This is a genomic window from Paraburkholderia steynii (assembly GCF_900100565.1).
Taxonomy (GTDB): Bacteria; Pseudomonadota; Gammaproteobacteria; order Burkholderiales; family Burkholderiaceae; genus Paraburkholderia; species Paraburkholderia terrae.
Genome location: NZ_FNDI01000053.1, coordinates 1 through 40,635, shown reverse-complemented (window position 1 = coordinate 40,635; position 40,635 = coordinate 1). Strand labels below are relative to the sequence as shown.

Annotated in this window: 28 protein-coding genes and 3 pseudogenes; 15 read left to right on the top strand and 16 right to left on the bottom strand. The window is 54.4% G+C overall.

Annotated features, from left to right (window positions below; genetic code table 11):
• The 4 genes from BLT65_RS44170 to BLT65_RS44155 form a co-directional block, all read left to right on the top strand.
• On the top strand, positions 1–2,748 hold a 2,748-nt coding region (locus BLT65_RS44170), incomplete at its 5' end, for a non-ribosomal peptide synthetase (protein ID WP_143036701.1).
• A gap of 107 nt (positions 2,749–2,855) precedes the next feature.
• The gene (locus BLT65_RS44165) at positions 2,856–3,830 is read left to right on the top strand and encodes a diiron oxygenase (RefSeq protein ID WP_091790408.1); all 975 of its coding nucleotides are present in this window, start codon (positions 2,856–2,858) and stop codon (positions 3,828–3,830) included.
• Positions 3,831–4,106: 276 nt separating this feature from the next.
• Positions 4,107–5,324 carry an MFS transporter gene (locus BLT65_RS44160; protein WP_091790407.1) on the top strand — a complete coding sequence of 406 codons (1,218 nt, stop codon included), beginning with the start codon at positions 4,107–4,109 and terminating at the stop codon, positions 5,322–5,324.
• Between the two features lie 352 nt (positions 5,325–5,676).
• Positions 5,677–6,183: a hypothetical protein gene (locus BLT65_RS44155; protein WP_143036700.1), complete on the top strand. Its 507-nt coding sequence runs from the start codon at positions 5,677–5,679 to the stop codon at positions 6,181–6,183.
• 465 nt (positions 6,184–6,648) lie between these two features.
• Here the strand turns inward: BLT65_RS44155 and BLT65_RS44150 are convergent, their stop codons facing one another.
• The 3 genes from BLT65_RS44150 to BLT65_RS44135 all read right to left on the bottom strand — a co-directional run bounded on the left by BLT65_RS44150 (position 6,649) and on the right by BLT65_RS44135 (position 13,153).
• Positions 6,649–7,830 carry a hypothetical protein gene (locus BLT65_RS44150; protein WP_091790405.1) on the bottom strand — a complete coding sequence of 394 codons (1,182 nt, stop codon included), beginning with the start codon at positions 7,828–7,830 and terminating at the stop codon, positions 6,649–6,651.
• Positions 7,831–7,990: 160 nt separating this feature from the next.
• Positions 7,991–8,356, bottom strand: coding sequence for a DNA-binding protein (locus BLT65_RS46935; protein ID WP_143036699.1), 366 nt, complete (start codon positions 8,354–8,356; stop codon positions 7,991–7,993).
• Positions 8,357–9,298: 942 nt separating this feature from the next.
• On the bottom strand, positions 9,299–13,153 hold the full coding sequence (locus BLT65_RS44135; RefSeq protein WP_167306661.1) for a YCF48-related protein: 3,855 nt from the start codon (positions 13,151–13,153) through the stop codon (positions 9,299–9,301).
• Between the two features lie 506 nt (positions 13,154–13,659).
• Here BLT65_RS44135 and BLT65_RS44130 point away from each other — a divergent pair.
• On the top strand, positions 13,660–14,169 hold the full coding sequence (locus BLT65_RS44130) for a hypothetical protein (RefSeq protein WP_091790403.1): 510 nt from the start codon (positions 13,660–13,662) through the stop codon (positions 14,167–14,169).
• Positions 14,170–14,432: 263 nt separating this feature from the next.
• On the opposite strand, the gene BLT65_RS48260 is transcribed toward BLT65_RS44130, so the two are convergent.
• On the bottom strand, positions 14,433–15,161 hold the full coding sequence (locus tag BLT65_RS48260) for a Kelch repeat-containing protein (RefSeq protein WP_091790402.1): 729 nt from the start codon (positions 15,159–15,161) through the stop codon (positions 14,433–14,435).
• A 1,051-nt stretch (positions 15,162–16,212) separates the two neighbouring features.
• Here BLT65_RS48260 and BLT65_RS44115 point away from each other — a divergent pair.
• The 5 genes and pseudogenes from BLT65_RS44115 to BLT65_RS44095 all read left to right on the top strand — a co-directional run.
• A pseudogene (locus BLT65_RS44115) lies at positions 16,213–16,503 on the top strand (transposase); the annotation flags it as partial.
• A 42-nt stretch (positions 16,504–16,545) separates the two neighbouring features.
• On the top strand, positions 16,546–16,890 hold the full coding sequence (locus BLT65_RS44110) for a hypothetical protein (protein WP_143036696.1): 345 nt from the start codon (positions 16,546–16,548) through the stop codon (positions 16,888–16,890).
• 1,354 nt (positions 16,891–18,244) lie between these two features.
• The gene (locus tag BLT65_RS44105) at positions 18,245–19,735 is read left to right on the top strand and encodes a hypothetical protein (RefSeq protein WP_091790399.1); all 1,491 of its coding nucleotides are present in this window, start codon (positions 18,245–18,247) and stop codon (positions 19,733–19,735) included.
• A 12-nt stretch (positions 19,736–19,747) separates the two neighbouring features.
• On the top strand, positions 19,748–20,845 hold the full coding sequence (locus BLT65_RS46930; protein WP_143036695.1) for a caspase family protein: 1,098 nt from the start codon (positions 19,748–19,750) through the stop codon (positions 20,843–20,845).
• A complete protein-coding gene (locus BLT65_RS44095; protein ID WP_143036694.1) occupies positions 20,826–22,631 on the top strand; it encodes a hypothetical protein in 1,806 nt (601 codons plus the stop codon). The genes BLT65_RS46930 and BLT65_RS44095 overlap by 20 nt, the downstream gene beginning before the upstream one ends.
• A 29-nt stretch (positions 22,632–22,660) precedes the next feature.
• Here BLT65_RS44095 and BLT65_RS44090 read toward each other — a convergent pair whose 3' ends face one another.
• A complete protein-coding gene (locus tag BLT65_RS44090; protein WP_143036693.1) occupies positions 22,661–22,888 on the bottom strand; it encodes a hypothetical protein in 228 nt (75 codons plus the stop codon).
• Between the two features lie 143 nt (positions 22,889–23,031).
• On the opposite strand from BLT65_RS44090, the gene BLT65_RS44085 reads away from it, so the two are divergent.
• Complete coding sequence (locus tag BLT65_RS44085; protein ID WP_208545904.1) at positions 23,032–23,511, top strand: GNAT family N-acetyltransferase; 480 nt, start codon at positions 23,032–23,034, stop codon at positions 23,509–23,511.
• A gap of 20 nt (positions 23,512–23,531) precedes the next feature.
• On the opposite strand, the gene tnpC is transcribed toward BLT65_RS44085, so the two are convergent.
• The 6 genes and pseudogenes from tnpC to BLT65_RS44055 form a co-directional block, all read right to left on the bottom strand.
• On the bottom strand, positions 23,532–25,112 hold the full coding sequence (gene tnpC, locus BLT65_RS44080) for an IS66 family transposase (RefSeq protein WP_091790395.1): 1,581 nt from the start codon (positions 25,110–25,112) through the stop codon (positions 23,532–23,534).
• A 33-nt stretch (positions 25,113–25,145) separates the two neighbouring features.
• Positions 25,146–25,496: an IS66 family insertion sequence element accessory protein TnpB gene (gene tnpB, locus BLT65_RS44075; RefSeq protein ID WP_091790394.1), complete on the bottom strand. Its 351-nt coding sequence runs from the start codon at positions 25,494–25,496 to the stop codon at positions 25,146–25,148.
• Positions 25,477–25,953 (bottom strand): IS66-like element accessory protein TnpA, encoded by a 477-nt coding sequence (gene tnpA, locus BLT65_RS44070; protein WP_091790393.1) that lies wholly within the window; start codon positions 25,951–25,953, stop codon positions 25,477–25,479. Before tnpA ends, tnpB begins: the two co-directional genes overlap by 20 nt.
• Positions 25,954–26,073: 120 nt before the next feature.
• Positions 26,074–26,447: pseudogene (locus BLT65_RS44065) on the bottom strand (homogentisate 1,2-dioxygenase); the annotation flags it as partial.
• A 189-nt stretch (positions 26,448–26,636) separates the two neighbouring features.
• Positions 26,637–27,128 (bottom strand): annotated as a pseudogene (locus tag BLT65_RS44060) (MBL fold metallo-hydrolase); the annotation flags it as partial.
• A gap of 187 nt (positions 27,129–27,315) precedes the next feature.
• On the bottom strand, positions 27,316–29,583 hold the full coding sequence (locus BLT65_RS44055; protein ID WP_091790392.1) for an nSTAND3 domain-containing NTPase: 2,268 nt from the start codon (positions 29,581–29,583) through the stop codon (positions 27,316–27,318).
• Positions 29,584–30,108: 525 nt separating this feature from the next.
• On the opposite strand from BLT65_RS44055, the gene BLT65_RS46925 reads away from it, so the two are divergent.
• The 4 genes from BLT65_RS46925 (at position 30,109) to BLT65_RS44035 (ending at position 33,490) form a co-directional block, all read left to right on the top strand.
• Positions 30,109–30,561 carry a hypothetical protein gene (locus BLT65_RS46925; RefSeq protein ID WP_143036692.1) on the top strand — a complete coding sequence of 151 codons (453 nt, stop codon included), beginning with the start codon at positions 30,109–30,111 and terminating at the stop codon, positions 30,559–30,561.
• 53 nt (positions 30,562–30,614) lie between these two features.
• Positions 30,615–32,099, top strand: coding sequence for an FAD-dependent oxidoreductase (locus tag BLT65_RS44045; RefSeq protein ID WP_091790390.1), 1,485 nt, complete (start codon positions 30,615–30,617; stop codon positions 32,097–32,099).
• Positions 32,100–32,293: 194 nt separating this feature from the next.
• Positions 32,294–32,800 carry a hypothetical protein gene (locus BLT65_RS44040; protein WP_167306660.1) on the top strand — a complete coding sequence of 169 codons (507 nt, stop codon included), beginning with the start codon at positions 32,294–32,296 and terminating at the stop codon, positions 32,798–32,800.
• 108 nt (positions 32,801–32,908) lie between these two features.
• Positions 32,909–33,490, top strand: a complete 582-nt coding sequence (locus tag BLT65_RS44035; protein WP_091790388.1) for a hypothetical protein — start codon at positions 32,909–32,911, stop codon at positions 33,488–33,490.
• 39 nt (positions 33,491–33,529) lie between these two features.
• Here BLT65_RS44035 and BLT65_RS44030 read toward each other — a convergent pair whose 3' ends face one another.
• The 5 genes from BLT65_RS44030 to istA all read right to left on the bottom strand — a co-directional run bounded on the left by BLT65_RS44030 (position 33,530) and on the right by istA (position 40,467).
• Positions 33,530–36,259 (bottom strand): M64 family metallopeptidase, encoded by a 2,730-nt coding sequence (locus BLT65_RS44030; protein ID WP_091790387.1) that lies wholly within the window; start codon positions 36,257–36,259, stop codon positions 33,530–33,532.
• A 36-nt stretch (positions 36,260–36,295) separates the two neighbouring features.
• The gene (locus BLT65_RS46920; protein ID WP_143036690.1) at positions 36,296–36,757 is read right to left on the bottom strand and encodes a hypothetical protein; all 462 of its coding nucleotides are present in this window, start codon (positions 36,755–36,757) and stop codon (positions 36,296–36,298) included.
• Positions 36,758–36,875: 118 nt separating this feature from the next.
• On the bottom strand, positions 36,876–37,172 hold the full coding sequence (locus BLT65_RS46915; protein ID WP_143036689.1) for a hypothetical protein: 297 nt from the start codon (positions 37,170–37,172) through the stop codon (positions 36,876–36,878).
• Between the two features lie 991 nt (positions 37,173–38,163).
• Complete coding sequence (istB, locus tag BLT65_RS44015) at positions 38,164–38,931, bottom strand: IS21-like element helper ATPase IstB (RefSeq protein ID WP_091789752.1); 768 nt, start codon at positions 38,929–38,931, stop codon at positions 38,164–38,166.
• 12 nt (positions 38,932–38,943) lie between these two features.
• Complete coding sequence (gene istA, locus BLT65_RS44010) at positions 38,944–40,467, bottom strand: IS21 family transposase (protein ID WP_091789756.1); 1,524 nt, start codon at positions 40,465–40,467, stop codon at positions 38,944–38,946.
• Positions 40,468–40,635: the final 168 nt, after the last annotated feature.

Here is a 40,635-nt window from a genome sequence, read left to right as displayed (position 1 = left end):
GATTTGCTTCCGCCAGATGAGCGTACCCTGTTGCTGGAGACTTGGAATCGGACTCAGTCTCCTTATCCCATGGACCGGTGTATACACCAGCTTTTTGAGGATCAGGTCCGTGCCGCCCCCGGGGCGACTGCGCTGATTTTTGGCGATGATACGGTCTCGTTCGAGCAGCTCAATGCCCAAGCAAACCAGCTTGCACACTTTCTGGTCCAGCAAGGCGTCAAGCCGGATGATCGGGTGGCTATTTGCGTTGAGCGATCAATTGAACTGGTGATTGGCGTATTGGCGGTGCTTAAGGCCGGATGTGCATATGTACCGCTCGACCCCGCCTATCCCTCTGGTCGCCTTGGCACCATTCTCATGGATGCCGATCCTGCGTTTCTGCTTTGTGACGTCACCGGCCGCCGGCTGTTCGACGAGGAGAAACTGCACGGGCGACGCCTTGTCGAACTGGATTCGGCCAGCCCCGTATGGAATGACTGTACCGACTCGAATCTCGATCCAAGAGACCTTGGCCTTCTGCCTGAGCACATGGCCTATGTCATCTATACGTCGGGTTCGACAGGGACACCTAAAGGGGTCATGGTTGAGCATCGACAACTCGTAAATTATTTCACGTGGGCGCTTCCTAACTATTATGCCGATGCCGGCGGTAGCGGCTCGCCTACGACCATGTCCTTCTCATTCGACGGAAGTGTCACTGTCATATTAGGTGCGCTCATTGCAGGCCAACCGCTGACGATCCTTCCCACAGAGCAGCAATTTGAGTCTATCCTGAATGGAAGACCGTATGCACTGGTCAAACTGACGCCTTCCCACCTCAAAGTTCTCAATTCGCTGCTGGCGTCTGGCAATCCGCTTCCCCCTGCATGCAAGCTGTTGCTCGGCGGCGAAGCAATCGCCCCAGATGACCTGGAGATCTGGCAGCGAATGTATCCGGGTGTCGCGCTGATCAACGAATACGGTCCAACCGAAACCACAATCGGATGCACGACCTATACCGTCACTGGACCGACTAACGGCATGACCCATGTGCCCATTGGCCGACCCATCGCAAATACCCGTGTCTATCTTCTGGACGATCATCATCAGCCAGTTCCTATAGGCGCTCGAGGCGAAATCTATATCGGTGGCGATGGCGTCACCCGTGGTTACCTGAATCGACCGGACTTGACAGCGGAGCGTTTCCTCACCGATCCGTTTTCCTCATCAACCGGAGCCCGCATGTATCGTACGGGAGACTTGGCTCGCTATCTTCCAGACGGGAATCTGATTTATTTGGGACGCAACGACAATCAGATAAAAATCCGGGGCTTTCGCATTGAGCCAGGAGAAATCGAGAAATGCCTGACTGAACATCCGTCTGTCAGTGAAGCAATAGTCATAGCATCAAACACGGACACGGACATTCGCCTTACAGCCTACGTGGCTCCTCATGCAAATGTAACGGAAGACCTGAGCAGACCGACAGCCCTAGAGTCGGAATTGCGAATTCATGCCGCTAAGCGTCTACCGAGCTACATGGTGCCAACTATGTTCGTCTTTCTCGATGCATTTCCACGAAGCCCCAACGGAAAGCTTGACCACGGCGCGCTGCCATATCCAGGCAGCGCTCAATCACAGGAACTCCAAGGAGGGGCACCGCAAGGGCCTATCGAGGCTTTTATTGCCACCGTATGGATGGATCTATTTGATCGCTCAGATATAGACAGGGCGGACAATTTTTTTGATTTAGGTGGCCATTCTCTGTTGGTCATCAACCTGATATCACTGTGCAAGCGAAAAGGGCTTCTACTGACCGCGAGCGATGTCTTCCAACATCCCGTCCTTCACACTCTGGCTGCGCGATTGGAAAGCAACATCGGGAAGAACGACGACGACCTCGTCATTATTCGCGCCGGAAAATGCGGGGTGCCGGTATATTTTGTTCCTTCCGGAAAAGGCGACTATTCATATGCGTTTAATTTAACGTCTAACATAAAAGCGGACTGTCCTATCTACGCCATCCCGTGGCCTTCCGTTAAGGAAATGAAGAATTTGGCAACCATGTCCGGTATGGCCCAAAGAGCGATTGGCGTTATCAAGCAGATCCAACCGCAAGGTCCTTATCGATTGATCGGCTATTCGTCCGGAGGAATTTTGGCACATGCCATTGCCAAAGCCCTCACCATGGCGGGCGATATCGTTTCATTTGTTGGCTTGATTGATGTGCCAACGCCTTCTGAAAAATTGTTTCCGGCGATTACGGCAAAACGACTCTTTCTAGAAGAGATTTATCGATCCGCAAACAAATCTACGGCTGACCGCATCACTCTGATTCAAAGGAATGCCGACGACATTTCTCTAGAAGACCTGATCACTAGATGTACGAACGATGGCCTGATCACAGACCAGTTTGATCGATTTTCAGATTCCGCTACATGGGAACGGAGATCGACTTACACCAGCGCAATTAGAAATTACAATCCTGCCGGACTTGAAGCACGAGTTCACCACTTTCATGCAACTGAGTGTTCTAACAATGGCAGCGTTGATATCGATACTACATTATCCGAGGAGGATGAGCGGTGTCCTTCGCCGGCTTTTCTGTGGAAGGAAATTCCCACTCCGAACAAAATGGAGTTTGTTGGCATCCCCGGCGATCATTTCTCCATGATAGAGGATCCTACAAACAACATGCGTCTTGCAAAACATCTCGACAACTGTCTAAGCAACGGCATTTGGACGGCAGACGATTTCGGTACACAATGACCCGGTCAAAAAACACAGTCTCCCTGCATAAGAGAAATTTATCCAAGTTTTTGGGCGTTGAAGCTCCGAATCGACTCGAATATCTCCAATTACTCTAGGAGTAGTGTATGAGCGAGCAAGACCAATGGGATGAAATGGTACATGGCGGCGACGCGATGCGATCGGCTTTCGCCGGATGGGACAAAGAAGCCTCAGTTCGCCGCAAACCTATGGATTACGATTGTTCTACGTTATCAGCAGATGATATCCGTCAAAAGCATTGGTTCCTGCCAAGCGCTCTTCCGTATTTCGAGCATCCATCTGTAAAAAGTCTTGGAATGCAAGCATCACAGACTTTACAGGCACACGCACTCGTTTACTTCATGGAATATACGGCTCTACTGGAGCACCGGGTGGTGAATCGTTGTATGGAACTTATTGCTCACGATCTTCTACCCGTGGCATTGCCCGAGTCGACACGGCAAGATGCAATGTTGCTATATACGGATGAGGGGTATCACGCCTTTATATCGGCTGAAGTATCGAGACAGGTTGCCCGATTGATTGGCATAGTACCGGACCGGAGACAGCACCCAAGAGTGCAAAATCTTATCAATCACTTGAATGATGTGCCCGAAAATTTTAAGGCTTTAGGATCATTTTTGACTACCTTTGTCTCAGAAACCGTGATAACGAAGGAGTTTTTAAAATTTTCCAATGGGACTGTCGTGGCACCGGTAAGTAATGTGCTGAAGGACCATCTGGATGACGAGCGATATCACGCTCGATACTTCTCACGACTTTTCGACTACGTGTGGAAGGGTTTAAATGAATCCGATCGCAACTTTTGTGCGAGTTTTCTTCCAAAAATGATCTTCCAGTTCTACCGCATCAACGTCGACTGGGTTTCAGAGAGGCTCCAAGAAGTTGGCCTATCAAAGGACGACGCGTTGGAGATCTCCTCTCTATATGGAGACTCAAAGGCTGTGGTAAATCGTGCAAAGAATGGAGCCACTTCTACCATGCACGCCATCAAACGCGCGGGAGTTCTATCCAATCCTGAGCACGCGGACCATTTCAAGGAAGTGGGACTTATCAACTAGTTGCCTATGCCACTGCCATTAGAATGCGACAGACAGCTCGAAGTCATTCCATCCGGAAGTCGCAGGGCATCGAGCATCCCTTAGCGCGCTCTAACCTCTTTTCTTGCCCAAAGGAGCGCGCTGATGACTTGTCGAGCGGACGTTGCGGACATTAATCATTGCGCAGCGACGGTAACTATTACTGGCTGCGCCGACGAAATAATGCGAGAAGGTGTATTGAACAAAGGCAACTAGCCATTCAAAAACCCCACTCGGTCCACAAAAAAAAGGAGTGATATGACCCGTATATCCGGTTTACAAGCGAAGAAGGTACTAATGCTTATGCTCATCACTGGGTTGGTATTGCTCGGAGCAATACCTTTGGATGTAATACTGCCTTCGTTTCCGCATCTGGCCAGGCATTTCCACACAAACATTCAAACGGTGACATATGCTATAAGTGTTTTTACGATTAGTTTTGCTCTTAGCCAACTTCTTGTTGGTCCGCTCTCAGATAGAATTGGAATAAAGAAGGTCATTGTCGGATCGCTTGTCATTGCCATCATCGGCGGCTGGATTGCGACAATTTCGACCAATTATGCCACTTTCCTTTTCGCTCGGATAATTCAGGCGCTTGGTTGCTCATGTTTCGCACTGACGCAAGCAATCTTGCAAGATGAGTATAAAGATGGCGCGAGAGTCAAAATGCGAATTTATGCCACCACGTCCAGTGGCGTTTTTATATCCTGCGCCCCCTTGATGGGTAGCTATCTTCAAGAGACAGTGGGCTGGCAAGGTAGTTTCTGGTTTTTCAATGCTATCGCTATAGTGGTCTTAGTTCTAACAGTCGTCTCATATCGGGAAATGACCGCAAGATCGAGGAGAGGTGCTGGCTTCTATCTCAGCACGTATTCTCAGATGTTGCGGGATCGCAAATTCATGGGCTACTGGATGATCACTGCATTGGCGTTTTCGTGTCACTTTGCCTTTATCATTGCATCTCCACTCATTTTCATTAATGGGATGCACATGAGCCTGAGATCGTATTCTCTGACTCTCCTTACTTATGGCGCCGCATATGTTTCTGGTGGACTAGTAGCAACCCGACTCGCGAAAAAAACCGATACACAGGTTCTCCTTCGTGTTGGAACGACCATAATTGGCTTTGCTGGCATTCTGTTGATTCCGGGCGCTATCGGCTTATCCCAATCACCGTATTCGGTTCTTGTGCCGATGCTATTTGCGATTGTGGGGACTACCATGACTGTGCCAGCGGCGACTACAGAAGCCATGAGCGTGTTTGGTAAAACCGCAGGGACGGCATCGTCCGCAGGCAATCTTATTCGGATACTCGTAGGAGGTCTGATAAGCACAATTGTCTCTACCGTTGGAAAATCCATACCATTAAATATAACTTTTCTTCTGTTTTTTTCATGTGTAGCAAATTTTGGCATCCTTCAAATCATCCGAAGAAGAACTGCGAATGTCGCCACATTAGAGTTAACCGAAAACTGATATCACTATGCGTGGACATCACGCGTCCAGAATGCGTCGAGTGGTAAATCTGTGCCGAAGAGTACCTGAAGCTTGCGCAGGAGGGGCCGACATGAAGACGAATTGGGGAAGTTGTTGGGACAACGCACCTGCCTAGAACTTCGAAATCTTCAGGTCGCTAAACATCGGTCGGATCTTTAAGCATCTACGATATGCGCAACTATGCTCCCCTGAACATCGTCGACCGGTTCGAAGGCTTTCAAGGGAAACAGCGGCTACATTCGTTGGTTGATCGACTTACTGACGCATCCATGGGATCGTAATCGGCGCTGCGCACCCGTTGTATTTGAGACCAAGACAGGGCGAAAGAACTGTGACCGATCCAGTTGATGCTTCACGACAGAGGATAATGATGCGGGATAAAGCAAAGTTTGCTGAGGATGTTCGAAATCACGTCTGCAATGTACTGTTGAGCGAGGGCATGATCGACCTCGCTTTTGACGCTAAGCTCACGTGCGACGAGGTGCTCGACACCCTTCAACCGCTCCTGACTCGCAACACGCCGTTTCGCGCTCAGACGCTGTTGCACTCCGCTTTGGCCGATCCTCGCCGGACATTAGACGTACTCGACTCCACTCTTTCCACATTGAAGCAGTTGCCGCAATGGCACGCGTCCGCGTTGCAGGATGCCGTGACGCAGGCTGCCGCCCTGCATGAGATTGCTGCACCCAACGCACACGTGATCTGCAAGTGCTGGATGTTATTCGGTCCTTCACCTCTCAACGTGTACTCTTGCATGCAAGCGTTGGGGCGGGACAGCGTGTGCCGGCGCTGCGAGGCCGTGCTTGAATCTTTTCGAAGCAATTTGATGGTGAGCTGAGTGGCGTGCATTGGGATACTGGGCGACACGGGACGCATGGATTGAGTGACGCGTCGTGAGGGATGCAGAACCCAACACGTCGAACTCATCCTTAGCTATTGGGGCGTAATGGAGGGTCCGTTGTAAGCGGCTGTGCAACCCATCTTGAAGTTCTATTGCCCGTTTCGCGTCGCGCGGTCACCTTCTTCGTTTGCCTCGTTACGACACTCGAAAACTCCTTCCCGTGTGTTACCGTACCCGAAGTAGACCTGCCGGGAAGACTTCGCGTCGGGCATGGACAGCAGGTTATGGCACATGGCCGGGCCGCCCCCGACAGTTTGGCTGATGCTCAGTCAATCTTCTAATTTCCCGGTGCCCTCACATTCGAGACACGTAACTCCGCGCAACTTCCTCGGTCAAACCTGATTGGCGCTCAGATGCACGCGGCGAGTCCAGCGCTACAGCGAAGGATGCTGCAGCTTGCGCCTAGACGGGAATCATGTCTTTCGTTAGAGATTTGTCCAGGCGGGTAAGTGCCTCGCGCTGCGAAACGGTGATAGGCGCATTACGGTCACCGCGTACATCCTTTACAAGCCCGAGCAACATCCTATGGATGTGTTTTTCTATGGTCGCGGTCTTCACGTCCGCGTTTTTCGTCACCATATCGTAGCCAATCTTTTGTTCGCGAAAATATTCAAGATCCGCACGGTTCAGTGAACCACCCACTGCTTCAACGAAAAGCCATGTCTCAGGCGAAGCCAGCTTGATCGACGCGCCCGTCACATATACTCGAAGACCGATCCGGATACGCAAATAGGTTCGACCATGGCCTAAAGAATACTGTGCGTGCGAATCCACGAACCCACCCTCTCGCAACGCGTTATTCAAGAATTGGTCACCCACCGTGTATGCATCGGTCTTCCCCGGAACCTTGAGGCGCTGGTGAATTTTGAAGTCCACACTCGGGGTAATTACGTTATGGCTCGACCAAGCGCCTCTGAAGTGCGGATGTAGCGTGCTTGCGATCAGTTGCAGATTGCGCAGCAGCTTCGTGAACTCCGCTGGTCCATCAATGTTCTTGGCGAGCATTCCGGCGCCGTGGCGCCCAAAAGTAAGGCTTTTGAAATACTTCAGCAGCTTGTGAGGGTCCACTTTCTGCATAACGATCCCTTCTTCTTTGAGGTAGTCGACGAGCATCGCAACCAAGTCGGAACCTGATATATGCGCGGTTAAATGACGAGCAAGATCATTCCAGCGGCGCACATCGAGGGTGTGGGAGTTGTGCATCTCTCTCGACAGGAGAAGCACGTTGCGGCCAGGCTCTCTTTCTTGCCAGTGCTCGTAATCGTCGAGTTGCGCTGGTTTTGTTTTTGTCTCAGAGAGCGGCTTGTCGAAGTATTTGATCTCGACAAGTACTCGGGGTATTTCATCATCTCCTATAAGCACCGCCAGATCTGCCGACCTGGTGCCCTGCCTACCTTGGAAACGAAACTCCGTGACGAAACTCGCTCCGTTCAGCTCCTTTGCCGGGATACCGCATGCTATACAGATGAACGAAGTGAGAGCCTTGGGGTGACGCTTGCCGATTTCCCGCAAGACGAGGCTGAGGTGACGTCCGTAAAAACCGGACCCGAACCAGCTTTGGATGGTCGAAAGATAGTTTTCCAAGCGCGTGACATTTGTATTGGTTGGTCGATCTCGCAATCGAATTGATGCTTGTCAGGCAAAACAACAGCTCGAACAAAACACGACCTCGGTCAGGCGGGTAGCCACAGTCCACTGTCGACTTGATCGTCTGGCAGCACCTCTGATAACCGCTATGATGCCGCTAGTTCTCACTTAGTTGTTTCGGGTTATTCAGAATCATTTCCGGTTTTCCCCTGTACGTTGTAATGGTTCCAGAAACACACACGCTATGACCCAGGTACGTCACTTCTGGATTGCCAAATGCAACCCGCGCATCGCCCCAAATCACAGCCATAAACGGCTGGCTAGGGTACGGACTGTCAAAGTCGAGAAACGTCGATTGCCCTCGACTGGAGGCTGCATACTTGGCGCTTGCGATCGTCCCGCACACCTTAACGAATTCGCCAGTATGCGAATGAGCCAACTGACTGCTGATTGTTTGGGCCTCGCCACCAAAGGCCGATGAAAGAAAAAACAATGAAACTGCAAGCGGGAGCACGACACGCATGACTGCACCTCTTGGCGGAATTTTATCGTTGTGGCACAACGAGCATCGGTGGCTTATACGGATTTCCGGCGCCGTAAGGGTTGTTGATGCTATCAGACGAATAAGGGCTGCCGTATCGACCGTAGCGATTCGACGTTGATTCCGGGTCGTACTGGTTGGCGCTCAGCCTGCCGTGATAGACACCTTGCTGGTCGTAGAGGGCTGGAGCATTGGTGGCGTATGGGTTTCGAGCAGACTCGTTGCTGTACGGGCTTCCGTACCGACTGTACGGGTTGTTGACACCGTTCGGCGCGTAAGGGCTTCCCGCGCCATAGGGATTATTCAGACATCGCGAATCGTACGGGCAAGTCTGAGCGACGGCTATCCTACAAAACCACAAAATACCGACGACTGCAACGCCTGTTCGCAACATGTCTACCCCATTGACTATGTTTCACCGGCGGACGCGAATAATAATGCGATGTCCGTCGTTTGTCCCCTATCATAGGGCAAACAATAGGAATTGAGATAGTTGCAGGCACTGGTAGGAGGTTGCGTACCCACGCAATGCCATAGTCAGTCCCAACCTCCGCGAAAAGGCCACGACCGGTCAGCGGGCGAACCTGCGTCGCAAACTTCGCGAATATTGTCATGACAGCAACCCTGTTGATTTGGCCGAACGATAAACGTTGAGCTTCAACCGGGTAGCTGCCTTTTGATGAGCTACGCGTCGCAACTGACGCACGAACACGGTATCCCCAAATCAAACGCGACTGCCGGCCCACGTATCAGCTTTGCTTTTCGATGTTTTGAATTCGGATACCCGAGCGGGAAGTCGACGCGGAAAAATGACCTCCGCATCCGAACCGAAGCCTGATTCCCGAAATTTGGCCGATGCCAATGCTTGACCGAGTGAAACCCGAAGACGCTCGGGAAGATAAACTCCAACTCCTCGTCCACGACCTAATAGCAGATTTCTTCTACCGCTGTTCTATCTCTGACCGTCTTATCGAGACGCAGCGCATCGATAACAGCCACAATCAAAAGAATCTGGAGCGCCTCTTCCGACAAACGTGAAAGGTACCATCCCATGGCCGGCGCGTAGAAGATATGTTGATCATTATAGACAGCGTTACGCTTTGTCCTGTTTAACATTCCTTCGTTTAAAATATTAATTTCGGCAACAAGACGATCTTCATCTATTGAAACTGAGAGTCTCCTTATATACTTGTGTGAATCACACATTCTACGCACGCTGCTTGAAGACTGTCCTTCATGCGCTGCTAGTAAAGCCTCAACGCCAGAAAATATCGAGGAGGTAGTCGTTTCGTACAGATTCTTTGGGTTCCCGTCAATATCCAACCATAAGCCACCCGAATCACGTGGAACCACCTGAGCCAGAGTTTCTGCTCCACTGTTGTCAATATACCCACCGTCAACCAACTTCATATCTCTAAATTCACCTGCTGGGGATATGATTGGAAACCGTGAGCTATGCAATATAGCCTGCCCGACTTGAATCGTGTTATCAGAGTCAACCCAAATGGTCCCATCACTAGGAATATTCGTCTTGATAGAACGTGAGGAGAAAACCACCCGTGTACCTGACTTCGAATCTGATGAATTGAAAAGCACAATCGGACCCGGCGTTATCCCCCCCGTGAGCTGATGCAACGGTAGCTCAAACCCCGGCGACATGACACCCGAGGCATTGACTGTAGCCGCTCCTTTCAACATCGATTCCTTAACCGATTTTTGCCAACTGTCGAGCAATGATTGGCCACGCAAGCTCAAGGCCGTAACTCTGAAGATATCGCGTGTTAATAACGTCGTTAAAGTACTGGAAAGGTAATCCTGCAACAGTGCGTTTTGTACCATTGTCTCTAGTGGTCCTCTTGCGTCCACGTACGCGCCCATCGGAGTACAGGATTGCCACCCACCGCTTGATATCAACGCTTGTCGCAATGTGAGATAGACCCCGATTCCCAAGCTGCCACCAGATACTCCACTAAAGACCTTGATTCGCTGACCAAACCCACCACAAGTCACATCGTCCATTTTCGCCAAAAAAGCTGCCGTAAAATAAGCTGCCCTAATTCCTCCGCCGTGTGCATTCAAGATCACGTCCTGCTTTTCGGCGGGGGGTAGCGTTGCGCCCGTCCTCAGTTGAGGTACGGTCGCGCTATCATTCAACATCTCGCGCCCAACGTGTTCATCCGACCAATATGCAAATAACAGAATAGCGGCTGCGACTGTGTACACAGGGACCGCAGCCCCGTAGAAAAAGATCTTGATCAGCACATGAATTCCCGTGCAAAGCCACACCATTGCAAGCAACACGAGGATAAAGATTATTCCTGGCCCAAGAAATTGCTGAATTGAAACCGACAGGTGATTTAATACCCATAGAATACTCGTTGCCACAATAATCAATGACAATGCGTCGAGTACATTTCGTCGCAAAATTCCCAAAACCTCCTGATCATCTGGATTACTCGGCACGCCAAAGCTGGAATACGGCAGATTGGAAATAATCCTCGCCACAAAAAGCGGACCGAATGTGAGGGCGACCGTTGGTGCGGCACAGGTAAATGTTACGACACATATAATCCAGTACGCCACCAAATTCTTGCAGCTCCTCAGCCTTATCGCGCCATAAAAAACCGCCTTATTTCCGAATCGCTTTAACGTCGCTTCGCAAAACGCAGCAAATACTAGGCTGAGTAATGTAATGCAACACACAATCCCAACCCCGAATGAAAAATCAATTCGTATTAGAGAATTTCCAATGGTGAGCTGGCTCTCCGCATTTACATTAAACCAGTGAGAGAGTAGAAATCCCAAAAAACTACCGTGAAATGATCTATTGACGGCATTTCCGACCGGTAAGCTTCCGTCATCCAGGAAGAAACTTGCAAGCCCAATGCAAACAAAGAAAAGTACGGTCTTTTTGATATATCCACTGGCTTTTCTTCCATACAACCATGTAATTACGATCGGTGAAAGAATTGCAAGAAAAGCGCGAACACCAACGCCGTGGAATTGACTGTCGCTGAGACCGTGGTAAACAGGGACATCTCGTATGATGTCGTGCGCCGGACTTGCTACCGTTGCCGCACAAAGCAGGTTGAAAATCGATACTGCAACGGCAATGGTGCCGACGATTTGAGGCGTTGCCAGCCTCGCGGCGGAGACGGACGCTGAATATAACGCCTTGCTTTGATTAACCGTAGGCGTTGTGGTTGGGACCCGGTTAGTTCGATGGTTCTCTGTAACTATTGCAGGTTTCGCACGAACTCGAAGTAGTGAAATGATTCTGTAAATCCGTGCCTCACAAACTTGCGCGCCCGTCATCAAGAGGACATGGCTTGAATGCGCAAGCCCTATGCCGAATCCAAAAAAAATGAACAAAAGCGTCAGTAACGGAAGTGCTTCATCAGTCGGCGCAACCATTGTAGCGCCAGAGACCCCCAACAGAACCTCACGTCCTTCCTGAGTGCCAAGCAGAGTAAGAGAGAGAACTACTAACGACAAAAGCGATATGAGTGCACTTTCGAAAAATATCCGCGCCCATGCTGTGAGCGTCGGCCAAGCGCAACGTGAATAATTTCGGAATCTATTCCTAACAAGTCTCAAACGGTTTCGCGATTCTCTTTTGGTCGGAACCTTATCCGTCTGTTCTTCATCAAGTAATGGTGTGTTTTTGCCCGTGGTTGCGATTGCCGTGCCGGTTTGCTTGTTCAGTTGAGCCAAAAGAAAAAGAAATGCGGTACCGAACAAACCTAGGGCGCCAGCAGAGCGAAACGTTTCGGCAAGATTTGGACGCTGATACACCAGTGTCCAGTCTTTTCCGTCGCCGTGGCTCGTCGCGACACTGCTCCCCATAACCCAGATCTCTTTCCGCTTGGGTGCAATGAAGGCCGCGTCCCAAGCGAATTTATCCGAAAAGCTTTCGGACTTCCATTTCCGACCACCATCGCTGGTTGCCACAATGACGCCCCGGTCACCTCCTGCCCAACCATGCAGGCCGTCGGGCGAAAAGTGAATCCATCGCAACATGCTTTTTGCGACCGTACTGTCCCGCTCTTCCCAGTTACGGCCTCCATCCGTTGTTGCAAGTATTGTCCCCTCTGAACCTGCCGCCCACCCGTGCAGGCCGTCTTCAAGGAACTCAATCGCCATCAGCAACTCTTCCGTCCGTCTAGCTTGCACTTGCCACGTGGCCCCGCCATCTGAAGTACTTGTAATAATCCCACCTCCGGCGGCCCACCCTCTCATCCCGTCCTTGAGAAAATACAGGCTGTGCAAATCGTGTACTTCTGTCTGAAGCTGTCGGATCCAACTGCGTCCTCCATCGTAAGTGGTTGCTATCAGCCCTCCATCTCCTACGAGCCAGCCTCGGTGACTATCCGACAGGAACTGTGCTTGACGAACCAGTTCCAATTCCTTGGTGTCAAGGGAAAAGACATGTTGCTCACAATTCCCTCCAACCTTTTGTATCGCGTAAATTTTATCCCGCGAAAATATCCATGCATGTAAATCATCGGCGGCAACATATGCCCGATCATATGGTTGATCAACGACCGAAAAACTTCCACATTTTCCCGTTCGGATCTCTTCTGCCAACGGTGATCTTACCGGGTTATTTGCCGAGCCCGGAAATGTTTCAATCAGCGCAATGTTTGCTGGCGTCTGCGTTGTCATCAGCAGAACCACTATGGTGTAAACCGATACTAATCCGAAGGCCAACAGAAAGCTTCGGCTCAAATTCGTCCGCCAATTTACGGAACAATTGTTTAAACGCCGCGAGGTGGTCATCTCGTCCTCCCCGGCACAGACCGCGCATTGGGATAAGAGTAGTCGACAGAAGCGGATTTGGAGCCGGCTCTTTCTGGTGAATCGCATGGATATGCAGGCGCGTTCTTCTAAGGCTTCTACCCAACTTACTGGCGCAGCCCCATGAATTTCCGAACGCGGTCTCCCACTTAAACAACGAGTGAGCATCTGGGGGCGCACTGGCGATTCCCCCTTTTTACTCCTTGTGTATTTTGGCGACTGTCAGCACATGGTCGCTTCCCGATGGGTCGGCGACGCCGTTCCGACGATGACGTTTTTTGAGGGTTGATTTCCCGACACCACCCTCGCCAAAAATTCGCACTGCGACCATCGCGAATGCGCCCATCATTTCAAACTGATGCAATACTTTTGTTGTGAGTGCCTTTACATCTCACGCGGTTGATGACTATAAATTCTTTTACCAATTTCAACCGTTATATGGACACCACTTGTCCGTATAGATCCGTTAGGCTACCGTACACATACCTATGCAACCCAAAGATTGGATTGAAATACTCAAGGTCGTGCTGACGCTGGGCGCAGCCATTTGGGTGTATTTCCGCTTTGCGCGAGAGCGAACTCATGCTCGGCGAGTCGAGATGACTATCGATTGCACATTTCACGGACTGCAAGAAGGTAAGTATCTCGCAGAGTTCACCTTTCAATTGAAGAACAAAGGGCTTGTTGTGCACCGCTTCCGTAGGCTCCGACTCCGTGTTCGGGGCGTGGCGAATGGAGACGTATTGCAGCCTTGGAGTGAGCAGCCGTCGCGGGTCGCCTTTCCGGCACGGGTGATTGACGAGGAAGACGTGCTCTTCTCAAAAAGGTATGCGCATATCTTCGTCGAACCAGGCGTCGAGCAACTAATCACATTCGTGGGAGCGATACCGGAAGAAATCAGCTTCATTCTTGTGCGGGCCGAGTTTGAGTATGCGGACGGTCGCACGCACAGCACAGAGCGCGTGTTCGCAACCGGCGCGCAACCCAGCCCGCCCTAACCGTTCACCGCCGACCGTATGTTCTAGTCTGTTGCAGCCTGTGGCGCGCGCCGCCGTCGAATGACCGTTCAGGTACGTTCACGGCTCTTGTGTAGAAGTATCGGCCGAGATTCGCCCGAACATCACGTCAGTTGGCGGTCAAGCGACTGCGGCCGCTGGCCGCCGTCAACGTGTTTCTCTTGCGACCCGCGATGCAAAAATACAGCTATTGAAGTCAGCAGCGGGTTGACGACGGTACCAGGCAAAGTTGCAGGTCCCGCTTCTCAGCCGCCCGGATTGCTTCTCTCTGCCAGCTCCCAAGTGTCTCCCAGGTCAGTTTGCGTACCTCGGCCACTTCCCCCGAAAAGGACCATCTTCTTTCTACTACCATCAAAGGTCATTGCATGGGAGCAGCGCGCTTGCGGGCCAATGTCTTGACGCTGAGTCCAAAGCCGACCGTCCCAAGACCACGTATCCCCAAGGAATACCGAAGCTGGTGAAGTAAGTGTCTCAATCTCGCCACCGAAAAGAATGCACTCAGATCCGTCAAAGCCGAGTCCGGCGAAAGCCCTCGTGACTGGACCAAAGTGCGAGACGCGCACCCAGTTGTTCCCGTTTCTTTCCCATGTATCTCCAAGATACGCCGTCTCACCAACCCCACCGAATAGGACAACTCGACCGCGAACGCTGTCATACGTCATACTCTGCCCCATCCGAGGCGATGGCCCGGTCTCGTCCTGCTGGCTCCAGACAGTGCCGTCCCACTCCCAGGTGTCCCCCAGAAGCTGTTGATTTCCGTTCGAAGGATTGGCTCCCCCGAACAATATGATTCTGTTGCCGGTTGTATCACTGGCGATTCCGAACAGGTGGCGTGCCGAAGGTCCGGTGTCATCCAGTTGTGTCCAGTTCTGCCCATCCCACGCCCATGTATCACCAAGAGGCGTCGGCGACTGGTAGGTCCCTTGTGACCCGCCGAACAGCAACACCTGTTGCGACGCGTCGTCCCAAGCCATTCCATGATTACGCCTGGCCGACGGGCCCATATCCGAGACCTGTTTCCAATAGTTTCCGTCCCATTCCCAAGTGTCGGTTACGCCGCTCGATCCGCCAAATAACACAATCGTTTGCCGAACTGGATCAAATGCAATATCGCAGCCCCATCGCGGAGCCGGCCCGATATCCTGTCTTTGTGTCCAAAACAGTCCCGGCAGTCCTGGCATAACCAAAGCTCCCTTCCGCAGTCGCGCGTGATATCCGACTACGAACGTTCATCATTCTCCACCCGCCACCATGCGCAGCCACGCGTACACGACCACATCGCCTGGTCATCAGGAGACGATCTAAATTTGAGCTAGTACATCAACTGATTGCCTTGAGCAATGCTAAACGGAACCAATGTTCCCGAGCAATATGCCATCAGTATTAGCTTGCCACGCGGCGATCGCAATGTAACGCCGACGCAACGGATGACTGTTAGTGAAAAACGTGCTCCCACTGCGCTTGCCAGCGAGTATCCGGTGGTTATCCGAGAACTGAGAATAGGCGGCATGTCGATAATGAATATCAATCCGCCACCACGGTGCCGTTTGCGATGGCTCGTCGTCCTTGCAAGGCATCCACTGTGACCTAGAATCCGGTGGCAGGGCTGTCTTCGACGGATACATGAATCGTTGTTCACGATACGCTTCGTCGTTTTGATTTACGCAACTGTCCAGTTTCCGGAACATCGAAGGGCCCCAGCCATTACGCCCTGAGTTCGTAAGTGACGTGACCGGACACCCGTATTTAACACGCCGGAATTGCTGAACCGGAGGCGACAACCAGTCCTCCGGTTGGGCACCACGGTTTGACGAAGAGGCTGTTCGTCAAGTGTTTATTTCCAGCGCCGCCTTCCTCGTCTCAGTGTGCCATATCGATGGGTTCCGACTCGATCAAACGACGTCGATTCATCAATACCCAGTTCTTCACGCCAACGGACAACCCGCCGCTCGTGCTGCGGCCTTGGCACGAAGTTTTTGAAGCAATGGACACGAACATTGCGACTATTGAAACCTAAACGACTCAGACTGGGACCGGATCTCGCACCTGTTCCCGATTAGAACCGGACGCAGATATGGGAAGACCCCAAGGCATCCGAGAGAGCTGATTGACGCAATACTCTGGGTACTGACGCATGGTGAACGCTGGCACCACTTACCATCAACGTTTCCCCCGAGTCAAACCTGCTACATCAAATACTTGCAATGGAGACGCGAAGGAATCATCGCGCAAGTGATTCTAGAATTGGGTATCGATGGCAATTGCCTTGTTCCTCGGCATCAGCCTTTAGAATGTCCGAAACGCTCCCAACCATGAAGGTTGCCTTGTTTGCAGATACCGCCGCCCGCCCGAAGACACATGCGACTACCCCGGCATCGGATGGCTGTTTGGCGCGAACTCGACTTCCCGAAAAGCACGTCGACTGACAGCAAAGTGACGAAGCTCGGATCCGGCTATAGCCACTTCCCGTCGCCCGGGGCATTGTTCGAAACCGTTGCGGCCTGGGTGGCGGAGGAGATGAACAAACGGGTTTCCGCGAGCCTCGCGAGTGTTGCCGTCCCCCACACCGCAGCGCCTGGCAAACGATATTCGTTATTTCTTGTCGCGCTCTGTGTTCGTGTGAACGATCGCAAGTGCCGCGACCTGCTGTACGACCAGCAGTTGCCTATTCAGACATGCGTGACCGGTAACAGTCAGGTGTGAAGCTCTGAAGACAACGTGCCTCTCGACTGACGGCTCACCCCGGCGACGGGGAAGGAACCGGCACTGCCAGCCGCCGCGCGGTGTGAGGTGCAAGGCAAGTTCCGCAAACACAACATATGTGAACTGTTGCAAACCTCGTAAAACGAAATGGGCCAAAGCGGCTGTCAGGCCCAGACCAAAAGGTGAGCAGCCGGTTGCTTCCGTCACGAAAGGGAGCACGTCGTCGTAAGCGCTGCCGGGGGAGAGACAGGTGCTAAACGGACAGACCCGGGAATTAATCGGGCCGGCAGGGACGGGAACGTGGTAAGCCCAATTGTCCGCCGACGCCACACGTTTGGCTACGGCAGGTAACCCGCGAGGGAAGCTGTTGGGCAAGTGGGTATGAGAACGCGGAAAAAGCGAATGACGGGCGGTAATAGCCCGCATAGGGGTTCAAGATTTGCCTCGGCCCGAAAGGGTGCAGACTTCCGCGTGGTGCAGTTGTCGCAGGTCCATGTTAGAGATTCAGCGAGGGGAAGCTTGCGAGAGACCGGGATTCTTACGGTTCAGCGCTCTTCGTCCCAGCGATGAGGCGAATCGACAACGTGATGCTTGCGAAGGGCTCGTGCAGCTTTTGAGACCGGCGTCAGCGCGACGCTTAATGCTGTGCGCGAGCGCAGTGCGGTGAAAGTCGCATGCTGCGTTCTTCGGGGGCCGCGTTTCCGTGAGGGAACGTGGCTACCCTCTCGTCGCGCCCCATGACGAGCTTCGTTGGGGCGTTTCCGCGTCCGTTTCGCATTCAATCATGAGGCGCTGCATGGTATATAGACATATAGACGGGACCGACGACGCCCGATGTGACCGATGGTCTTGAACGGCATCGGAATCCGTTCCGGCCGGACCAACTGCATTCGGCAGTCGCTCTCATTGCGGGCGTCGTGCTCGGCTTGATCTTTTTGGTCCTCGACGGTCATCGAGCATGACGCGGCCGTTTGAGATAGCGCCGAAGTGCTGCCGCTACCGCCATGTGCCTGACGGATTGTGCTCTGGCTTTCAGTTCGCTGCGGAGCGCCCGAGCCGAGTGCGTGTTTTGCTAGTACGAGCCGCGACAAATGAAAGTGCGAAATCCCACACTTCTCGCCATAAGGTACCAAGGGAAACACCGGGGGACTTTCATGACCGATTTCGTCTAGCTTTTAACAGGACCATCTGACCTTCGGCGCGACTGCCCTGCTTCTCTTTCAGTAAAGATTGCTCAGTCGCTCCATTGCGATCTGGGCGCGGCGACCATCTATCTTGAACAATGCATTCAGACATTAAAATTTCAGGTTCTTCTCGGATGCCGTTTACCCCAACCGGGTTATATGGAGGTGTCATGGATGTCTCTCACGATCACGTGATCCACTCAAAAAACGGTCGACTGAATGCGGTAACGACGTCCGTTGCAGATGCCCAACGCATTGCGAAGCAGGCTTTCGAATCCGGAAAGCCCAATGGCGTTGTCCTGCACTTCCATGGTGGCCTCGTGAATGCAACCGCTGCACTAGGCATCGCCACACGACTTGCCTCGCGATACGATAGCGCCGGCACTTATCCAGTTTTCTCAATTTGGGAGAGCGGGATAATAGAATCAATTCGCAATAACCTCAAGGACATTCTCCAAGATCAGGTCTTTCACGAACTGCTGAAGAAAGTTACAGAGTGGGTCGTAAGGAAAGGGACAAGTTCGATTACCACACGCGGCGCGGGACAAACGGTCAATGTGCGAAACCTGCGCACCGATTTTGATAGGTGGTTGAACGGTGAGATAAATGAACCGCCCATAAAGGACCAGCCATCCGCGCCGGGGCATGTAGTCAAGGGCGCTGAGCCGGATATCGACGATCTCTCTGCAGACATTGAAGCGGAAATTGAACTTGACACGGATTTCGAAGGGACGATGGCTGGCCTTTTCGTCGCCACGGGCCTGGTCAGTCCGACTACTACCAAAGGAGCGGGAATCACGGCCCGCCCGGTAGAAGTTCTGGTTGACAAGCGTGCATTGGACGAAATGTTTCCGAAGCAGGCTACGACCACCAAAGGTGGTATCGCGTGGCTGAGCGTCGCGAAGTTTGTCGCTAAGGTCGTTATTGCAGTCATCCGTCGACTCGGTTCCCGGCGTGACCACGGCGCATACACAACGATCGTCGAGGAAGTCTTGCGCGCCGCCTATCTTGCAAAAGCAGGAGAGGTCATCTGGCGTCAAATGAAAAAGGATACAGGCGATGCCTTCGAGAATGCGGACGGCGCCGCAGAGGTAGTGTTACAAACGTGGAACGACCTCGTTGCGTCTGGAAAGGCTGCGCCGCGAATCACTCTGATCGGACACAGTGCTGGTGCCCTATATATCAACAACTGGATCCGACGCTCAGCACAAGTAACACCTAATTTGCGATACGACGTTGTGCTTCTTGCCCCCGCTTGCCGGTGTGAGCACTTCACTAATGCGCTTAACGCCGCTCCAAACGCCATTTCCAACTTCCGCTCATTCGGAATGCAGGACGCGCTAGAACAGCAGGACAGGTTGGTATCAGTTATCTATCCAAGGTCGTTGCTGTACTTCGTCTCAGGAGTGGTCGAGGGTGGCGCCGACGTTCCGCTCCTTGGTATGCAACGCTATCTCGCGGACACGGACATCTTCGATGGCGCAGATTTCCCCGCTGTTCAGGTAGTCCGCGACTTTGTGGCCAGCAGCAAATATCGAACGGTATGGTCGATATCAAAGAATGGTCCGGGCGCGAACAGCGCATCGGTGTCGCACAGTGACTTTGACGATGACGAAACGACGCTCGATAGCCTGTCATCCATTCTCAAGGAAGGTTACTAGAGCGAGGCAAACATGCCCTCTGAAGACGTTGCCATTTTGACAGGCATCTCCTGGTACCCAAATCCAGGCTATACACAACTATCGGGGCCGCCGAATGACCTGAAAATCGTTGAAGAATGGCTCTTGGACCCCAAGCGCGGAGCGGTGCAACCGGAGAATGTCTACAAAATAGAAACGCCACCGGTTGACTCTCGCGACTTTGATCCTGAGATAGCACCACCGGTTGGCCAAGACTTCGACCGCGTATTTCGAAAACTCCTGACATCTCGAATGAAACTTGGCGCCGGAAGGGTCCAAGGTCGCTTGTATTTGTATTTCTCTGGTCACGGTTTCTGCCACCGTAGTCTCGAAAAGCCGGCGGAAGCAGCGTTGTACTGCGCTAACGCCTCCCGCGAGATGTACGAACACATCTTCGGAACACACTATGCGCGCGTAGCCGTTGGGTGGGCACTTTTCGCTGAAGTTGTATTGATCATGGATTGCTGTCGCGACTCGGAAGTATCTAGAGTCCCGATGCCACGACCGTACCGCGATACCCCGGATGACGGCCTGGCGGCTGAAGTAAAATTTCTGAGCATCTACGCTGTTCCAAAAGGTGCGAAGGCGCAAGAACGGCCCATTGAAGAGCGAAATGGCAATGTCCATGGGCTATTAACCCATGTTCTGCTGAAACTTTTGGATGAGTTGCCACCTGCGGATGGTGTCCAGATTTCAGCTACACAGCTGAAGAACCACATACTGGAAAGCTGGCCAGCGATCTGCGGGCCCGAAGCTGCCCCGCGCCCTGACATCTATTTGCCTTCGGCAGGAGAAGTTTACTTTCCGTCCGCAAACCAGGGTAGTCCGTTTGAATTCAGATGTGTGTCCCCCTTGCAACAGGCTTCGACGCTATCTCTGGTAGACGGTACCTTCCAGATAATCGCGAACTTTTCCTTGGATCAGTCAGGTCCGGACGTAGTGCACGAGGCTGGCCCAATAATCTCATATGAGCGCCTTGCAAATACACTGAAATTACGCATGAAACCCGGCTTATATCAGTATCGTGTGGATCTACCGGCAAAGCAGGATACATTCAAAGTGGATGGCAGCAATGGCTATGTCGAACTGTGACCGCGAATTCGTCCTTGAGACCAATAATCAGCAAGCTGAGATCTTACTGGTTGATAGCTCATTCAGGGTTGTAGCAAGAGGCCCCTCCCCACTGGCTGGACGTGCGGCGCCAGGCTTATATGCGATGAAAACAAAGATTGGAGACGTAGAGAACGAAGCATTGTTTGTCATCGAGGGTGACGAAGGGAAGGTTACAAAGCAACGTTTGGACTCGCCACATTTCGAAAGCCCCCTTCCCTTGGAAAATACAACTACGAGCCACGAGTATCAACGGAAGGAAATAAATCAGATCCTTCAAGAGATCGGTGCACCGGTTGCACCATTAGATCTCGGAGATGGGGCTAACATCGTCGTCTGTATCCGGGATCCATCGTCAACTCACGATGCCCTTTCGATGCCTGAAACGTCAGACCAAAATCGCGAGGACTATGCCGATAGTTTCAAGGGATTCCGTATTCTCGACGTCGATGACAATACGTTAGTCGATTTTGAGCAATCAGCTACGCCAAAACTAGAGCATGGCTTCCTGGGCATCACGGTTCGCGTCAATCCAGGCAGGTACTCCTTGGCTTACGGACGAGAAGACGAATGGGTGTGCTTCCCCATCCCAGCGGTTCCTAACTGGACCTTCCAGGTCTACATAAATCTGATCCAAACGGGTACCGATTCGTTCAAACTCACACCAGACTTCCCGGATATGGCAGTATTTTTCGATCGTCCTTCGGTGACAGTGTTCGATCCATCACGGCTCGACCTGATTGCCGGCGAAACCGTAAGGAAGGGGCTGATCGACGGCAGGAACTACGTTGACACGCCGAACATGCACGCCCTTCTTTCAGGGAAGTTCGAAAACCCAATGCTAGGTCTGTACGCCGCTCACCTATTATTGCTGGATCCGACTCCGAACGCACATCTTCTGGACACTGTGATCAACAATATGGGACGAATGCTCGGCGACGATTTCCCCGACGTCATTGCGCTTCGCTGGGCCTTCTCACAACGCCTAGGAATAGTGCAGCCGAACGTGCACACGCAGGAAAGCCTCCTGGAACAGGTAAAGCAACTTACGGATCCTCCGATTTTGGCGCGAAGCTGGGACCAATTGCTTGCTGCGGCCAAGAACCTGCCCGTTGGCGAGCTATCGAATTCATCGATGTTTCGAATCAGTGGGGATTTGCTTTCCCACGGCGTCTATATCGCATGGCGTAAACGGTCGATGGCCCGCGATTTTCACGCATGGCGCACTTTGTCTCAGGATGCCTCTCACGCCCTCCTGGCAACGCGAATTACTCAAAGCCTCGGCGAGAGTGACCGTCTCTTTGGACTCTTTTCAATGTCCGATCGTACGTTGGGTTTATTGTACGCAGCGGTTCAATTATGGGATGAAAAATCCAAGGATGGGGATAAAAATCTGATAACTCAGATTGCAGAGATTACAGATAGCGAGGAGGCAGCGCGGCTGATGAGAAAGCTCGCCAACGCAGTGGATTGGTCATTGGTCATGTCCTGGCTGCGTCGTAACTGGCCCGAATGGATTGCTCAGTTGAGTGTGCTTCAGCGCGACCTTCTTTTAACGATGCGTGATGCGTCACTCAACGACGACGCACTGGATTCCATGACTGGCAAATTCGTCGAACGTCTACTTGCAAATCACCGCGCGCCACTTTCGGTGTTACTAGAGGGACTGGAGGGAGCCGCGAAATTGGCAACCGCAGTTTCCGCGTTGATTGAAACGATTTCGCAGTCGATCGACGAGCCCCCTCCTACCTCGCCTCTCGCGGAATGAGCGAAAAGGCAACAGGGCTCGTTGGATGATCAGCCTTTAAATTGGTCCAGCAAAGGACCATCGAGCTTGGACACCGATTCTGACTCACCGACTGCGGTCGCGACGCGCTTCATTGAGGCGGCCCGTACATCGCCGACCTCGAATACGCCTTCCACACCGGTCATCAGATTGGTAGTTGTCCCGTTCACGGCCTGCCACCGCCCGCCAGTGTGGACCGCCGTACCAGTGAGCACGAACCCGTGCGCATCGAGGTCCACGCACATGTGCGCAGCCAATCGGTATTGGGATTAGCGTAAGCGCTCAAGAAGCGACGTCTTGACCTTTGTTGGATCAGTATGACTGTCGGTCGTCGCGAGTCGGCATCGGCACGGCCAGCTACAATCCTCGGCTGGCTTCCTTAATGCTCTCAGTACCGTTCATGAACAATTGCCCTGTTATCCGGTCGGCCCACCCTCACGACGCTGCAGCAATCGAAGCACTTTATCGGCAGTTAGTCGGCGACCCGCATGTTCGGGTCGAACGCGTTCGCATCCAAGCGATCTCCGATGATCCCCGTACTAAGCTTTTCGTCTGCGAATTGAACGGCGAGGTGACGGCCACGGCATTGGTTTCCCTGTGCTCGGACGTCATGTATGGGGATCAACCATTTGCCATAGTGGAGAATCTAGTGGTCGATTCGCAGCATCGAGGCAAGGGACTAGGCGACAGACTGCTTCGAGAGGTTGAGCGGTTCTGCCTGGAAGAAGATTGCTCAAAGATGATGCTGATGAGCACAGCGACGCGGGTAGATGCTCATCGGTTCTTCGAGAGAATGGGCTTTCGGTCAGACGTAAAGCGCGGCTTCGTAAAATACCGCAAGCAGTTTGCTGTCACAATCTGAGTGCCGAGCGCAGAAAGCTCTTAGCCGGCCAAGACAGGGCGGCTTGGCGTATCAGCGACGGATTCTCTCCACGGTAGGAGAGAATCGTAGTCGTCTGCGGTTCGGGCTGAGGGAAGCGCCTTGAAGAGTGAGATCATATATCGGTATGGCTCGACGCTGTTCGCCTTACACGTTTCGATCAGTGAATACAGGTTGGCTGCTGCATTCGCGCCGGCGACTGTGTCGTAGAAGAGCCAGTTTTTTCGCCCGACCGTGAATGGCCTGATCGCGTTTTCGCAAGCATTGTTCGATATCGGCCACGCGCCGTTCTCGACGAAGCGAATGAGCTTTGGCCACTGGCCCTGCAAGTAATGCAGCGCTTTGCCGAAGGCACTTTGTGGCAACACAGCATCCAATTGGCGCAGGAGCAGCCCCTCTATTTGCTCTAGTATCACATGACTCTCGCGTTGTCTCACGAGCAACCGGTCCGCTGGCGTCATGTTCTGGCAGCGTGATTCGATCACAAAGAGCTGCCCGATCAATCGAGTGAATTCGCTGACGGGATGGTCGCGACCACGCTGTGACTTCGGCAGATTCTCTTCCGCCTCGATCATGTAACGGCGGGCGTGTGCCCAGCAGCCCAAGTGCACCAGTTGATTGGTATCGGCGACATTGTTGTACGGCTCGTAGCCGTCAGTCATCAACACCGCGCCGGGTTCGATGCCAGCATAGAGTGCTGTCGCCTGCGCAGCGCTGCGTGTGGGGCTGTAACTGAACAAGCGAACCGGAGGACCGGTGTCGCTCATCTGCACCCACATAAAGCTCTTGCGTTGTGCGGTGCGCCCGGGCTCCTTTAACACCTGCACAGTCGTTTCATCGCCGTAGACGATGTCGGCTTCGAGCAGGTGATCGCGCATCAAGTTGATCAGCGGCTGCACTGCCATGCCGACGCGCACTACGCTGGCTGCAAGCGTTCCCCGCGAGAGATCGCCACCGAAACGGTGCAGCAACGCCGCGATTCGATACAGCGGCAGCGCGTCCGCGAACTTGCTCACCACCACCCACGCGAGCGCTGATTCAGTGAGCAAGCCCTTCGGGATGATCCGGGCCGGTGCGGGCGTCACCTTGATGCCGAGGTCGCAGCAAGGACAGGCGTACTTGACTCGCTGGTGCTGAATGACACGGACCTGCTGCGGCACGATATCGAGTTGCTCGCTGATCTCGGCACCGATCTCGACTAGCACGTGCCCGTCGTGTGCGCAGACGCGTTCTGATTCGGGCAGTTCATGACGCACAATCGCGCGAGGTAGCATCGGGTCCAACGGCTTGCGGCCGCGTTTCTTGCGTGCGTGCGCACCGACCCCGATGCTCTGTTCCGCTCCGCTCTCCAGCGCCGGCTCACATCCTGCCGCGTGTGCCTCTGCTTCGTTCAGAAAGAGATCGCGCTGCTCAACTGCGCGCGCCTCGCTCTTTGCGGCGAACTGTTGTCGCTGATAAGCCTTGAGCTTCTCGCGCAGCAAGTCACGCTCGACCGTCACCACACGCAACTCGCTCTTCATGGAGGCGAGTTCTGCGCGCAGCGCCTTCAGTTCGTCAGCGGAGGATGAGGATGGTGGCGGCATCGCTGGATTAGACCAGCGATGCTGGTTCGCGTTTCAAGTCACGCGCTGATAATAGCGAGTCGGATGCGCCCGCATCGCTTCGATGTCGATACCGTCGAGCAGCCAGTGCAGTTGCTCCGCTCGCAACCTGAGCACAGCTTCCTTGCGCGGCCACACGAAACGGTCCTGCTCAAGTCGCTTCATGAGCAGCCAGAAGCCGTTGCGCTCCCAGAGCAGCATCTTGACGCGATCGCGCCGCTGATTGCTGAAGACGTACACTGCCCGCGCGAATGGATCGAGCTTCATCGATTGCTCGACGATGGCTGCAAGACCGTTGATACTCTTGCGGAAATCGACGGCATCGCGATGTACATAGACCTTCAGGTCATCGTCCAGGCGGAACATCGCACCGTCCCAGCGTCTCGATCATTGCCGATAGCAACGGCGCGTCATTGCCGCTGCATTCAAGCCTGAGTGTGATGCCATTGGGCATCTGCACTGTCAACCGTGCCGAAACCAGCGCGTGCGTCGACGTGCGCGCTGCGGGGGCATGCCGAGGTGCCTTCGCGGGTTCGCGTGCAATCACCGCTTCGTGACTATCGACTTCGACAACCGGAACGAATGCCGTAACCGGCGCTGGTTGTAGTGACGCGCCCGCCAGTCGCTGCCGATGCAGCTTGATCCACTTACGCAGCAAGTTGGCGTTGACCCCGTGCTTGAGTGCGAGCCCGGCGACCGAAGCCCCCGGCTCCAGGCATGCTTCCACCAACTTCTGTTTGGTTCGCCGGTCATACCTGCGCTTGCCGTCCCGACCGACGTTGACGACCTTCAGGCCTATCGTTTCTGAGTGTTCTTCTGTCATGAAAGGTGTCCACTGACTTGAAAACAGTGGACATAGCCTGCCCGCTCAGATTACAGAGTTCCAGACGTCCATTTCTGCGCGCTTACGGATTAGCACCCTTGAAAGGGAACAGGTGCCTCACGTCATCGATTCTGCCGAACCGTTGCCAGCCATGGTTATGAGACCATCGATAAAATCAGTCGGTGCACTTGGCATTGGAAGCGGATCCCAACGTAGCTGGTTTGGCGGAGTCGGGGGTACACGCGAGAAATCACTGACCAGTTTGCCGTTCCCCAGCGGCGCGAAGGGCCGGTGCACTGCAGACGGGCGCACCCGATACCGCCAAGAGCGACGATTTTGAGAACGGGGAGCGGTAAAGGCCGTGCCCGAGAACTCGAGAACTGCTCAGCATACAGGCCGTACGGCGCACGTTGAGGCGAGTTCCGACCAACAGGAAGCGCACCAGGAAGTGCTTCGGAAGCAAATTCGCAGCCGAAGCCCGATTGATAGCCGATCGGATGAGCCGAGAATGCTGACGCGGTCGACGCGCGTTTCAGCTGTGCATTGCAAAGCTCGTCGGCGTGACCGGGCTCACGGCGACTGGTAGTTTGTCGGGTCGTTTGGTCCACGTAGAAACTCCATATTGAAATCTTCTCGAGGAAGGGCCAGCGCGCGTGATTGCGCGCGCTGGGCCTTGGTCGTGGTCAGCCTTCGAGGGTTTCCCACATTTCCTTGTCACGCTGCGCAGTCCAGATCCGGGGATCGGGATACTGTGTCGCTTCGTCGTGTGCGCGGGTTACGTCAAATGGCGTGCAGTGGTCGAAGATGACCCAGTCGCCAAATTTCGGCTTGAGCGTGGCATAGGTTTCCTTATAGATGGCGTTCAGGTCCTTGCCTTCGCTGGCACCAGACTTCACCTTGCTGTAGAGCTCGCTGATAAAGGCACGCGTGCCCGCGAGACCATCGGCAACTTCTTGGGGCGTCTTCAGGGCGGCACCACGACCGGGAACCAGTTTTTCGGGCTTCAGCGCAGCGATTGCATCGAGGGTTGCAGGCCAATCCTGGAAGTACGCATCGCCGGCGTACGGCGTTGCACCGTACTCGACCAGGTCACCGGACAGGAGCGTCTTTTCCTGCGAAAGCCAGACGACCGTGTCGCCTTTCGTGTGACCGCGACCAAGCTGCAGGATCCCGACGCAATCGTTGCGACATGAAATGTTCCGCGCCTACATGCACAGCCAAGGAATGCAAAATTGGCGATATATCGGACGGCTGCGAAGACCTATCTTCCCCCTTGCGAACGGCGGGCACAAGCACGTGGCGCCGGATAATCGAAGCGCCTCGCCGAGTCACCGCCGGGACAACAATGAAGAGATATCGATGCTACTGGTCAACATCGTCAAATATGCTGCGACCTGCTGGCACCACCGAGTCGTCGCTGATCTGACCCAGTACGCGGTCCTCTCGTGTCTCGTCGCTGTCTGAATTGTTAGAAATCCACGATCCTGCCGCCGTTCGCTCAGCCTCGACCTGCTCTTTAACAACGGGGTCGTCCCCGTAACGCGATTCAAGCTCGTCGAGCAACTCCACATAGCGACTCATATGTTCTTCGGCACTTTCATTCCCCGGACGAAAGTCGTCTTCGACAAAATGACGCACTTCATTCAACCTCGGAAGCAACTTCCGGCGGACTTCATCCACTAGTGTCTGCAGCTCCGCCTCAGTGAAAATCGTTTGAATCCGTTTGTTTGTGAGGGCGCCGACATCTTCGCCCTCCACCGCGTATTTGCCGACTTTTTCCACAAAGCGCTCGCGACACTCATCAGGTAGCAGTCCGAGTTCGTGGAATCGCACCGCAAGACTGGTTTCCGAAACGGAATCCAGATAGAGTCCGGGGGAAGAGACCTGCTCCAGGATTTTTGGATTCTTGCTGATGTATTGCTGAAGCATCTCCTTGCAGCAACGACGACTCAAAAAATGGTGAATCGACCGGGTTGCGTCCCAGCTTGCCATCCATGCGGTCTTGTAACGGCTGCTCTTAGCGTATTCATCTAGCCGATCGACGACCAGTGTGAATAGGGAACGCGGTAGAACAACCGCATTTTCGATCCCCACGTCGCCGCATGTGACTTGTGTGAGCAACTTATTGACACTGCTTCCGCGTACGTAAATCTCGAGAAGTTCAGGGCTATCTCTCAAGATGAGCGCAAATGCATCAGCGATTGTCGGATGTTTGAATTTCCATTCATACTCATCGTCGACCCGAGACTGGATCACTAGGCTACCTTTAAGTGCTTGCAAAGCTTCAATGCAGGATCCTAAATCACTGTTCAGGCGCTGAAGCGCGTCCTCTTCCGACTTCGCAAGCGAAATCGGACTTGCGAGTCGGTCATTGCGCATATATATCAACGCAAGCGCCGCTCTGCTGTGTCGGTCCAATTCACGCAGAACCCCCACAAGAAACTGCTCACGCTTCTCGACGAAGTGTTCAAGTTCAATTGCGTTCAGGCGTAGCGCCTTCGTAAAGAAGGGATCGGCAAGCCGCCTCGCTATCTCAGGTATGAAACGCTCGTGCGCCGCAACCTCTTCGAGATACGGTTTAATTGACGAGCGAAAATCCTGCGATTGTGTACCGAGCTTCAGGTGGTTATAGAGAATCTGACGACGCTCATCTTCAGTAAGACCGTGCACGTCGATAACGACCATTGCCTCATTGAAGAGCGGGAACGCGCCTTCCTTGAGATCCTGCCTCGCCCGATTGTAGATGTAGTCACGCGATGTCATGACAATCTTTGCTCCGCGCCGGAGCATCGTCTTGACATCAGGGATGACGTGATTCCAGCCACTGACAAGGCCATTCTCATACTGGGTGACGCCAAACGCGTCATCAACCCAGAAAAACTGCGAAGGTTCATCAGGATTCCATCGCGCCACTACAGCCGCCGGTGAATCCAGCTTCATAACGCTTGCGCGCCACTGGTCTGCAGCGGTCATCGCGAGCATCGACGCAATCGTCGTCTTCCCCGCCGCCGGCTCGCCAATGAGCAAGACGTATCCGTGTTCATCAAGTGCATGCGCCGAACGCCGATATGAATCGGTTACCACAACCTTCGCAAGGTCCTCTCTCATCGACTCGAGTATTGCGCGCGCCTGCGAATACGAGCGTTCATCAAGTATCTGTGTAAGATCGCCCAGTCCATATACCCTTGGAACAAGCATTCGGAGACGCTTGTTGTCGCGAATCTGTTGTTCAATCCACGACGATCCCAGCAGCACAACTTCTTTGGTACCCGCAGCAAGTAGTCGGTCTCGAATCGCTTCGGCGCTACGTCCGCTGATGCCCGCATTTGTGAGCAGGAGGTAGACATCGCAAAGACCGCCTTTCACGAGCCTGTCAACTTTGTCAATCTCGTCTTCAACATCAGACGGTTTGAGGGAATAATCGCGCCGATTCGTGAATTTGCATTGGATTACGAACTGGCCACTGAGCGAAACGCTGTTAGTGGGTCGCCAGTGACCAGCGAACGCCCCGTCACGGCCCCCGTCATTGACGTCGAGAAACGACTCGACAGTCTGTCCCAGTACCTCGCGGGCTACGCTGAGGCACAGCTGTTGGAAACTATGCCAACCGAGGTTGTGAAGGTCGAACATCTAGACGCCCCCGTAAATGTGTCAGTTTCATACGACGGTTGCCGACTCTCTCCGGCCCCATTTTTACCAGATTTGATGTGACAGGGATGACGCACGGAACCGCGCGCCGGCGCACTGTGAAGTCACGAATGCAGGGCTGCATCGCCTGCAAAAGTCGGCACAGCGCCCGGTATTTTATTCCGTATGATCTTCCACGCCCGCCGATGCTACGATCTGGACTGGCCCGGCAACGTAGCCGAAGGCGGCGGAGCCCGGTAGCGCTGTAAATGGGCCGCAGGCCGGCCCGTGTCTTGCTTACTACACGTGGCACTGGCAGCGCATTAACGGGTTGAACGCTTTTTCTTTTGAGCCGCCGGTTATCGTCACACAGCTACCTGCTAGCGGCCCGTTTCCCGTCGAATGCCCGGGACAGCGGCGGCAATGCGCATTTTCGTGCCGTTTGCCGTCAAATCCGGCGCGGAGTGTGAGTCGCCGTACGCACGAGGATTTCCTCGGTGCTACTATCAAGTCTTGAAGGGGGCACTCATGTCTTACGAGTTCGATTCGTCCACACCGCCTGAGGCTGCCGATTTGGCGTCTGCACTGTCGCGTGCGCTTGCAGAAGGCCATTCGAGAGAATGGCGCACCGCCAGTGGGAGCACTGTGCGCCAAGTGAAACCCTTTTCCGCACCTGGCCTCACCGTCCTGCCCGTAGTGTCGCTGAAAGGTCTCGAGCATTCAGTGGCCGCGCTGCTCAAACATCTCAGTGAGCCGCTGAGCGGAGCAGGTCTTGTTTTGCTTCCTGCGGACGTGCCATTGTCCCTGGTGGACGATTTCATCGAACCATTGGTTGACTACGGCGTAAGTATCGAAAACGCAAGCTCGTCTAATCTGCTGAAAGAAGCTGAAGACCTGACAGCGCTCGCAGAACAGCGCTGGGAAGAGACGCGCGGTCGATGGGATGGTAAAACAGTGGAGCGCCGGCCTACGTCTGAGTAGCAGAACAGGTTTGCGTCCGGCCGCGCGGCCGATCAACTCGACTATAAACAACGATGGCCGCCAATCAAGTACTCGCTTATCACGAGGCCGGTGAGCGAATCTATAATCTGACCGGTTTGCGGACTGGGAGCGTGCGAGACCAAATGCTCCGAGCCATTCTATTGACCGAATCGCTAGTACAGGACTCGCGGGAAATATCCGAAAAAAAGGATAGCGGCCTGTTGGTCATTGGTGCAGGCGTCGCCGGTGTAACGTGTGCTCTCATCGCGGCGAAACTCAATGTACAGGTAACGCTGGTCGAGATTAAGCCGAAAGCGTTTACTACACTGCAGCGCGCCCAGTTCCGTCGAATCGATCCGTTCGAATACGACTGGCCGCAGCCGGACCATCATCGAGCGTTCCCGACCAGCTTTCCGATACACAATCTGTTTCCGCTTCGATACGACGGTGGCTCAGCCGCAAAAGTTGCGCGGGACTGGCAGGCTGACTTCGATAATCTGCTGAAAAACTGCAATCAGCCGAAAGGACGTCCGGGGCATCTCTCATTCATTGCCGGGCTCGATGGGCGCAATTTCAAGTTCACGACCTTTTCGACGTCGTTCGGAAATCGGATCGAAGTTTCGGGCATCTGGGATCCCAAAAACCCCGCGACGCAAGCCCGCCCGTTCGGTGCCGTAATTATCTGCGCGGGCTTTAGCAAAGAGAGAACCTTCGACGAGAAAAAGCGGTACAAGTTTTCTGGGCCGGGCTTCTGGACTCACAATGAGGGTTTGGACCAGGCAAACTTCGGGATGAAACATGGCCCGGCGGGTCCCTATCCTCGCATTCTTATTTCCGGAGGCGGCGACGGCGCGATGCAGGATTTGCAGCGCGCTGCGACCGGCAAATTCGGCAAACCCTTGCTAGACGACCTCATAAGCTGCCTCGGCACGGTCTCGAAGGCTGCTGTACAGGTAGCGTGTCTACTCGCGGACGATCGCGCCAAACGCGCATATGCCTGGAAGGCGAGCAGCGGGCAAGCGAAAGACATTCCAATCGAAATGCGGGAGTGGCATCGTGCATACGAGCGGATCGTCGACAATGTAATTTCAGACTACGCTACTCAGCAGGGACTGGATGACGATGCTGCGCTCAAAAGTTTAGCCCCGCATATCCTCAAGCAGGACATACATCAAGCACCCAACGCAGAGATCGTGTGGGCCGTTTTCGAAGGTCATACGGGCTTTGCCTACGCACTGAATCGCTTCCTCGCGATCTTCCTCGTGCGAATCCTCGACACGATCAGGCCGGGTGCCGAATCACTAAGAACCAGCACTGAGATCGTCGACATCAAGCCACTGAAAGGCTACAGTCATCCATGCGGCTCGAAAAAGTCTTGTCACGGCGTCCCTCACGCCGTGACGTTTGCCAACGCATCCCAACCCGAGACTTTCGACGTTATCATTCTTCGTCACGGCCTCTTCCCAAATCCAATTCCAAGCCTGCCGGCCGGCCCATCCATTCCTGAGCAGTTGGCTCCCTACGACCTGCCGAACTAACCAGTAACGACGAGATCTCCCAGATCAGGGAGAACCACCCAGAAGGAGCACTTCGCGAGGGCTACCTGAGCAAGCAGTTCGCGGAGTTGATCAGGCAAAGTCGACCACCCGCGACGGTCCAGGAGTGGGACGCGATACGAAAGCGCGCACAGATGGCAGAGGTGCTTTCGCATTATGCAATGGCGTGGAAGGCCATGGACCTCCTGATCGCCGGCGACAGGCACACCGCGTTGAAACTTGCAAAACAGGCGGCGTCAGGCAAGACGGCTAACGACGCGACGACGGTCAGGACGCTTGCCACGGTCGTAGACGAAACGGGATCGGCAAACCAGAACGCAGTGACCGATATCCTGCTCCGGAACCTGAAGGCACCCGAGCGCTCTTGGCGGATACAGGTCGATATCGCAAACCGACTTTCGATGACTGATCGCGCCAAGGCCCGTGTCTTCCTCGATCAGCAGTTTCAATATTTCGGGAAAGCGCCAAAGCTTTGGCCCGACGTAATAGCGTTTTATCAAAGAACGGGGGACGACCAACTCAGCAAGCAGATGGCGTTAGCGTGTGCCGCTGCCTTGCCCGACTATCGCAACGCCTGCGTGACCGCAAGCCAGTCTGCGGCAGAGTTGGCGCAGGTCAAGGCAAAAACAAAAGCGCACGTCACTATCGTCACAGAGCAAATGAAGAAAAAATGGTTTAAGTGAGCTTTTCAGCTCGTTCCACACCACCAATGCAAAAAGCGACTCTTGAACCACGAAGTTGGTGACGGTTGAGATGTCATGCATCTACGAACAATCTAAAAATGAAGTCTCATGGAACAATCATTCAATATTTCCCAGTCTGCCAACTTCGAACCTGCAGCCACTCGGACTCTCGCCGATTGGGCCGAATCCATCGTATACACGGCGGAAAGCTTGTATGGACCACGTGACAAGCGATATACGCTTTCGAACATTGGATTCGCAGAAAACGGGCCCTGCATCTGGTACCCACCGATTGCAGGCCATATAGAAATTCGACTTGGCCCCAACGCACTTGGCCGTCTTGATCTGACCGTGTATCAACTCGCGCACGAATGCATCCATCTTTTGTCGCCCAGCGGCGATGCGGATGGCCTGACCCTTGAAGAAGGGCTCGCAACAAAATTTTCTGAGGACTATGTTGCCGAGAATGTCAGCGTAGTCACCGCTTTCAACAAGCACTACGCAAGCGCCGCAGCCGATGTCCGCAATCTTCTTTCGATCCATCCTGATGCCGTCAAACAACTTCGAGCAATAGAGCCGGCCTTTTACAAAATGAATCGGGAGACGTTCGAGCAGGCAGGACTTTTGGATGTTCCACCTCCCCTGCTTGACCGGCTGCTCATGTCCTTCCGTGACTATTGTACGAACTAGTTCGATCTCGTCACAAGGTTCGCCTTGCAGGCACTGGCACTAGCTCCCGCGCTTAGACGAACAATGTGCCTCCAGGCATTTGGCCAGAACGTCGAGATTCACACCAGATTGCCTCAGTCGTTCCACGGCTGCTCGATCTATCAGTTGCCCATTGATCATGCATCGCAGAAATGCGCACCAATCGAATTGCTGAGTGCCTCCCGTTTCGGGCGGTCGAGTGGCACCTAAATAGACGGCTGCGGTGAGTGTCTGCTCGCGCTGAAACAGGTTCCCGGTGAATGTGCTGCCTGTAGCACGTACGCGCATCGCATACAGTCCCGCTACGTCGCCGATAAACTGCCCCGAAAATCTTCCCGGATCGGTCTCACTCATTGTCACCGTGAACATTGAGCCATCTGGACGAGTCACCTCAGCCCAGCAATGGGCACGATCGTCGATAGGGACGTCGTATTCACTGAGTGTGGCGACGACGGAAATAGTAGCGCCAGGATCAAAGCTGCTCTGCGTCGCGCGAGCCTCGAACACCAGGTTCGAGTAGGTATGTATAACTACATCATAGGGGAGACCCTGCGCATTCGACGATCCGCTCGCATATACCGCATTGTGTGAAGACACGTCAAGTTTGCGGCCGGCGATTTTGAGCAAAACGTGCCATAAACCAGCCCTGGTACCACTCGCTTTGGCTGGCTCTGCGGGCAAAGACAGACGAAAATAGGCCAACCCCGCTGTTTGCACGTAGTGCAGGTTCGTCAGAACAGTCACAGACGCCGGTGAAATCAAGTCACCGTTCGGGGCCTCGAGCGCGAATTCGATCAACCACGGGCTTTGCGTCAAGAGGAAGACGTCGAGTCCGTAGTCGGTTTCTGCCATCTGGAACGGTATCCGGTGCGTGGCGCCTGGCGTTAGTAGGCCATGCGGGTCAAGCACGATTTGAGCGTTAGTGATGCCGGCCAGTATCTGGAGGAAATACTTGTTCAATCGCGCCGATTGGTCCGGCGTCAACTGCCCTGTTATCAGCAGGTAGCCGCTATGGCCTTGCGTCAACGTGGTCAGCGCGGCCGTGCTGATATTCTCGGGTTGACCGAGTCCAATTGCGAACGTGTTTGCGGTGATGCTGCTACCGACGGCGGAAAGAAATGGCGCCGTATTCTCCTCGCCGTCCGTCAGGACAAGCATCGCAGTGACGTCGTAATGCGGCGCACCAAGTGCCTGCGCAGCGTCAAGAGCGTTCTTTCCCGCGACCACGCCCGCACCGATGGATGTGTTACCTGCAGGGTCGAGTTCCGGCCCAGAGATGTGGCCTGTTGCCGCTATGCGGCCGCCTCCCAATACAGGCGGCCCAACATTTGTCACGGGCATTAGCAGTTGGGCTGTGTCATCGAACCGAACTATACCCAGGCCGTCACCATCCAGCATTGCATTGATAAAAATGCTTGCCGCTTCACGAAGCTTGCCAACCTTGGTCGCACCATCTCCCGCGTCCTCGCTCATACTCCCAGAGTGATCAAGTACAAACGTCACGGCGCTCTTTGGCCTCGCTACCGTGTTAGCGATGATATTTACCACCCACGTCTGTCCGGTCTCGTCGCACTGGACCGTCACAGTGCCATGAGAAGTCGAACCTGCAGTTGTGGACGTGTACGATAACCAGAGACGAGCATATTCGATTGGCACGTTATCGTTGGCACTCACCGAAATCGAGGTTCCAAGCGGCGTCCCAAAGCCGCCAGTTGGTCCTGCGGTGATCCGGAACGTACGCGTTGCACAGGTGACCACCTCGAAAACAATCGCGCGATAGGTCGTAACACCGACACCTCCAAGTCCTTCAGGGACGTTATCAAAGGCGATACTGGGGGTCGTCAGCGTTAGCGACTCTGCAGGCAGAAACTGATGCAGCGCATCTCTGATTGCCTGCTGGCAGACTAGACAAAACGGATTGCCCAAGGCCCTCATGCGGCAGTTAAAGGACGGGCGGTAGCATCCGCAATGGAAATAGTCTGCACCATCATATGCACCAACGTACGTCGCGCTTTGTGGGTTCGCCTGCGTATCCTGAGTGGTGCAATCCGCATTTGTAGTTGTTGGAAGCGCGTCAGTCGTTGAAGTCAGGGACGCTCGCCACTTCATCGTATTGCGATCGGTATTGATAGTGACGTTCGGCTCAGGCGGCTCGGGGCCGCTATAGTGGTCGTGACCTGTCTCACCCGCCACGCACGTTCTGCAATCGTATTCGTCCGCGAAGCCGAACACGAGGTGTCCCATTTCGTGCAAGGCTATTTCAGCGGAGTTTGGCGCAGTAGAGAATTTGGCAACTCTGCCGTCACTTGACCCGCCATACTCGTTCGTATTGACAATCACCATGACGGCTTCGTGTGCTGCAGGCACCTGCGCGATAGCAAGGTTAATCGCGGTGTCGTCGTTGCACGAAAGCAAGCGGCGCGTGTCTCCGTCCGAGCAAAAAGTCGAGTCAAAGTACGTCCGTGGGGTGGCGCCAGACCCCGTGGATCCGTCGCCACATGTGCCGGGATCGTCGGCTCCGCTGTCTGTCGAAACAACATCAATCCGAAATACGTTTATTCCGCACCACAAGTCCGTATATGGGGCGGTTGAGCGTAACAGGTCAATGAAGGCCTTGACGTCAGTAGCATACTTTTCCTGCTCGGAAGCCTGATACCCATCGCCCATGATGACGATGTTAAATCGCTGCGAAGTAGGTCCGTGGTCTACAATCTTGTGCGTGCCGAGGACGTAGCCGTCTGAGGTACTCATGACAAATCCTCCATTGCGCCCATCGCCAACAGTCGTTTACGGCTGCCTCGGAGGCGTTATTGCCTTACGCCGCAGGTCGGGAATTGATACGCGAAGAAGAGGCACGCTAGATTTACGCACCTCAGAAAGGTTCTCGGCGCCGAATAGGATCACTTCGGCTGCATTAGGTAAATCCGGGAGTATCACATCAAGTTTCACGCGCTTTCGATCTTGAGGGACGCGTATTATCTTGCCTGTTTGCTCATCATCAAAGACCTCGACACTGTCCATGTGCGGCATTCTTAGCGAGCGCCAATAAAGTACATGCCCACTTTCATCGACCAGTTCCACCCACACGCCTGACTGCTCATCGGGTCGAGGCATGGGCCGCGAGGCTTGCGCTCGCATGGCCACGTGCTGGATAGCCGAAACTTCCGCTTTTCCGTTCTCCAATGTGAGTTCAATGCGAAAGGAATGGGTATAGGGGACGGGCGTCGAGGCGACGTGGTGGTTTGACATATCACTCCCTCCCTGTGAACGCAATCGGTGACCGTCTGGCGAACGTCCGTTGACATCCGACCTGGAAAAGCAGTCGGTCGAATTTCGCTACTATTTTTTCGGAGTACGTGGTACTCCTCTACCCACCTCGATCCTGCCCTTGACGATCAATATGCACGCTGACACCCTTTGGAGCATCGATTCCGTCGACAAACGATTTCAGCCCCGCATTGATGTGCTCCTGAAGTTGCCTGTTGCTCAAAGAACTCGTCAACCTCTGGATCTGCGCGGCATTCACGAGATCGCGTGCAACCTCTGGATTGAAAATCGACCCCAGTAGTTCTGGGTCGGGATGTGGGCCAGGCCATTCAATAATGCGGTCCGGAATTACAAAACAGTGTTTGCTTCCATCAGGTAATGTTAAGCAGGTAATCATGAATTGCTCCTCGAGTAGAGTCACCGGAACAACTACCTGACAGATTCAGGTAAAGTCGCAATTTGCAGAGAAGACTTGAACATAACTGTCCCCTCCGACAGCTTGATCGTCAGAGAAAGCGATTGACATCTCAGCTTTCAATCGTGCGGATTGGTATCTCGTGCGCCAGCACTCGGCCCCGCGCTACGCCCGAACGTCGCATCGCACCCGTCACCCAGCCGGCAAGTTACTCAGCATCTCTTGTCTACGCACAAAAACGATAGGCGATCTATTGATTTATGCAAGGAGAATGTATCTTTAGGTATGGAAAGGGCGCTTATCGTTCTGATTATTTCTGGACTTGAAAAAACGCGAGTGACTTCGTGGTTTCCCCAATAAAGCCCCGCTTACGGCTGGATCATTAACAGATCATTTACTAACAGCCGGCTAAAACGTTTAACACACGACTCAATCAACAGCCTCAACTTCAATCTTGATTGTGAGGTTCAAATTTTGGCCCTTGGCAAAAAGTCGCTTCTCCATGAAACGTCGCATACTCTCCCGCAACTGCGAGACGTCCGGTTGTTCGGAGATCTCCGAGTACGAGTGGACCCGCTGATCCGTCACTGAAGGTCGAGCGTAGCCACAGTACGCGCTACAAGACTCATCCCCGTTGTCATCAAAACGTGAAGTCACTCCGTCTGGAAGTATCAGCATAAAGAGACTGTTCACGTTAGCTGTCAGCGTTCCGTTTGATATAAGCGATTGAACTACCTGTTGAGCGTCCGAGTCGTTAAAAATGGTGCCTGCATTTAACGTTGGCCCATTCACCGATCCGTTATAGTGACCTGGACCAGTTCCGTAGTTCAGATCCTTATGGGGTTGCAGGTATCGTATCGATGATGCTCGGGGTGATCCGGTGCGTATTTCGGCGAACGTGACCGCCGATTTCGGGAACGTGACCGATTCGGCGGGGTTGGGCGTTGCGCGGTGTTGATTGTAGATTTTCTTGTCAGTTCTGGTCGAGTTCGGGCTCCAGGACGTTGGGTTTTGGGGATGCCTTTCTGAGGGATTCACCGGTGAGCGTGATCCGGTGATGACGCTGCATGAGACGGTCGAGCATTGCGTCGGCGATGGTCTCGTCGCCGATCCATCCATGCCAGTGCTCAATCGGTAACTGGCTGGTGATGATGGTCGCCTTTCCCGCCGAGCGGTCATCGATCATCTCGAGCAGATCGTTTCGGACCATCGCGTCGAGGGGAGCCATTCCCCAATCGTCCAGCAGGAGCACGTCAACGCGGGCGACCTGCAGCAGCCATTTTGTGAAGCCGCCATTGCCGTGCAGAACGCGAAGCTCCTCGCCAAGTCGCGGCACGCGCAGATACAAGGCTGAATGCCCGCGCCGGCAAGCGTATTGGGCCAGGGCGCAAGCGAGCCACGATTTCCCAGCGCCGGTTGGACCGCTGATGAGCAGGCTGTAGCCGGCTTCGACCCAGTCACCGAGCGCGAGACTCGTGAGTGAGCGCGGATCGACGCCACGGCCAGCGCGCGTGTCGAGATCTTCAATGGCGGCTTGCGGATACTTGAGGCGCGCCTGCTTGAGCAGTCGGGTACGACGGCGATCATCACGCCAGCTGGCTTCCCGGTCGACCAGCAGTGACAGGCGTTCCTCGAAGCTCAGGCTGGCCGCACCGGGCTGCGTCAGTTGTTCTTCCAGGCCGTCAGCGAAACCGTCCAGCTTCAGGGTGCGCAGTTGCGTCAGTGTCTGTTGCATCATCATGGTGGATCTTCCTTATTGGTAGTAGCCGGGGCCGCGTACATGCGCGTGGCTCGGGCTGATCCAGTCGGCAGGCGTTGCCACTGCAGCGCGGTCGCGGTTGTTGATCAGGATGTCGCGCACGTGGCGGTAACGGTGCACGCCCAGCTCCAGTGCTAGCGCACAGGCGGCTTCGAGACGTTCGCGGCCATAGCGACGTGAGAGCGAGAGCAATCCGAGGCACGCCCGATAGCCGTGTTCCGGATGGCGTTGCTCCTGCAGCAGCCGGGTAACAAGCGCGCCGGTTGCCGCGCCGATCTGCTGTCCCCAATGAATCAGCCGCTGCGGCGTCCATTCCAGATGAGCGCGGTGCGCCGCCGGCATGTGCTCGACGACGGTGGTGTAGCCGCCTGCGCGGTCGTTGCGTGCGTGGCTGGCGACACGGCGACCGCGATGCAGCAGTTCGACAGCGCCCGCCGTGATGCGCGCATCGAGCTTGAGACCGACAAGCGCGTGCGGCACGCTGTAGCGGTGTTTGTTGATCTCGACGTGATAGTCGATGTGAACCGTCACTGTCTTGAAGCGCGCGAGCTCATAGGGCTGTGCCGGCAGCGGCTGCAGTGCCGGCGCGTCCAGCTGGGCGAATGCGCTGGCGCGACATCCCGGCAGCTTCTGGAACGGCCTCTCATTCAGGTTCCTGAGCAGCGGGCGGATCGCCTCATTGACCGAGTGGACCGACTCAAACCGATGATGACGCAGGCGCGCCATGATCCAGCGTTCGACGACCTGGACCGCAACCTCTACCTTCGGTTTGTCCTGCGGACGATATACGCGTGCAGGAAGGAATGACGTGCCGTAGTGACGCGCAAAGTCCAGCACGGTGTCGCCGGCGCGAGGTTCATAGCGATCGGGATCGGCAATCATCGCGCGCGGGTTATCCGGCACGATCAGCTGCGGCACGCCGCCATAGAAGGTCAGCGCACGTGCGATGCCGCCCAGCCAGTCCTCCATCGTTTCGGCCGGCGTCGCACAGGCGAATGTGTAGCTCGATGCGCCCATGGCCGCCACGAAGATGTGCGCGCGGCGTCCAGTCGTCAGCGGCAACGTGGGGCCGGCGAAGTCGACAAACAGCTTCTCGCCGGCGCGGTGAATCTGACGCATCGAGCGCTTCAGGCGTTTCGTGAACGCCTTGTAGTGCTCGCAGAACTGCGTATAGCGGTAGGTCTGCCGGTCCGCGAACTCGGCCTGGTACTCCTCCCACAGCAACGTCAGCGTCATGCCCTTGCGACGCAGCTCCTGATGGATGCGTCCGTAGTCGGGCTGGGCGTAGCCTGCCGGCCCGGTGGGTTTGCCGAGAAGCCGCCGCTCGAGTTCGCCTTCATCCATATCGCAGGCGCTTGCCCAGTCCAGCCCGGCGGCACCGGCCAGTCCGATGTACTTCGTGACCACGCCCTTGGATATGCCCAGTGACGCGGCGATCCGATCGTGCGAGAAACCGCCGTCGAATTTAAGTCGTATAACGTCCTTGATCATGCGCATGTTCATCCGGTGCGCGGGCATGCTCTCTCCGGCAAAAGCCGGCGAGCATAGCCCGCGTAGTTGATGTCATGCGCAACGCCAATCCTGCCTTCCGGTCCGCTCGGTCACGTTCCCGAAATGCCCGGTCACGTTGCCGAAATCGCCGGTCACCATCCCGAAACGGCCGGTCACGTTCGTCCGAAATACGCA

Bases quoted from the DNA above. Each gene is read 5' to 3' on its own strand.
- BLT65_RS46930 (WP_143036695.1), top strand. From the start codon at position 19,748: ATGCCCTCTGAAGACGTTGCCATTTTGACAGGCATCTCCTGGTACCCA.
- BLT65_RS46935 (WP_143036699.1), bottom strand. From the start codon at position 8,356: ATGCGTGTCGTGCTCCCGCTTGCAGTTTCATTGTTTTTTCTTTCATCG.
- BLT65_RS44055 (WP_091790392.1), bottom strand. From the start codon at position 29,583: ATGTTCGACCTTCACAACCTCGGTTGGCATAGTTTCCAACAGCTGTGC.
- BLT65_RS44085 (WP_208545904.1), top strand. From the start codon at position 23,032: ATGCTCTCAGTACCGTTCATGAACAATTGCCCTGTTATCCGGTCGGCC.
- BLT65_RS46920 (WP_143036690.1), bottom strand. From the start codon at position 36,757: ATGTCAAACCACCACGTCGCCTCGACGCCCGTCCCCTATACCCATTCC.
- BLT65_RS44045 (WP_091790390.1), top strand. From the start codon at position 30,615: ATGGCCGCCAATCAAGTACTCGCTTATCACGAGGCCGGTGAGCGAATC.
- istB (WP_091789752.1), bottom strand. From the start codon at position 38,931: ATGATGATGCAACAGACACTGACGCAACTGCGCACCCTGAAGCTGGAC.
- BLT65_RS44130 (WP_091790403.1), top strand. From the start codon at position 13,660: ATGCAACCCAAAGATTGGATTGAAATACTCAAGGTCGTGCTGACGCTG.
- BLT65_RS44160 (WP_091790407.1), top strand. From the start codon at position 4,107: ATGACCCGTATATCCGGTTTACAAGCGAAGAAGGTACTAATGCTTATG.
- istA (WP_091789756.1), bottom strand. From the start codon at position 40,467: ATGCCCGCGCACCGGATGAACATGCGCATGATCAAGGACGTTATACGA.
- BLT65_RS46925 (WP_143036692.1), top strand. From the start codon at position 30,109: ATGTCTTACGAGTTCGATTCGTCCACACCGCCTGAGGCTGCCGATTTG.
- BLT65_RS44040 (WP_167306660.1), top strand. From the start codon at position 32,294: ATGGACCTCCTGATCGCCGGCGACAGGCACACCGCGTTGAAACTTGCA.
- BLT65_RS48260 (WP_091790402.1), bottom strand. From the start codon at position 15,161: ATGGCTTGGGACGACGCGTCGCAACAGGTGTTGCTGTTCGGCGGGTCA.
- BLT65_RS44030 (WP_091790387.1), bottom strand. From the start codon at position 36,259: ATGAGTACCTCAGACGGCTACGTCCTCGGCACGCACAAGATTGTAGAC.
- tnpC (WP_091790395.1), bottom strand. From the start codon at position 25,112: ATGCCGCCACCATCCTCATCCTCCGCTGACGAACTGAAGGCGCTGCGC.
- tnpA (WP_091790393.1), bottom strand. From the start codon at position 25,953: ATGACAGAAGAACACTCAGAAACGATAGGCCTGAAGGTCGTCAACGTC.
- BLT65_RS44135 (WP_167306661.1), bottom strand. From the start codon at position 13,153: ATGACCACCTCGCGGCGTTTAAACAATTGTTCCGTAAATTGGCGGACG.
- tnpB (WP_091790394.1), bottom strand. From the start codon at position 25,496: ATGTTCCGCCTGGACGATGACCTGAAGGTCTATGTACATCGCGATGCC.
- BLT65_RS46915 (WP_143036689.1), bottom strand. From the start codon at position 37,172: ATGATTACCTGCTTAACATTACCTGATGGAAGCAAACACTGTTTTGTA.
- BLT65_RS44110 (WP_143036696.1), top strand. From the start codon at position 16,546: ATGCGACTACCCCGGCATCGGATGGCTGTTTGGCGCGAACTCGACTTC.
- BLT65_RS44035 (WP_091790388.1), top strand. From the start codon at position 32,909: ATGGAACAATCATTCAATATTTCCCAGTCTGCCAACTTCGAACCTGCA.
- BLT65_RS44165 (WP_091790408.1), top strand. From the start codon at position 2,856: ATGAGCGAGCAAGACCAATGGGATGAAATGGTACATGGCGGCGACGCG.
- BLT65_RS44105 (WP_091790399.1), top strand. From the start codon at position 18,245: ATGGATGTCTCTCACGATCACGTGATCCACTCAAAAAACGGTCGACTG.
- BLT65_RS44095 (WP_143036694.1), top strand. From the start codon at position 20,826: ATGGCTATGTCGAACTGTGACCGCGAATTCGTCCTTGAGACCAATAAT.